This is a genomic window from Nocardia iowensis, assembly GCF_019222765.1.
Taxonomy (GTDB): Bacteria; Actinomycetota; Actinomycetes; order Mycobacteriales; family Mycobacteriaceae; genus Nocardia; species Nocardia iowensis.
This window is the reverse complement of record NZ_CP078145.1, coordinates 8,366,887-8,423,137: the sequence shown is the minus strand read 5'-3', so window position 1 is coordinate 8,423,137 and position 56,251 is coordinate 8,366,887. Positions and strand designations below refer to the sequence as shown.

Sequence of the window (56,251 nt, the reverse complement as noted above, 5' to 3'; positions counted from 1 at the left end):
CCCAGGCTAGCTGGGTCGGCGGCCCCGCGACCTCGGGTTTGGTCCAGGTATCGCGTAGCTTCGGCAGACCCGCTTCGAGGTCGATGTCCGCGGTGTCATCGGTGTACGGGCCGGAGGTGTCGTAGACGTCGAAATGCTCGCCGTTCGTCAGATTGACCCGGCGCACCGGAATGCGCAGGCCGTCCACCTCGGTGTAGTGCTTGACACTGCCTTCGATCGGTCCGGTGGTGACGGTGTCGATGACTTCGGAACCGTCTTTGGACGTAGCAGCAGCCATAATATTTCCTCCCTACGCCGGCATTACCCGGTCAGGTTCATACGGTCGACGGCCCTAGCCGTCCTCTCAGCCCGCTGGTGCGAGCCCCCGTTGGCGGTGTGAAATTTTCCAGCCCGACCCTACCTCCCGACCCCGACCGCCCGCCCCATGATCGGAGGAACATCCAAGTCGGCACCGCTGACAACAGGCCCGCCGCCGGTAGATCCGACACTGCGCACTTCACCTCGGAAGCGGACCCGGACGCGTTGTCCGGGAGTGCGAAAACGCCCGAGCTCGCCGACGAGCTCGGGCGCATCAGGGTGCGCTACTTCATTTCGTCTTGCCGTTGTACGCGTCTCGCATCTCCTGCAGCACGATCTTCTTCATCCCGTACATCGCCTGCATGGCGCGGTTGATGGCCTCGCGGTCGTCGCCGGTCACCAGTTCGTAGGCCTCGCTCGGCCAGATCTGCCACGGGACGCCGTACTTGTCGTTCAGCCAGCCGCACTCGATCTCCTTGCCGCCGTCGGCGAGCAACGCCGACCACAGCCGGTCGACCTCGTCCTGGCTGTCGCAGTTGACCAGCAGCGACATGGCGTGGGTGTAGTGGTAATCGCCGCCGCCGTTGATGGCGGTGAACTTCTGGCCGTTGAGTTCGAAGTCGACGACCATGGGCAGGTCGGACGGCCGCCCGCTCGACTCGCTGAAGTACTGGACGTCGGTGATCTTGGAGTCGGCGAACAGCGAACAGTAGAACTCGGCGGCTTCCTCAGCCTGTGTGTCGTACCAGAGGTTGGTGACAATCTTTTGCATGGCGGTCCTCCCGGCCGATGTCGGTGCGTTGTCTCTGTACAGACGATGCGGCAGGGCGGAATTCATCGCAGCGGAACAAAAAACCTGGCCCCCGACCGGTGTTTCCGGTCGAGGGCCAGGCATTGGTGCGACTACTAGCGTTCGCGCGGGCCGATCGGGAAACCGAGTGCGCCGAAGGTGGCGTTCAAGTTGATCTCGATCTGGGTCAGCAGCGCGTTGAAATCGGCCAGCATGGACACCACGTTCTCGGTGCGGCAGCCGACCTGGTCCGGTGCGTTGGGTGCCAGGCGCGATTTCAACCAGTTGAGCGTGTCGGCCATGCCCAGCGAGGGCAGGGTCAGATGCTCGCTGAGATGGTCACGCTTGTAGATGACGGACGCGCCACCCGCGCACCACTGCTGACTCAGCCGATCATTGGTCCACACCGGCACCGCCTCGTCGAAGACGCCCTGGTACAGGAAGATCGGCGCGGTGGGGATGTTCCGTCCGAGCACCGTCGACTCGAAGACCTCTTTGATCTCGGGCACCGCGAGGAACTCGGGAATCGAGATGGTCAGCATGCGCCCGTAGTCGACGAACATCTGGGTGAGCGCGTTGCGCGGCAGGCACTGGCGCTCGGTCCGGTCCATCAGCGCCCGGCCCTCGGGAGTCAGGTACCGATCGGCCGCCTCCTTGAACTTCGGGATGGCCTTGCGTAGCGAGGAAATGCCGATGCCGATCAGGGAGGAGAACATCGACCCGTTGACGTGCAGCAGCGACACGACATCCGACGTGGGCGCGCCGAGGGCAATGCCCTTGACGTTCAGCTCCGGCGCGTAGGTCGGCTGCATTTCGGCCGCCCAGCCGGAACCCATGCCGCCACCGGAGTAGCCCCACATCGCGACCGGCGTATTCGCACCGTCCAGGCCGAGCGGCTCGAACCGCTCGGCGGCGCGAATGCCGTCGAGGGTCATGTAGCCGGGCTCCTTGGGCACCGTGAGGTGGCCGTTGACGCCCTCGTAGTCCGGCACCGAGATCGCCCAGCCCTGGCTGATCAGGGCCGCGATCCCCAGCAACTCGCTCTGCGAGTGGATGCCTTCGAGACCGGCCAACCCGGACCCCTGCTGCAGCACGAACGACGGTGAGCAGTCCAAATTGGCACTGTCGTAGTAGAACTGCAGCGAAACCAGCGGCCGGGACCGGTTCGGGTCGGCGAGCGCGGGCAGGATGACGGTGGTGACCGCCGCGGTGGGTTGTTCGTTCAGGTCGGTGGTGCGGTAGAGCAGCTGCCAGGCACGGACGTTGATCGGCAGCACGGTCAGCGCCGCGAGGCGAACCTCGCGCGAGCGGAGAATGGTGCCCGGCTCCGTCGCTTCGAAACCTTCGGTGGGTTGATAGAACGAATCCTGGTGTGGGAGTGGGATTGCGGCGGCCGGCGTGGGAGTGACTACGCCGGTCAGCAGCACGGTGGCCATGGCGACGGCCATCGTCACCAGTACGGCGACCATGCGTACCGATCGGCGGTTGCGGCCGGTCGGATCCCCTTTGATCACTGACACGTATGCGTCCTTCCTCATCATGTGACAGCGATTACAACATGAGTTCCAGTTATCAACAAGAACTCTTTCTGAATGCCGTCGGGCTATGGTCGAAGGATGACCCGCAGCAAATCTGCCGCGCGGCCTGCCGAGGGTCCGGCTCGCCGCCGGATTCGTGGACTCGACGCCGAACAGCGCAGCGCACAGCGGCGCAACCAACTGCTCGACGCGGCCACCGAACTGTTTGCCGAGCACAGCTATTCGGCCACATCGATCGAGCAGATCTGCCAGCGCGCCTATGTCGGAACCAAGGGGTTCTACGACCATTTCGACAGCAAGGAAGCGTGCTACCTCGCGCTGCTGGAACAGCTCACCGCGCAGATCCAGCAACGGGTGATCGCCGGTGCGGTCGCGGTCGCCGAACTGGACTGGCCGGAGCGCGCCGCGGCCGTGGTGGAGGCGTTCGTGCACGCCATCGCCGACGACCCACGCCTGGCCAAGGTGACTTTCGGTGAGGCGGGTGGCATTTCGCCGACGGTGGAGCGGATGCGCCGCAGCAACCGGCGCTGGGCGGCGGCCTTCCTGGACCGGCAGTGGGCGGGCGAACCCGACAGCGATGCGGGCGTCCAGCGCGGCAGGCTCGCGTTGGCGCTGGCCGCCATCGGCGGCATGTTCGAACTGGTCGCGGACTGGCTACACCATCACGACGACGGTGGCGCTCCGGACGCGGTCGACACGCTCATCGGGGACCTGAACCGCTTCCTGTCCGTGGTTCATGCGGGCCGGAAAGTTGTTGCCGGGCAATAGATTGCGAAACGACGCGAGTCGAGCCGATTAATTCGGCTCGACTCGCGTCGTTTTCAATTGCCGGGTTGCCCGGCTATTCGCCGAACGCCGCCGCCCGCGGCACCGGTCGGGTTATCCGCGCGGACGCGCCGGTCGGATGCGTCCCCTGACCTCGCCGAGGCCGATGCGTCGCACGTCGGGTCCCGGTGCGGACGCGGTGATGACCACCTCGTCGCCGTCTTCCAGGAAGGTGCGCTGCTGGCCGTTCACCACGACGGGTTCGCTACCGCCCCAGGAGAGTTCGATGAACGACCCGCGCTGATCGGGTTCCGGGCCGGAGATGGTGCCGGAGGCGTACAGGTCGCCGGTGCGGGTGGCCGCTCCGTTCGCGGTGAGGTGGGCGAGCATCTGCGCGGGCGACCAGTACATCCGGGAGAAGGGTGGATGCGAGACCGCTTCGCCGTTCCAGGCGACCGTCAGGTCGATATCCAGACCCCACGGCTCCTTTTCCTGGAGGTAGGGCAGCGGCTCCGGGGTTTGCTCCGGCGTCGGTATCCGTGCGGGTTCCAGCGCCGCCAGCGGGGTGACCCAGGGCGAGATCGACGTAGCGAACGACTTGCCGAGGAAGGGCCCGAGCGGCTGGTACTCCCATGCCTGGATGTCGCGCGCGGACCAGTCGTTGACCAGGGTGACGCCGAATACCCGCTCGGCGAACTCACCGGTCTCGACGGGGTCGCCGAGTTCGGAACCGACGCCGACCAGGAAGCCGAGTTCGGCCTCGATGTCCAGTCGGCGGGAGGGCCCGAAATCCGGTGTGCCCGAATCGGTCCGACGCTGCCCGCAGGGCCGGACCACCTCGGTGCCGGAGACCACCACGGTGCCCGCCCTGCCGTGGTACCCGACCGGCAGGTGCCGCCAATTCGGCAGCAGCGGTTCGCTGTCGGGCCGGAACAGCCGACCCAGGTTCGTCGCGTGGTCGATGCTGGCGTAGAAGTCGACGTAGTCGCCGATCGACACCGGTAGCGCCAGCCGTACGTCGGTCAGCGCATGTACTGCGGCACTGTCGATCTCGTTGTCGACCAACTCGCGAACGCGTTCGCGCACCTCGCGCCAGCGTTGCGGGCCCTGCGCCATGAGCGCCGCCAAGCTCGGCTCGCCGAACTCCGGATCGCCCAGTGCCGCAGCGAGATCGATGACGGCATCGCCCAGTCGCGTGCCGACCCGGTAGTGCTGACCCTCGGGTGCGAAGACCCCGTAGGGCAGGTTGTCCGTGCCGAACAGGGAATCGTTCGGTACCTCGACGCGAGTCTTCACGCGGGCCCCCGTCCGGACCAGGTCCAGGCGTAGGCCGGGTCCTCGCAGGCGAGTGCCCCCTCGCCGAGTTCCAGCGGCCGGAAGGTGTCGACCATGACGGCGAGCTCGTCGAAGAAGTCCAGCCCGATGCTGCGCTCGTAGGCGCCGGGCTGCGGGCCGTGCGCGTATCCGCCCGGGTGCACCGATACCGAGCCCTGCGCGATCCCGGATCCCTTGCGCGCCTCGTAGTTTCCGCCGCAATAGAACATGATCTCGTCGGAGTCCACATTGGAGTGGTAGTACGGCACCGGAATCGACAGCGGGTGATAGTCGACCTTGCGCGGCACGAAATTGCACACCACGAAGTTGATCCCTTCGAAGGCCTGATGGACGGGCGGCGGCTGGTGGATGCGGCCGGTGATCGGCTCGAAGTCACTGATATTGAAGGTGATCGGATACAGGCAGCCGTCCCAGCCGACCACGTCGAACGGGTGGGTGGCGTACACCAGCCGCGTGCCGACGATCTGGCCGCCGGGCCGGTGCTTGACGAGCACCTCCACGTCGGTGCCGGTCGCGGTCAGGGTCTCGGCCGGGCCGTGCAGATCGCGCTCGCAGTAGGGCGCATGCTCGAGCAGCTGACCGAACTTCGACAGGTAACGCTTCGGCGGTGTGATGTGGCTGGACGCCTCGATCACATACGCGCGCAACGGTTCCGGACCCGAGGGCAGCCAGCGGTGGGTGGTTGCGCGCGGAATGAGCACCTGGTCGCCTTGCCGGGCGGGCAGTGGCCCGAACACCGTTTCGACCACGGCGGCACCGGATTCCACGTAGACCAGCTCGTCGCCGATCGCATTCCGGTACAGCGGTGACGCACCTTTGGCGACGACATAGGAAATCCGCACATCGGCGTTGCCGAGCAGCAAACGCCGCCCGGTCACCGCGTCGGTACTGGCCGGCGTGTCATCGGGGAACAGTTCGTGCAGCCGCAGATGCCGATGGCGCAGTGGATGATTCGGGGTAGTGGTCTGATCGGGCAGTTCCCACACCGTCGAGTCGACGATCGCGGGCGGCAGCCCACGGTGGTACAGCAGTGAGGAATCCCCGGAAAAGCCCTCCTCGCCCATCAGCTCCTCGTAGTAGAGCTGTCCTTGCTCGTCCCGATGTTGCGTATGCCGTTTCGGCGGCACCGCTCCTACTTGTCGATAGAACGCCATGACCGCACCTCCTGCCTGGCTTGTGGCCTGGTTCAACTGCCCCCATCGTAGTGATGACAGCAAGACCACTGTGGCGGAATCCAGCCCAGACAGTGCGAATTCTGCTGGAACATCGCCCCATCCCGCAGCATTCCGCCTAGCTATTCCCCCAGTAACTGACGATCTGCCGAAACCGGACCACTGATCTCGAAAGCACATGGGTAACTCGCCGGGCACCAGCTAACCCACCCGCCTCCCACCCGCCTCCCACCGCCGGTCGCCGACGCTACTGCCGCGCTCCGTGAGCCTGGCCTGAATACCCGGAGGGGCGGGACAGTTAAGCGTGGCGGAGGGCGCGGAAGACCGCGGCGCCGACGAAGGCGCCGAGCTCCTGCGGCGTCCATTCGCCCGTGTCCGCGAGCAGGGTGCGTACCGCGCCTTCGCCCGCCGAAACCCACTGCTCGACCAGCACGGGCAGCTTGCGATCCGCGTCCTCGGTGCCCCAGGCGCGCAACGTGGGTCGCAGCAGGATGGTGCAGCGTTCGACGGCGAGCGCGCGGCCACGTCCGAACGAATCCGCAACGGCCGGATCGGGATTGCCGTAGAGCAGGCGCCACGCGTCGGGCCGAACGGCGGCCTTCTCCAGCAGTGCGCGGAAGCCTTCGATGAAGACGGTCTCGTCCGCGTCCACATTCCGGCGCTGGATCACCTCGAGCAGGCCGTCGATCAGGTAGCTCTCCTCGCGCTGGATGAGCGCCTCGATCAGTTCGACGCGATCGGCGAAGCAGGCGTAGACCACCGGGCGGGTCACGTTCATGCGCTCGGCGACGGCGGCCATGGTGATCGCCGCGATGCCGTGTTCCACGGCGATGGCCAGCGCGGTGTCGAGCACCTGCGGGCGACGGCGTTCCGGGCCGAGGTGCGGCGCTCGCTGCCGCGGTCGCACGGCCGAATCGCTACCCATGGGCACCAACATAGCAGCGGCGGTTGCCGGGTTCTTGCTGGTCCCGCGCCTGAAGATCGACTTCCTACACCGGCGAAGGGTAATGCTACAGTCATGCATGAAGTCGGCTGGATGGTGCCGACCGACCTTGTCGCGCGACCTGCACGCAGGCGCCGGCGCGACGTGACGGCCGAGGAGTCAGCGATGACCGAAACCCTGTTCAACCCGAAGACCTGCGAATTCGCCGAATTCGACGCGGAGACCCGCCGCCTGCTGCGCGCGACCATCGAGTGGTTCGAAGCGCGCGGCAAGGCGGTGCTCAAGCAGGAGGATCGGGATCGGGTCTGGTACGCCGAGTTCCTCGATTTCGTGAAGCGCGAGGGCCTCTTCGCGACCTTCCTCACACCGGCGGCCGAGTCGAACGGCGACCCGAACAAGCGCTGGGACACCGCGCGGATCGCGATGCTGAGCAAGATCCTCGGCTTCTACTCCATGCAGTACTGGTACGTCTGGCAGGTCAGCATCCTCGGCCTCGGCCCGATCTGGCAGAGCGACAACGCGGCGGCCAAGCGGCGGGCCGCCGCCCTGCTCGATTCGGGCGAGATCTTCGCCTTCGGCCTGTCCGAGAAGGAGCACGGCGCCGACGTCTACTCGACCGACATGATGGTGCGGCCCCAGCCCGGCGGCGGCTACCGTGCCACCGGCAGCAAGCACTACATCGGCAACGGCAACCAGGCCGCGCTGGTCTCGGTGTTCGGGCGCCGGTCCGACAAGCCGATCATCGACAGCGCCAAGGCGCTGGAAGGCAAACCGACACAGCAGGATTACGAGGGTTACCTGTTCTTCCTCGCGGACAGCAAGCACGAGAACTACCGGCTGCGCGGCAATGTCGTCGACAGTCAGATGTATGTGGCCGCCTTCGACCTCGACAATTATCCGGTCGCCGAGGAGGACATCCTGCACCGTGGCGAGGCGGCCTTCCACGCGGCGATGAACACCGTCAACGTCGGCAAGTTCAACCTCGGCTTCGGTGCCGTCGGCGCCTGCGAACACGCCTACTACGAGGCGATCACGCACGCCGAGGACCGAATCCTGTTCGGCCACCGGGTCACCGAGTTCCCACAGGTGCAGGCGCTGATGACGGATTCGTACGCGCGGCTGATGGCGATGAAGCTCTACAGCGGGCGCGCCATCGATTACCTGCGCTCCGCCGCCCCCGAGGACCGGCGCTACCTGCTGTTCAACGCGATCGAGAAGATGACCGTCACCCGGCAGGGGCAGCGCATCATCGAGGACCTCGCGGACGTGATCGCCGCCCGCGGCTTCGAGAAGGACATGTACTTCCCGATGGCGATGCTCGGGCTGTTCGGCCTGCCTCGGCTCGAAGGCACGGTGCACGTGAACATGGCGCTGTCGCTGAAGTTCATGGCCAACTACATGTTCCATCCCGCCGACGCGGGGCTGGCGGCGCTGCGCTTCCTGCCCGGCGCGGGTTCCGTGCCGAAGGCGACGGTACGCGCGGTCTCCGGTGCGCTGAGCTGGTCGAGCCGCAGGCTGACGCCACGCGCCGGTGCCGCGGTGCCGAAGCTGCGCGCCGAATTCGCCGGTGCCGCATACGCTCCCGTGCCGACCCGGCGGGACGCGGCCGACGACGAGTTCCTGTTCCGCCAGGGCCCGAGCAGCGGCCTTGGCCGCATCCGGTTCAGCGACTGGCGCCCGGTCTTCGAAAAGTTCACCCACGTACCGAATGTCGCGGTATTCCTGGAGCAGGCGCTGGCCTTCCAAACGCTGCTCGCCGCCGCGGCACCGACCGCCACCCAGCAGCGCGACGTGGACTTCTTGTTCGCGCTCGGCGAGCTCTTCACCGCGATCCCCTATGCCCAGCTCATCCTGGAACAGGCGGAAATCGACGGCACCGACCCGGCTCTGCTCGACCAGATCTTCGACATCTTCGTCCGCGAGTTCGCCGAGCACGCCCTCACCCTGCACGCCAAGCCCGCCGCCACCAAGCCCCAGCAACACCGAGCCCTCGACCTCATCCGTCGGCCGATCGCCGACCGCGACCGCTTCGAACAGGTGCTGGCCAAGGCCAGGTCCCTGGCCGGTACCTACGAGATGAACCCGTAACGGACGGGCTCCTTGCCGCTAGTCGGCGAATTCGGCGATTACCGGGGCATGGTCGCTGGCGCCCTTGCCTTTTCGTTCCTCGCGGTCGACGAGGGCGTCGGTCGCGGTGGCGGCGAGGGCCGGGGAGGCGAGGATGAAATCGATGCGCATGCCCTCTTTGCGGGGGAAGCGGAGTTGGGTGTAGTCCCAGTAGGTGTAGACGCCCGGGCCGGGGGCGTAGGGGCGCATGACGTCGGCGAAGCCGGTGTCGACGATGGCCTGGAAGGCGTCGCGCTCCGGTTGCGAGGTATGGGTTTTGTTGGCGAAGAATTCCGGCGACCAGACGTCGTCGTCGGTGGGGGCGATGTTCCAATCGCCGACCAGGGCGATCTTCGCTTGCGGGTCTTCGGCCAGCCAGCGGGCGCCGTTGTCGCGCAGGGCGGCAAGCCATTCCAGCTTGTAGGCGTAGTGCGGGTCGTACCGGGAACGCCCGTTGGGGACGTACAGGCTCCACACACGGACGCCGCCGCAGGTCGCGCCGAGCGCGCGTGACTCGACCACCGGCGCGCTGATCAGTGACTCACCGGCTTCCTTGTCGAAGCCGGGCTGGTCGGGGAAGGCGGGTTCGACATCGGTCAGGCCGACCCGGGACACGATGGCCACGCCGTTCCACTGGTTGATGCCGAGATGGGCGACCTCGTAGCCGAGTTCGTCGAAGCGCTCGAACGGGAACTGGTCGTCCCGGCACTTGGTCTCCTGGAGGGCCAGCACGTCTATGTCCTGGCGGTCCAGAAACTCCGCGACCCGGTCGAGCCGGGAGCGGATCGAATTGACATTCCAGGTGGCGAGGCGCACAGGTGCCTTCCTTGGGTATAGGTCCGATTCCGTTCTACCGCAGGTCGGCAGAACCGGCGAGCGCGGCCGGAGCCGCATATCGATACATGTGATGTTCCACGAAACCGAGCTCCCGATACAGCGCGATGGCCCCGCTGTTCCCGGCCTCGACCTGGAGATAGGCATGGGTCGCGCCGCGGCCGACGCCCCAGCGGATCAACTCGGCGCACACCAGGGAACCGAGTCCCTTCCTGCGGTGCTCCGCGCCAACCGCCACGCAGGTGAGACCGATCCAGCGGCGCCCGTCCGGCGCGGTGGTGACCGCGCCGCGGCCGATCGCGATCGGCCGCGGCACGCCGAGCGAGGCGAACCCGAGCTCACCGTCGCGCACGGCGGTCAGCACCTCGACGTCCGGCTCCGGAGCCGAAAGTCGCTGCGCCGTAGGCGCTTCGCCCTCGAATCGGTTCAGCTCCAGCCAGGCGTCGTCCGGCGTGGCGGCCACGCGCACCATCGAAGGGCCCTGCGGGAGCACGAAATTCTCGATATCGATGGCCATCATGACGGTCTCCCGCCAGCTGTTCCAGCCCGGCGGGATGGGCGCGAGCCGGTCGGGCAGCGCGAGCAGCAGTGGCAAGCCGTGTGCGGTGTACCACTCGCCGATACGCTGGATAGCTTCCGGCGTTACCAACGCCGGTCCGTCGGAACTGCCGAGCGGCACAGCGGAATTGGCGCGGCCGGTGAACCCGCGCCCGGCGCGCACCAGCCACCCGTCGATCCAGGTGTGCTCGATGCCGGGCCAGGCATCCGCCGCCGCGGCCTCCAGCGCCCTGATCTCGCGAGTCCGAATCGGCCTCGGACCCAACGCTTTCAACGCGACCACCCGATCCGGGGTCACCGAAACGACCTGCCCGTCGGCGTCGCGCACGGTCGGCGGATCGAGCGAGATCAGTTCGCCGATCACATCGGTGAGCGGCTGTGGATAACCGGCGGGCAGCCGATAGCGCAGTACCACGCGACGGCCGAGCGGAATCTCCGAAAGCGGGGCTCCGTCAGTCGTCATGACCGAACGGATCCGCCACGGTGCCGGGGATCCAGCTGAGTCCCGGTGTGCCCCAACCGTTGCGCTTGATCGCCTTCTTCGCCGCGCGGGCGTTGCGCCCGATCAGCACGTCCACATAGAGGTAGCCGTCCAGGTGCCCGACCTCGTGCTGCAGCATGCGCGCGAAGAAGTCCTTGCCCTCGATCTCCACCGGCTTGCCGTGCTCGTCGGTGCCGGTGACCCGCGCCCATTCGGCCCGGCCGGTCGGGTACTGCTCGCCGGGCACCGAGAGGCAGCCCTCTTCGTCGTCGTCCGGGTCCGGCATGGTCTCCGGAATCGCCGAGGTCTCCAGCACCGGGTTGATCACCGCGCCGCGGCGCCGGGTCGCCGTGCCGTCGGGCGCGATATCGGGGCAGTCGTAGACGAACAGGCGCAGCGGCACCCCTACCTGGTTGGCCGCAAGGCCGACCCCGTGCGCGGCGTCCAGCGTCTCGTACATGTCCGAGATGAGCTCGGCCAGTTCCTCCGGTGATTGAGTGACCCGTTCGGTCGGGTTGTGCAGAACCGGGTCGCCGACGATCACGATCGGAAGGATAGCCATGGGCACAATTATTGCCGCGCCGCAAGGTCGCCGACTTGCGGGGGCGGCAACCTACCGGCGACACGCGTACTGGCAGGTAGCAAACACGCCGCGCCGTACCCCCGGCTATCCCACGGTCTCGTGGTTGAATGATCCGCGACGTACAAGCACCATTTTTCGTCTGGTGGTAACTCGGCGAGGGAGCAAGATGGACGGCGCAGCGGCACGGAATCTTTCCGCGATCCAGGGCGACCCTTCCGCGAGCGGCGATGTCACGGCGGCGGAATCGACCGGCGACGGTGACGGTCTGAGCCGTCGCGAACACGACATCCTGGCCTTCGAGCGCCAGTGGTGGAAGTACGCGGGGGCCAAGGAAGAAGCCATTCGTGAGCTGTTCGGCATGTCGCCGACCCGGTACTACCAGGTGCTGAACGCCGTGGTCGACCGGCAGGAGGCGCTGGCCGCCGACCCGATGCTCGTCAAACGGTTGCGTAGGCTGCGGGCGAGCAGGCAAAAAGCCAGAGCCGCGCGACGGCTCGGTTTCCAGGTATGACCGGACTAGGCTCGAGTAGGTGAGCTACCCGAATCCCACCTCCGGTGGGCCGCCATTGCGAGCGTTGGCGATGGTGTTGATCGCACTGGCCATCGTGTTCGGTGGACTGGGCGCGATGTCGCTGTCGAAGTCCGATGCAGACAGCTCAGGAAACGGTCCCTCGGCGTCGACGACCCCCGCCCCGCAGGCGCCGGCGAGTACACCGGTCGCGAAGCCGACCACCCCGGCGCAGGTCCCGGCCACCACCCCGGCCCCGTCGTCATCGACGACCACACCACCGACCACCACCCCCCCGCCGAGCACCACCGCGGCCGCGGCGGCCAAGTCGGTCCCGGTGCGCGTGCTGAACAACAGCTTGATCGTCGGCCTGGCCGCGAAGACCGCGAACCAGCTCACCGCCGACGGCTGGAATGTCATCGAGACCGGAAACTATCCCGGCGCCAATATCCCGAAAACGACCGCGTACTACGGCAATTCGCCGGGCGACCGAGAGGCCGCGACCGCTATCGCCCAGGAACTGGGGATCGCCGCGGAATCGAAGTCGAGCGGCCTCGGCGAGTCCTCGCCAGGTGTGACCGTCATAGTGACGGGTAACTGACAACTGGCGACCTGCCGCTGAACGGGCCTGTCACGGTACGACACGGCAGGCGTGGCATCATCTTGACCGGTAACGAACGTGTCCACCCAGCTTTACTCGTAAACTCGGTACTCGTAAAGGAGTTCCCCGATGGCCCCGTCCACAACTCGTCGCCCGTCCTGGCGGACTGTGACCCCGGTGCTCGCGGTCGCGGTGCTCGGCCTCGCAGGCTGCACCAATAGCCAGGAGTCGAGTGACGTCAAGGGAACGACCCCGCCGGTGTGGACTGGCTCCGCCGCCCCGCCCGCGAGTGACGGTCACGGCAAAGAAACGGGTACCGCCGAGGCGAACCCGGGTGTGAAGGTCGACCTGAAGGATGCCTCTGGCGTCTCGGTCGGCACGGCGAACTTCGTCAAGGACGGTAACCACCTGCAGGTCACCGTGGAGGCGCACGGCCTGCGCCCCGGCTTCCACGGCCTGCACGTGCATCAGCTCGGCAAGTGCGAGGCCAACTCGGTCGCGCCGACCGGCGGCCCGTCCGGTGACTTCCTCTCGGCCGGTGGCCATCTGCAGGTCGGCAGCGCCAACACCCACCCAGCCAGCGGTGATCTGAGCTCGCTTCAGGTCCGCTCGGACGGTGGCGCCAAGCTGGTCACCACCACCGATTCGGTGACGCTCGACGAGCTGAAGAACAAGGCGCTGATCATCCACGCCGACGCCGACAACTTCGGCAACATCCCCAACCGATATGTCCGCGCCGACGGCGTTGCCGGCCCGGACGATACGACGCTAGCGACAGGCGACGCGGGCGGCCGCGTCGCCTGCGGTGTGATCCAGTAGCGCAGGAGCCGAGATGGCCGGGGCAGGCAGAGAACACGTTCCCTTCCATGGTTCGCCCCGGCCCACCATAGGCATCGAGTGGGAGATCGCGCTCGTCGACAAGGTGAGCCGCGATCTGTCGAATACCGCTGCGGCCGTGTTCGATTCGGTCGGTGACCTGCGGGCGCACGACGGCACCCCGCAGGTGACCAAGGAACTGCTGCGCAATACCGTCGAGATCGTCACCGGTGTGCACGAGACCGTCGGCGAGGCGGTCGACGATCTGCGCGGCACCATGGACACCGTCCGGCGCGCCGCCGACCCGCTCGGCGTCGACCTGTTCTGTGCCGGAACCCATCCGTTCGCCCAGTGGTCGGCGCAGCAACTGACCCGCTCGGAGCATTACGACGAGCTGATCGAGCGCACCCAGTGGTGGGGCCGCCAGATGATGATCTGGGGCGTGCACGTGCACGTCGGAGTTTCCCACCGCGACAAGGTCTTTCCAATCCTGAACTCGCTACTGCTGTCGTATCCGCACCTGCTGTCGCTGTCCGCGTCCTCGCCGATGTGGGCGGGCTCCGACACCGGTTACGCCAGCAACCGGACGCTGATGTTCCAGCAGCTGCCCACCGCCGGACTGCCGTTCCAGTTCGAAAACTGGCGCCAGTTCGAGCATTTCGTGCACGACCAGCTCAAAACCGGGGTGTTCGAACAGCTCGGCGGCATGCACTGGGACATCCGGCCCGCGCCGAAGTGGGGCACCATCGAGGTGCGGGTGTGCGATGGGGTGTCGACCCGCGCCGAGCTGGCGGCGATGGCCGCACTGATCCACTGCCTGATCGTCGACCTGGACCGCAGGCTCGACGAGGGCGAGACGCTGCCGACGCTGCCGCCCTGGCACGTGCAGGAGAACAAATGGCGGGCCGCGCGTTACGGGCTCGACGCGATCATCATCGTGGACGACGACAGCAATGAGCGGCTGGTCACCGACGACGTGACCGACCTGCTGAACCGGTTGGAGCCGACCGCGAAACGGCTGGGCTGCGCGGACGAGCTGGCGTTCGTCGCGGAAATTCCGGAGCGAGGTGCGTCATATCAGCGGCAGCGCAAAGTCGCCGCCGCCGCGCAGGGTGACCTGATCGCGGTGGTAGACGCGCTGGTCAAGGAGCTCGACCAGTAAGTCTTACGGCGGGATCGGTCGCCAGCTGTTCAGTCGGCCGGTGGGATGGCGTTCACCCCCCGTTTACTATGGTCGACGTGCTTGTCGAAGACCCCGGTCCCAGAGTAGGAAGTGCGGCTCCGCGGTTGCGTGTGCCGCCGCCCCTGGCATGGGTCGTGGCAGGCGTTGCCGCCGTGCCGGTGCTGCTGATCGCGCTGCAACTGGTGGCGATGCGGGAAGGCTTCCAGGGTCCGCTCGGGAGTCTGTGGCAGGACTATGTCGGTACGCCCAAGTCGATGTCGGTGCCGTGGGCGGGATTGATCCTTGCGCTGGTTGGCATTTCGAACCGCCGCCGGATCATCGCACTGAGTGCCGCCGTGGCGATCGACGCGGTGTGGGCGGGCATACGTCTGCTGGCCGGTGAGTCGTTCGCGGTGGGGAACGGTCCGGTGATCGTGCTCACCGGGCTCGCACTGGTCGCCTGGCTGCGCTGGGACGGAACCGAACGGCGCAACGCGCTGCACGCCGCCGCGCTCGGCGCGCTGCTCATTCTCGCCACCAAGGTCGGTGACGTGTGGTTGCACGTCACCATCATGAGCAGCCCGACGGTGCTCGACGAATACGTACTGCTCGCCGACCACGCGCTCGGCGATCCGTCCTGGGTGATGGGCCGCGTGCTCGACGTGCTCGGGCCGGTGGTTTACGGGGTGCTGCACTGGGTCTACATCGAGTTGCCCGTCGCGGCGATCGTGGTGGCGGTGTGGCAGCTGCGCCGGGTGGTGTCGAGCGGTCGGTGGCCGAGCCACTACCTGGTGCGCACATTCCTGGTGCTCGGACTGGTCGGCCCGATCGTCTATGTGATCTTCCCGGTGGTCGGGCCGATGTTCGCGTTCGGGCCAGACGGAAACGGCCTGCAACTGGGCAACTACTGGCCGGGCGTGGTGCCGCCGCTGGACCGCAATCCGATGCCGATGCCGTTCGACTCGGTGACCCCGCGCAACTGCATGCCGTCCATGCACACCGCCTGGGCGCTCTCGGTGTTCCTGCACACCCGCCGCGACACCGACGGCGGACCCGCGCCGACCTGGGTGCGCTGGGGCGGTGCGTTCTGGCTGCTTGCGACGCTGACCGCGACCCTCGGCTTCGGCTACCACTACGGCGTGGACCTCGTCGCGGGCGCGGTGCTGTGCCTGACCGTCGAGTCGGCGCTGCGCGATCCCGGCCGAGGCTGGGGCTGGTTCCGCATCCGGCTCGTCGGGGGCGGCGCGGTGGTGCTGGCCGTGCTGCTGTTGTCCTACCGGTACCTGCCCGCCTCGATGGCCGAATACCCGGTCCTCGCGGGCACCGTCGTGCTCGCGCTGCTCGCGGGCATGGCCGCCGCCTTCCACGCCACCTGGTTCGCCGGCCAGCGGCAGACGGTGGCTTCGCAACGCGAGACCGAGACCGCCGCGCACTGAGCGCGGCGACGGGTGCGGCTCAGTCGACCTGGTCGCCGAGTTCGTTGACGGTGAGCAGGCCGTCGCGGTGGCGTTGTTCGCGGTAGGCGGTGCGGCCGATGAGGTGGGCTACCACCGGGGCGGTGAGCAGGGTGAAGAGGCCGACCAGGACGAGGGCCCAGACGTTGCCGTGGCCGAGTAGCTCGATGCCCGCGCCCGCCAGGACCAGGATCAGGCCAACCACCTGGGGTTTCGTGGCGGCGTGCATGCGGGTCAGGGTGTCGGGGAAGCGCACGATCGCGATGGACGCGGTCAGTGCCAGGGTCGCGCCGAACAGGATCAGCGCGCCGGAGATCCACTCCCACAGCGTCATCGGTGCCTCCGCGTCATCGGTGGGCTCGGTCGCAGTGTCATGGCTCGTCACTCACCCGGAAGCGGGAGACGGCGGCCGAGCCGAGGAAACCGACCAGGGCCAGCGCGATGATCGCCGGGATCACGGTGGTGTCCTCGCTGTAGGCCGCCCAGACGGCAAGCCCGGACGCGGCGATCGCCATCAGCGAGTCGATCCCGACGACCCGGTCCAGCGTGCTCGGCCCGGCGAGAATGCGATAGCTGGTGATCACGGCGGCGGCCATCAGCATGACACCGGCCACGATGGCGACAACGGTCACGGGAACACCTCCGGCGGTGGCGTGCTGGAACGCCATTCGGAATGACGCTCGAACGACGAGATGAGCAGTTTTTCCAGGCGCCGCGTCGTGCGGTAGAACTTGTCCACCGCCGCGTCGCTGCTCACGTCGAGCACATGCACGTAGACGACGCAGCGCCGCCGATCGATCTCCAGCACCATGGTGCCAGGGATCAGATTCAGCAGGTCGGTGCACAGCACCAGCACCAGATCGGATTTGGTGCTCAAGTACACCCGCAGCACGCCGGAGACCGGCGGCGGTGCGGGCCGGACCGCGAACCAGGCCACCTGCAAGCTGGACTCGATCGCGTAATACGTTGCCACCACGATCAATTCGACCATGGACAACGGATGCAGCCGCCCGTTCACCGGCACCCTCGGCAATGGCAGCGCCACCATGATCAGCGCGCCCACCGCGAGCCCGGCCAGCAGATTGGCCACGCTGAGATCGCCCCACAGCGCGATCCATACGACGGTGAGCCAGCTCAGCACGCCGATCCGCACCACGGTCTCGCGGCTCACCCCGCTCATCGGCCCGCTCCCGGTTCGGCGGCCGAATTGCCGAGGACCGCGGTGATATACACGCCGGGATCACGCAGATCCGCGGCCGCTCGGTCGGCGATGCCGAGGATCGGGCCCGCGAGCACGGTCAGGCTGAGCCCGACGGCCACCAAAGCCGCCGTCGAGCCGACCATCAGCAGCGGCATGCGGCCGGGATGGGTGCGTTCGTCGTAGAGCACGTCGGTCGAATCCTCGATCAGCGACGGTGGTTTCGCGGCGGTGAGATGGCCTTCCGGCGCCTCGGCGCGCGGCCGCCAGAAGGCCTTGCTCCACACCCGCGCAATGGCGTACAGCGTGAGCAGGCTGGTCAGCACCGAGCCCGCCACCAGCGTCCAGGCCAGCACGCTGCCGTCCGCCGCACCCGCCTGCAACAGCGCGACCTTGCCGATGAATCCCGAGAACGGCGGTATACCACCGAGATTCAGCGCGGGAATCAGGAACAGTACGGCCAGCAGTGGACTCGCGGTCGCCAAGCCGCCGAGCCTGCGCAGCGAGGTCGAGCCCGCCTGCCGTTCGATCAGGCCGACCACCAGGAACAGTGCCGTCTGCACCAGAATGTGGTGTGCCACATAGAAAACCGCACCGGCCAGCCCGGCCGTGCTGGCCAGCCCGACGCCGAAGATCATGTACCCGATGTGGCTGACCAGGGTGAACGACAGCAGTCGCCGGATATCGCTCTGCGCGATCGCGCCGAAGATGCCGACCAGCATGGTGAACAGCCCGCAGACCAGCAGGATGGTGTCGAACTCGCCGCCGGGGAACAGCAGCGAGTGGGTCCGGATGATCGCGTACACACCGACTTTGGTGAGCAGACCGGCGAACACCGCCGTGACCGGCGCGGGCGCGGTGGGGTAGGAGTCGGGCAGCCAGTTCGACAGCGGGAACACCGCCGCCTTGATGCCGAACGCCACCAGCAGCACCGCGTAGATCGCCGTACGGGTGCCCTCTGGCACCGCACCGAATCGCTGGGCCAGCTGGGCCAGGTTCAGCGTGCCGGTGGCCGCGTAGGTCATGCCGATGCCGGTAAGGAAGATCAGCGAGGCCAGCATGGACACCATCACATAGGAAACCCCGGCGCGGATCCGTTCCTCGGTACCGCCGACGGTCAGCAGTACGAACGACGCCGCCAGCAGGATCTCGAAGCCGACGAACAGGTTGAACAGATCACCGGCCAGGAAGGCGGCCGAAACGCCACCGGTCAGCACCAGGTAGGTGGGCCGGTAGATCGAGGTGGGCTGGCGCTCGTCGCCGTCGCGAATGTTCTGTCCCGAACCGTAGAGGGCGACGGCGAGCAGCACGATGGACGAGACCAGCAGCATCCCCGCGGACAGCCGGTCGACCACCAGCGTGATGCCGATCGGGGTCTCCCAGTTGCCGACCTGCAGCGCCGTGGTGCCGTCCCGGTCGACCAGATACAGCAGCAACCCGCAGATGACGACCACGCCGCTGAGCGCGCCGAGCATCAGCGTGCGCTGGGTCCGCGGCCTGCGCCCGAAGACCAGGGTGCCAGCGGCCGCGAGCAACGGCACCAGTACGGGCAGCGGCATCAGGATCGGCAGCAGGCCGGGGGAGAGGATGAGGCTCAATCTTCCGGGTCCTCTCCCGCACGCCGGCGGGCGACGTCGATGTCTTCCTGATCGTTTCCGACATCGTCGGTGGTGGTGAGCATGAAGGAGCGATAGGCGAGGGCGAGCACGAACGCCGCGAGCCCCATGGTGATCACGATCGCGGTGAGCACCATGGCCTGGGCGAGCGGGTCGGCGGTGTCGCGCTGGGTGGTGTCGGTCTGGCCCTGGATGGGTGCCCGGCCGTCGGGGCCGCCGAGGGTGATGATCAGCAGGTTCACCGCGTTGCCGAACAGGATCATGCCGAGCAGCATCTTCGACACCGCGCGTTCGAGGATCAGATACACGCCACAGGCGACCAGTACCCCGATGACGACCAGCAGCGTGAGATTGGCGGTCATTGCGCGGAACCTCCCTTCGCCGAGACGGTTTCGCTCACCGGCAGCTCGCTGTCCAGTCGCGCGCCGAGGCTGCGCAGCACATCGAGCACCAGGCCGACGACGATCAGGTAGACGCCGAGATCGAAGAACAGCGCGGTCACCAGTTTGAGGTGACCGAGCACCGGCAGCGTCACCTCGAAGATCGCCGAGGACAGCGGTGGCGCGCCGAAAAACAGTGAGGTGACGGCGGTTCCGGCGGACAGCGTCAGACCGGCGCCGAGCAGGTGCCCCGCGTCGACCGGCAGCGCCTCGCCGAGTTCGTAGCGGCCGCCGGCGAGATAGCGCAGCGTCAGCGCGAGCCCGGCGGTGAGGCCGCCCGCGAAGCCGCCGCCCGGCGCGTTGTGGCCGGAGAAGAAGAAGTACACCGAGAGCACCATGATGGTGGGGAACACCAGCCGGGTGGTGATCTGCATGACCATCGAGCGGTCCGCGCGATCGACCAGCCGTCCGGCGGGCAGCCAGCTCACCAGATCCGGGTCGTAGTGCGGCGAATCCGCGGCGCGCGGCGCGCTGCCGAAGCGGCGGCTGCGGAACACCAGTGAGGCGACGCCGGTCGCGGCGACCACCAGCACCGAGATCTCGCCGAGGGTGTCCCAGGCGCGGATGTCGACGAGCAGCACATTGACGGCGTTCTTGCCGCCGCCGAATTGATATGCGGCATCGGGGATTCGGTGCCAGATCGGTTCGGCGGTGCGGGCGGCGACGGCGAACGCGCCGAGCACCGTGACGGCCGTGCCGACCAGCCCCGCCAGGATCGCTCGGCGCGCCTTGAACGCGGTCGCCTTGCTCTCCTCGATTTCCGCCGGGAACGCGCGCAATACCAGCACGAAGATCACCAGAGTCAGTGTCTCGACCAGGAATTGGGTCAGCGCGAGATCGGGCGCGCCGTGCAAGGCGAAGATCACGCCGCAGCCGTAGCCGGTCACGCCGACGACGAGCACGCTGGCCAGCCGGTTGCGCAGCACCGTCGCGCCGAGTGCCATGGCCACCATGATCCCGCCGATCACCGCCTGTAGCGGCGAATCCCACAGGCGCAGTTCGACTCCGGTGCGGGTGCCGAGGGCGAGCAGAACCGACGGCAGGATGATCAGCGTGCCGAGGATGGTCGCCTGGCTCAGCGGCAGCGATCCGCGCTGCACCGCCCCGGTCATTCGCAGCGACAGCCGGTCCATGGCGCGCAGGGTGGCGTCGTAGGCGCGGTCGGCGTTGCCGAGTCGCGGCCGCGTGGGGTCCCTGAGTCGATCGCGCAGTTGGAACAGCGCGATGCCGCCGACGATGACCAGAACCGTCAGCGCCAGTGGGAGAGTCACGCCGTGCCACAGGGACAGCGACGAAAGCAGGTCGGCGGTAAAGGTTTCCGCGTATGGGCTCAGCAGGCGGTCCATCCACGGAGCCGCCAGACCGGCGGCGAGGCTCGCCACCGCGAGGATCGCGGGTGATGCCACGAACAGCGCCCCAGGTGCGTGCCACCCGCCGTCCGCTGGCACGTACTGATCTCCGCTGCCCGAGTCATCGGAATCCACTGTCGGCCGGTGTTTTTCGGCGGCGTAGTCGGCGACCCGGCGAACCCGATGCGCGCCGTGCGCGGCGGGCCGCGCGATCTCTTCTTTGTCCGCGAAAGCGCCCCAGACGAAGCGAATGCTGTAGCCGACGGTCAACATCGACCCGAGCACCACACCGACCGCCAGTGCCACCCGGGCGGGCTCGGCGAGGGTATCGGTGTCCAGGATCGCGGCGAGCGCGCTTTCCTTCCCGACGAAACCGACCAGCGGCGGGATCCCGGCCATGCTCAATGCGGCCAGCACCGTGATGCCGCACAGCACCGGCGCCCGGCGTCCCAGCCCGGACAGTCGGCGCAGATCGCGGGTGCCCGCGCCGTGATCGATGATCCCGACGACCATGAACAGGCACGCCTTGAACAACGCGTGCGCCACGATCAGCGCGATACCGGCCAGCGCCGCGTCCGGCGTGCCGATGCCGACCAGCACGATCAGGAATCCCAGCTGGCTGACCGTGCCGAACGCCAGCACCAGCTTCAGATCGACGACTTCGAGCGAGCGCAACCCGGCGAGCAGCATCGACGCCACCCCGAGGGTGAGCACGAGCGGATGCCAGACCGGGTTGTCCGCGAACACCGGCGCCAGTCGCGCCACCAGATACACACCGGCCTTCACCATGGCGGCGGCATGCAGGTACGCGCTGACCGGCGTCGGCGCCGCCATCGCGCCGGGCAACCAGAAATGCAGCGGCACCACCGCGGACTTACTGAGCGCGCCGATCAGGATCAGCACCACCGCGACATTCACCGCGAGGCCCGTCGGTGGTTGCGCGCGGGCCAGCAGATCGGAGAGCAGGTAGCTGTCGTTCGCCTCACCGAGGATGATCAGGCCGACCAGCATGGCCAGCCCGCCCGCTGCGGTCACCAGCAGCGCCTGGATGGCCGCGCGCCGACTGTTCGCCTGCTCGGCATTGTGGCCGACGAGCAGGAACGACAGCACTGTCGTCACTTCCCAGAAGACGAAGAGCAACAGCATGTTGTCGCTGGTCACCAGCCCGAACATGGCCCCGGTGAAGCCGACCAGCTCGGCGGCGAACACCCCGAGGCGGGGTTCGTCGTCCTCGAAATATCGGGCGCAGTAGCCCAAGATCAGCGCACCGATGCCGAGCACCAGCACCGACATGACCGCGGCGAGCGAATCGAACCGCAGATCGATGTTCATCTCGATGCTCGGCGCCCACGCCAGCCGAACCCGCTGTGTGCTACCCCAATTCGCGAACACCCAGCCGAGGCTGCCGAGCGGGACCAGCGCAAGCACGTAGAAAGCGTTGCGCCCCAGCGCCCTTACCCACAGCGGTGCGACGAGCGCGGCTGCGGCGAGGGCAAGCAGGATTGCGAGCAAACTGCACTCCGTCGGGTAGGGGCGGCGGGGTTGCGCGGGACAATCCTACGTGGAGCCTGGCGCTTTCCGGGGTTGCGCCGGGTATGGCGTCGGCCATGATCTGCTGGTGGGGCTATGCATCCGCTAACGCTGCATTCGCCGCGGACCCGGTCGGCTGTGGCCCGCCGCGTGGCCGGAAGTGGTGCAGCACGGCGATGCCGACCGCGCTGCCGAGGACGATCGCCAGCGCGGCGCGTCCCGGTGTCGAGTCGTGTGCCGCGGGGTCGGGCAGCTGCCAGCTCTTGCTGTCGTCCGGCAGTGCGGTGATGACCGTCGGCAGGTACAGGGCGGTGATCGCCAGCACGCCGCTCGGGGCGTACCGCGGCCGGGCGGTGCTGCAGCAATAGCCCGCGGTGAGGGCGAGTATCGCGCTCCCGGCCGAGAAGAGCACCCAGTTGCTGTCCGGCGGGGTGCGGATGGCGAAGACGGTAATTCCGGTGAGGAGCGCGATGGCCAGCGCCACCGAGGGTCGGCGGGCACCGGCGAACATGCCGATGGCGGTCAGCGCGAGCAGCGGCCAGACGCTCCAGCCGGGCCGGACGGCGTAGCCGAAGGCGTCGGCGGCCGCGGTCAAGCTGACCGCCAGATAGACGGCGCACCCGTCGCGGCCGGGCAACAGCATGGCCGCGGCCGTCGCGGCGAACACCGTGGCCGCGGCGGTGAGCCCGATATCGACCGCGTGGTCGATGGCGGGTGCGTCGGTGAACTGCCGGTGCAGCCATTCGGTGACGGCGAGGATCACCAGGGCGAGCACCATCGCCGCGAGGATCGGCGCCACCGGAAGCTCGATCGACATCCTCGGCGGCTCGGGCTCGCCGGTGCTCGACCGATTTCGCAGCGTGCTGATGATCAGCAGCGTCATCGCCAACCCGATCAGCCAGCTCGGTGGGGTCTCCAGCACGGCGAACGGATCCTCGTCGATATCGAGGAACTCCGCGAGGTCGCTGAACACGAAGAACCCGACGCCGCCGATGGCGAAGCCCGCGGCGGGCAGCGGCTTGCGCAGCACCGCGACGCCGAGCGCGCCGAGCAGGATCCCGGCGCACACCGAGTCGACGTAATTCTGCGTGGTGAGCATGTCGGCAGACGAAACATGGCGGCCCGCAATGTGATTGATTAGCTGCGCCACCGAGCCGAACGAGGCGGCAACCCACGCCACCGCCGGTCGGGCGGTGGTGCCGACGACCACCGCGACGGCGACGGCGACGATCACACCGATCGCCGCGCCGCGCGGCACGCTGTTGATCAGGCTGGAAATCTGATACGGCGTGCTGTCCCTGATCGAGCTGAAGGTGATCGGCAGGAACAGCGTCACGCCCGCGACCGCGGCTCCGAAGAAAGCCGTGACCGTATCGAACGCATCACCGATCCGCCGCACCTGCCGAACATACCTGGGCCCGCCCGGCGCGACTGCGATTGCCAGCACTTCGCCAGCGCATGTCTAAGCTGTGGAAGCGCCAGATAGTGGCCATTTACGGCATGTTGCCGACTTATCGGCAACGGCTATAGGTAGCGACCTTCGCTGCTGGTGGGCTGGCCCCTCGTTTCCGCGTAGCGACGCAGCGACTCGACCTGCAGCGCGTCCAGCGAGGGCCGGACCACCGCCCGCGCCGCCGCTACATCCGCCGCGGTGACATCGGCGGCGTCGAGATCGCGACGCATCGCGGTCAGCGCGGCCTCGCGTAACAGTGCGGCACAGTCCGCCGCGGAGTAGCCGTCGAGCTTGCGGGCCAGGGCGGCCAGGTCGACGTCGTCGGCCAGCGGCACCGACCGACCCGCCGTCCGCAGGATCTCCAGCCGCGCCGCACCGTCCGGCGGCGGCACGAAGACCAGGCGTTCCAGCCGTCCCGGCCGCAGCAGTGCCGGATCGATCAGCTCGGGCCGGTTCGTCGCGCCGAGCACCACCACGTCGCGCAGCGGTTCCACTCCGTCGAGCTCGGTGAGCAGGGCGGCGACCACCCGGTCGCCCACTCCGGAATCACCGCTCTGGCCGCGCCGCGGGGCCAGCGCGTCCACCTCGTCGAGGAAGATCAGCGACGGCGCGGAATCGCGTGCGCGCTGGAACAATTCGCGCACCGCCCGCTCGGACGAGCCGACCCACTTGTCCATCAGCTCGGCGCCCTTCACCGTGTGCACGCTGAGCTGGCCGGTGCTCGCCAGCGCCCGCACCAGGAAGGTCTTGCCGCAGCCGGGCGGGCCGTAGAGCAGCACGCCGCGCGGCGGATCGATGCCGAGGCGGGCGAACGAATCCGGGTGGCGCAGCGGCCACAGCACCGTTTCGGTGAGGGCCTGCTTGGTCTGCACCATGTCGCCGACCTCGTCCAGGCTGAGGCTGCCGATGGCCAGTTCGTCCATGCCCGAACGGGACAGTGGCCGAATCACTTTCAGCGCGCCGAGCAGATCCGGTTGGGTCAGTTGCGGTTCGGTGTGGTCCTTGCTGGCCCGCGAGGCCGCCCGCAGCGCCGCCTCCCGGCACAGGGCGGCGAGGTCGGAGACCACGAATCCGGGTGTGCGCGCGGCGATCTCGTCGAGCTCGAGCTCCGCCGTCGGCACCCGGCGCAGCAGCTGCTCCAGCAGCGACTTGCGCACGGTGGCGGTGGGTAGGGCGAGGGCGAGTTCGCGGTCGCACAGGTCGGGCGCGCGCAACCGCGCGTCGATTCCGGCGGGGTGCGCCGTGGTGGCGAGGAAGGCGACGCACGGTTCGGCGACCGCGGCCCGCAGCTGATCGAGTATGAGCGTGGCGACCGGTTCGGCCTGCGCGGGCAGCAGCGCGTCGATATCGGTGATCAGCAGGATGCCGCCCTGGCCGGAACCGACATCGGCCACCGCCTTGGCCACCTCGCGCAGCCGGGTGCCGCTCTCGGCGGCCCCGATCGTCGGGCCGTCCAATTCGACGAGGCGGCGCGGCGCGGTGACCGCGCGCGCCAGGGTGGCCTTGCCGACGCCCGCCGGGCCGGTGATCAGTACGCCGAGACGCGGTGTGGCGCCGAGAGTTTTGAGCAACTCGGGTTCGTCGAGCGCGAGGCTGAGCCATTCGGTGAGTTTCGTCGCCTGGCTGTGCGCACCCGCCAGGTCCTTCACGGTGATCTGCGGATCGGTTTGCCTGATGGGCGCGCTCCTGCCGTCCGGTGCGCCGTTGGCGGTGGCCGCTCCCTCGAAGGCGGCGGCCTCGGTGGCGCCTCGGGAAGCCTCGCCCGGCGGGATCGGAATCCCGGCCATGGCTCGGTCGGCGGCGTCCCTGGCCGCCACCACGCCCGCGCCCCAGACGACCGCGGTATTCGGCTGAACGCTCACCGGCCCGCGCGGATCGGTGGCGGTGACGGTGAGCAACTCGGTGGTCCAGGCGATGCCGAAGGTGCGCGACAGTGCCTGGGCGGCCGCCGCGGAGCTGATATCGGGACCGAGATCGCGCGGCAACAGCGAGACCGCGTCGCCGACGGTCACCACCTTGCCGAGCAGCGCCTGCCGCAGCGTCGCCGCGGGGATGGTGCGGGTGGCGTGCACCGAGCCGCTCACCGAGATCTGCCTGGCGCCGTACACCGTCACCGGCGCGACGACCACCGTCGCGTCCTCGCGCAAGCCCGCGTTGGACAGCGTCACGTCGTCCAGCAGCGCGACGCCGGCCGGCGAACCCGCCGGTGCCACGCCGACCACCGCGGCGGTGCGCCGCGATCCGACGAGCCCTATGCCGTCCCACTCGCGCAGCCCGAGCGCGGTCAGCGCCTCGGGGTGTAGTCGCACCACGCCGCGGCGTGCGTCGGCCGCGGAGGGATTCAGTCGAGCGGTGAGCGCCAGTTCTGCCACCGTGCCATTCTGCCGCGCCGGAGCGCGGCCGTGGCGGGGACGGCGGGTGCTACTTGTTCTTGGGGACGATCCCGGCGGCCACGCCGACCGGCGTATCGGCCACGCTGCCGGACAGGCAGACGAGCTTCGCCGTGCCGAGCGCGACATTCGGGCTGCCCGCGAACGTGCTGTCGGGGTTGTCCGCCAGGATCTGCTCGATCAGCGCCTTCTCCGCGTCTGTGTCGAGCTGCTTGAACTCGGCGCAGGTGACCTTCGACGGGTCGCTGGTCGCGGGAGTGCTCGGCTGGTTGGCGGTCGGCGCGCTGCCCGGCGTGCCGGTGCTCGGCGCCGCGGCGGGCGACGGCGGCCGCGCGGGCGCCGTCGCGCTGGTCGAACCGCCTGTGCGCGGTGCGTTCGCCTCGGTGGCGTCGTTCGAGGACTGGCCGCAGCCTGCCAGCACCAAAGCCACCGTCCCGGTGGCCAGGACGATGGCGGAAGTTCGCTTCATACCGTGCTTTCCCCGGTGGATCGTGTGCCGGCGCCGCCGGCGTGTTCGGTGCAGCGTACCGGGTGCCCGGGGTTCAGTGGATGTGTGCCTGCCAGTCCTCCGGCACCCGGTCACGCGGGCCGGGAACGCCCTGGTCGGCAGGGTGGCTGGTGGGTGGGGTGAGTTCCGGTCCGTCGCCGTACATTTCCTCGGTCCGGAAGTTCCAGTACCAGTCCTCGCCCGGCTCGAAGCTCTGGATGAACGGGTGGCCGGTGTCCTTCGCGTGCTTGCTGGCGTGCTGGTCGGGTGAGGTATCGCAGCAGCCGATGTGCCCGCACTCGGCGCAGCGGCGCAGGTGCACCCACCACCCCTGCGACGCTTCGCATTCCACACAGCCGGTGCCGCTCGGCGGTACCGCCGGCTCGATGCCCTCGATCTCCTGCGTCATCATTGACCTCCTGCGATGGATTCGGATTCGGCCTGATTGTCCTCCGGGTTCTCCGGGGTTCGGTGCAGTGGCAGCCATACGGTGAATCTGGTGTCGCCCGGCTCGGAGTCGACCTGGATGTCGCCCTCGTGCTTGTTCACCACGATGCGGAACGAGATGTCCAGGCCGAGCCCGGTGCCCTCGCCCATCGGCTTGGTGGTGAAGAACGGCTCGAAGATCCGGCCGCGCACGTTGTCCGGGATGCCGGGGCCGGTGTCGCCGATTTCGATGACGGCGCAGTCGTTCTCGTGCCTGGTGCGGATGGACAGCGTGCCCTGCCCCTGCATCGCGTACACCGCGTTGTCGATCAGGTTGGTCCACACCTGGTTCAATTCCGCTGCGTAGCACGGCACCTGGGGCAGTGAGCGGTCGTATTCCTTGACCACCTCGACCCCGTCGCCGATCTTGCGGCTGAGCATCACCAGGGTGCTGTCGAGCAGATCGTGGATGTCCACCACCTGGAACGGCGCCCGGTCCATCTGCGAATACTGCTTGGCCGCGTTGACCAGCGAGGAGATGCGGGTGGTCGAGTCGGCGATCTCGTTCATCATCAGCTCGGTCTCGATGGTGTAGTTCAACCACCGGATCGCGCCCTGGAATACCTGGTCGGTGCTGCCTTCGAGGGTCGCCGCCACGCGCTCGAGCCAGTCCACGTCGAAACCGGCCTGCACGAAGTTCGGCGCGAGGTTCCAGCCGTCGATGATGCCGTGCTCGTCCAGCCACTCGCCGAGCACGTCCTCCCGGTCGGCGGCCTCCAACGGCGTCAGCTCCGGCGCCTTGGCCACCTGGGCCGCCGCCTCCTCCTGCAACCGCACCAGCGCGCCGAGGGAGGCGGTGTCGAACTTGCCGTCGGCCATCATGGCCAGCTTGTGCCGCATGCCCGCGACCCGTTCGCGCAGCCCGGAGGTGGCTCGCACCGCGGCGGCGGCCGGGTTGTTCAGCTCATGGGTGAGACCTGCCGACAGGGAGCCGAGGGCGAGCAGCCGCTCGCGCTGGCCGACGCGCGCGTTGGTGTTGCGGTTGCCGAAGAACACGCCCTCCAGCAGGTGCACCGCCATCGGGAACCATTCGTGCATCATCTGGGCGAAGATCTCGGCGTCGAGCACATAGAAGCGGGACGGCCTGGTCACCGACATCGACCCGCTATAGGTCTGGTCGACCTTGTCGCCGATGTAGGCCATCCAGGCGCCCGCGTAGGAGCCGCGGTGCTGGGTGCGCACCAACTCGATCTCGGTGCCGCCGGACAGCTTGGTCAGCACCACCTCGCCGTCCATCAGCACGTAGAAGCAGGTGGCTGGTTCGCCCTCGCGGAAAACCAGTCCCGGTTCGATGGTTTCGATCCGCCCGTCCCGGCACAGCCAGTCCAGCTGTTCGTCGTTGAGCTTCTCGAACAGGAACAGGGTGCGCAATTCCGCTGGGTCGCAGACCATTCGGCTGCTGCGTTCCGCGTTTTCCGTTGAGTTCATCTGCCAGCCTCCTGTTTACGCGAGGTACCGGTGCACGAGCATGACCGCCATCGCGCCCTCGCCGACCGCCGACGCGACGCGCTTGGCCGAATCGGCGTGCACGTCGCCTGCCACGAACACGCCGGGCACGCTGGTCTCCAAATGATGTGGCGGGCGCGGCAATTCCCAGCCCGCCGGACGCGCGCCGTCGACCAGCAGGTCGGGCCCGGCCAGCACATAACCGTCCTGGTCGCGCTTGATCACGCCGTCGAGCCAGTCGGTTTGCGGTGCGGCGCCGATGAACAGGAACAGCCGCTCGGCCTCCGTTTTTTCCTCGGCACCGGTCTCGTTGTTGCGCAACACGATCTGTTGCAGGTGGTCGTCGCCGTCGGCGGCGGTCACCTCGGTGTTGGTGTGCACCTTGATATTCGGTATCTGCGCGATCTGCTGGATCAGGTAGTGCGACATCGAGTTGTCCAGCGAGTCGGACCGCACGAGCAGATGGACGGTATTCGCGTTGCGCGACAAGAACACCGCCGCCTGTCCCGCCGAGTTCGCGCCGCCGACGATATAGACATCCCGGTCGGCGCACTCGGAAGCTTCCGTCATCGCCGAGCCGTAATACACACCGCGGCCGGTGAAGTCGTCGACGCCGGGGGCCGGATGACGGCGGTAGTCGACACCGGTCGCGATGATCACCGTGTGTGCGCAGAGCCTGCCGCCGTCGGCGAACCGCACGGTGCGGGCGGAACCGTTCACCTCCAGCGCGATCACCTCGCGGGTGGTGATCACCTCGGCGCCGAATTTCGCCGCCTGCCGCCGCGCCCGGTCGGCCAGCTGCCCGCCGGACACCCCGTCGGGGAAGCCGAGGTAGTTCTCGATGCGCGAACTCTGCCCGGCCTGACCGCCGGTCGCGGTGCGTTCGACCAGCACCGTGCGCAACCCCTCCGAGGCGCCGTACACCGCCGCGCCGAGACCGGCCGGTCCGCCGCCGACCACGATCAGGTCGTAGAAGTCGCCGGTGGCATCGACGGTGAGTCCGACGTTCTGTGCGAGCTCGCTGTCGGACGGCTGCACCAGGGCGTCACCGGCCGCTGTGATCACCACCGGACATCGTTCGGGGTCGGCACCGGCCGCCTCCAGCAGCCGGGCGCCCTCCGGCTCGTCGGCCAGGTACCAGCGGTAGGGGAGTTGATTGCGGGCCAGGAACTCGCGCACCTCCGAGGAACGCGGCGACCAGCGGTTGCCGACCACCTTGGTCTCGGTGACGGGCCGGTGTTCGCTGCTGCGCCACGCTTCGAGCAGGCCGTCCAGCACCGGGTACAGCTTCTCTTCCGGCGGGTCCCACGGCTTGAGCAGGTAGTGGTCCAGGTCGACCACGTTGATCGCGTTGATCGCGGCGCTGGTGTCGGCGTAGGCGGTCAGCAGCACGCGCCGTGCGTATGGGTGCAGGTCCATCGCCTGCTCGAGAAATTCGATGCCGTCCATGCCCGGCATCCGGTAATCGGCGATCAGGACGGCGACCGGCTGGCCGCGCAATTTCATCTCGCGCAGCGCGTCGAGCGCCTGGGCGCCCGATTCCGCGCGCAGAATCCGGTAGTCGGCGCCGTAGCGGCGTCGCAGGTCGCGCACGACCGCGCGGGAAACCCCAGGATCGTCATCGACGCTCAGGATGGCCGGTTTCGTGGCAGCGGGTGAAGTCACCTGACGAGTATGAATCCTCGATACAAACCGTGCAGTCGGCGTTCACTGCTGGCGGACAACCGGCCCGTCACAGCTTGTGGTGGCGGATGAGGTCGAGTTCGCTTGGGGTCAGCAGCCGCTCGAGATTCTCGGCCGACGAGTCGCGGGCGGGCGGACCGCCGGTCTCGTCGGCGGGAAGTAGCGGAACATTCTCCGCGTGGCGACGCGGTAAGAGGGAGCGCAGTTTCACGGCCGATCACCTCACGTTGGACGGGAAAGCTGGAGGCAGTGTCTTTGCTTCTTCTATCCGGCATTGTGCGCTGGCCATTACCGAGATCCGTGGACAACATGCTGAATGTGACCCAACTGTCTTCCCGATTAGGATGTGCACTACCCGTCAAGCGCGCTCGGCCGGACTGTCGGTTCGTTCGCATGAACCCTGGAGGCCGCGTTGCCGAAGAATCTCGAAGCCACCATTGATATCGCCGCGTCGCCCGAGCAGGTGTGGGCCGTGGTCTCGGATGTGAAGCGGATGCCCGAGTTCAGCCCGCAGTGCGTGCGGATGCTGCCGCTCGGCACGCCGAAGGCGGGCACCTGGGTGCTCAACCTGAACCGGGACGGCAAGAAGTACTGGCCGACCACCGCCCGGATCGTGCGTTTCGAGCCGAACCAGGCGTTCGCGTTCCGGGTCAACGAGAACCGCTCCATCTGGAGCTACACGCTGGAGCCGACCGAGACCGGCACCAGGCTGATCGAGCGCCGCGACGTCTCCAACGGCACCACCTGGCTCTCCCGCAAGGCCATCGACGCCGCGCTCGGCGGCGAACTGCCATTCGAGGCGGAACTGGTCCGCGGCATGCAGGAGACGCTCGGCAAGATCAAGAACGCGGTCGAGTCGAAGGCCTGACCCTGAATGTCCGGCGCGTTCGCCCTCGGCGCCGGGTATTCGGTCGTATGTTGCGGAGTATGCGACGAATGACGCGCTGGTCCGCGCCTATTGCCGTGCTCGCGGCAACCACCGCGTTGCTGACCGGCTGCGGCAAGTCCGACTCCGGACCCGAACGGGAAGTCACCGTGGTCGGCAGTGGCCAGGTGCGCGGCGCCCCGGACATCCTGAATGCCGACATCGGCGTCGAGGTGACCGCCGACAATGTCTCGGCCGCTATCGACCGCGCAAATGAGAAGGCCAAGGCGATGACCGACGCGATGGTCGGCGCGGGCCTTCCCCGCGAGGACGTTCGCACCACCGACGTCTCGATTCAGCCGCAATACGCGGGCGGCCCGGACAACAACAACACCGTCATCGGCTACCGCGCCACCAACTCGGTGCACGTCGTCGTGCGGGAGCTGAGCAAGGCATCCGGCGTGCTGGACAGCGCGATCAGGGCGGGTGGCAACGAAACCAGGCTGCGCACGGTGTCTTTCGCGATCGACGACAACTCGCAGCTGCTCGCCGACGCGCGGGCGCGGGCGTTCGCCGACGCGAAGGCGCGCGCCGAGCAGTACGCGGTGCTCGCCGGGGTGCGGTTGACCGAGGTGATCACCATTACCGAGGCGAGCAACCGCGACGACATCCCGAAGGGGTCGTCCGCGCGGGACGCGGCGCCGGAATCGCTCGCGCTGGAACCCGGCACTCAGACGGTGACGTTCACCGTGAAGGTCACCTGGGGACTGCGCTGATCAATTGACTGTGTTGGTCAACTGATTGTGCTGATCAATTACCCGCTGATTGCCGCTTTGGGCAGCGTAACGACCTGTGCCGCATAGGAAAGCCCCGCGCCGAAGGCGATGAGCAACGCGGTGTCACCCGGCTTGGACTCGCCCTTGCGTAACAGCGACTCCATGGCCAGCGGGATCGACGCGGCCGAGGTATTGCCGGTCTCCTCGATGTCGTTGGCCAGCGCGCAGTTCTCCGGCAGCTTCAGCACCCGCGCCATGATCTCGATGATCCGGCCGTTGGCCTGGTGCGGAATCATCGCGTCCAGGTCGTCGGTGGACAGTCCGGCCCGGTCGATGGCGTCGCGGCAGACCTTCTCCAGGGAATGGGCGGCCCAGCGGAACACCGCGGTGCCCTCCATCGCCAGGTACGGGCGCACCGCGTCGAGGCCCTTGTCGTCGATCTCCCGGAAGAACTCGACCCAGTCCTTGTCTTGCCGGATCGCGTGATGCTGGGTGCCGTCCGACCCCCACACCGTCGGGCCGATACCCGGCTCGGCCGAGGGGCCGACGATCACGGCGCCCGCGCCGTCGGCGAACAGGAACGCGGTCGAGCGGTCCTTCGGGTTGATCGTGTCGGTCAGCTTCTCCACGCCGATCACCAGCACGTGCCCGGCGGTACCGCAGCGGACCAGGTCCGAGGCCAGCGCGAGGGCGTGGCAGAAGCCGGCGCAACCGGCGGAGACGTCGAAGGCTGCCGCGCCGTTCATGCCGAGTTCGGTCGCGATCCGCGGTGCGGCGGCGGGGGTCAGCAGGAGGTGCGTCGACGTCGCGACGATAACGCAATCGACCTGGTCGACCGCGATGCCCGACGATTCGAGCGCCCCCTTGGCCGCGGCGACGCTCATGCTCTGGATGGTTTCCGACTCTCCGGCGAACCGCCGGGTCTTGATCCCGGACCTGGTCTGGATCCACTCGTCGCTCGAGTTGATCGGACCCGCCACCTCGTCATTGGTCACGACTCGAACCGGGCGGTATACGCCGAGCCCGAGGATCGCCGTGTGCTCTGCCCCGGTGGTCTGGGCGATTCGAGCAGCCATGTCCGTCTCCTATGTACCTGCGGCAACCGCCGCCGGGTTGTCCCCGAAGCCTCGAAATGATCCCTCGTCAGCCACACCTACGGAGCCGTAGACATGAGGCCCCCTCATATTAGCCGGAGAACCGGCGTTTCGCCGTGCGTATTCTCACAATCACCGGGTATCCCGCGGTTAGCATGCTGATTGCTCCGTTCGGCATGCCCCAACTATGTGTCTGCCGTCCTTGTGCGCCACGGACCGCAGACGCGGATTGCGAGGACACCATGCTCGGTCTCGGGATTATCGGGTGGATCATCATCGGTGGTCTTGCCGGCTGGATCGCCAGCAAGATCATGAAGACGGACGCCCAGCAGGGCATCTTGTTGAACATCGTCGTAGGCATCGTCGGTGGCCTACTCGGCGGGTTCATCCTGAAGTTGTTCGGTGTCGACGTCGAAGGCGCCGGCCTCTGGTTCAGCTTCTTCACCTGCCTCGGTGGCGCGGTCATTCTGCTGTTCCTGGTCGGTCTGGTGATGGGCCGCCGAGTCCGAAGCTGACGGCACCATGCCACAGGCTCCTTTTCCCGTAAGGTGTGAACGCTTGCGCCGGTCCTATCGTTGAAGGCGCGATCCGTCTGCATCTAGTACGAAAGAGGAGCCTGTGGCCCGCCGTCCCACGCCGCCCGGCACGCCTGAACGCACCGGAATCGGCCATGTTGCCGATTTGGTTCGCAACGCGATTCCCCCGCTGCATCCCGCCGGGCTTCCGTTCGTCGCCGCCCCACTCGCGATCGCCGTCGTCGGCGGCAAGCGCAAGTGGGTGCGCCGGACGGGGCTGGTGGCCGCGGCCGCGTGCGCGACGTTCTTCCGGCACCCGAACCGGGTGCCGCCGAACCGGCCCGGTGTCGTGGTCGCCCCGGCGGACGGCGAGATCGCCCTCGTCGACACCGCCGCTCCGCCTGCGGAATTGGGCCTCGGCGACCAGCCACTGCCCCGGGTGAGCATCTTCCTGTCCGTTCTCGACGTGCACGTGCAGCGCACGCCGGTCTCCGGTGTCGTGCGCACGGTCCTGCATCAGGCGGGCCAGTTCCGGTCGGCCGATCTCCCCGAGGCCAGTTCGGTCAACGAGCGCAACAGCATGGTGCTGGAAACCCCGGACGGGCATCAGGTCGTCGTGGTGCAGATCGCGGGCCTGCTGGCCCGCCGGATCGTCTGCGACGCCCAGGTCGGCGACGTGCTGACCATCGGTGACACCTACGGGCTGATCCGCTTCGGGTCCCGCCTGGACACCTACTTCCCGGCGGGCACCGAGCTACTCGTCCAGGTGGGACAGCGCACCATCGGCGGCGAGACCGTCCTCGCGGTGCTCGGGTCCTCGGCATCCACTGATTCATGATGGAAGCGGCTGTCCCGACCCAGCGACGACGGCGCCGCTCGATCCGGCTGCTGCCGAGCGTGGTGACCATTCTGGCGCTGTGCTCCGGGTTGTCCGCGGTGAAGTTCGGCCTGGACAACCGGCTCGACATCGCGCTCGCGATGATCGGCGCCGCGGCCGTGCTCGACACCCTCGACGGTCGGCTCGCCCGAATGCTCGACGCTACCACCAAGATCGGTGCGGAGCTGGATTCGCTCTCCGACGCCATCTCCTTCGGCGTCGCGCCCGCGCTCGTGCTCTATGTGACGTTGCTGCACAGCGAAACCGCGGGCTGGATCATCGCCCTACTGTTCGCGGTGAGCATCGTGCTGCGGCTGGCCAGGTTCAACACCCTGCTGGACGACGACACCCGGCCGGAGTGGTCGCGCGAATACTTCGTCGGCGTGCCCGCCCCGGCGGGTGCGCTCATCGCCATGGTGCCGGTCGCGCTGTTCGTGGTGTTCGGTGACGGTTGGTGGGTTTCCTTCTACGCGGTCGCGGCGTGGACCGTCGGCGCCGCCGCGTTGTGCGTCAGCACCATTCCGACGCTGGCCATGAAGTCGGTGTCGGTCGCGCCGCAAGCCGCGGCCGGGTTGCTGGTGTTGGTCGCGCTGGCCGCGGCGCTGCTGGTCACCTACCCGATCGTGCTGCTGCTGATCCTGGTCGCCTTGTATTTGGGCCACATCCCGTTCGCCTGGCACTCGCAGCGCTGGGTGGCCGCACGCCCGGAAACCTGGCAGCACAAGCCCGCTGAGCGGCGTGCGCAACGCCGCGCTCAGCGCAGGCCGGTGATTCGCCGTCCCGCGATCCGCGGCTCCACCGCCCGCCTTCGGTTGCGCCGCCCCGGCGGCAAGCGCGACATCGACAACCTGCCCCGCTGAACCCGCCGCTCGCTGGGATTTCTTAAGAACTTGGCAAGCCGAAGCGAGGAGGCTGCTGGAGTATGGACACTCTGGCGGCGGTAGGCGGCTTCGGCCTCGGAGGGTTGGCCATCGGCGGCTTCGGCGGCGCGCGCTTCGGTTTGAAGCGGCTGCTCGGCGTCGGAGGTTCGGCGATGGCCGAACACGTGCGGCTGCCCGCGCGGGCGAGCGGTACGGTCATATCCGGCGGGCGGGCGCGGAAGAAGGTGGCGATGGAGCCGGACGGGTTGCGGGAATTCGTCGCGCATCGACCCAGGCTGTTCGCACTCGCCTACCGGATGCTCGGGTCGGCCGGTGAAGCCGAAGACGCCGTGCAGGAGACATATCTGCGCTGGGACGCCGCCGATCGCAGCCGAATCCGTTCCGCCGAAGCCTGGTTGACCACCGTGCTGGTGAATCAATGCCGCACCTGGCTGGTTTCGGCGCGGGCCCGCCGGGAGACCTACGTCGGACCGTGGCTGCCCGAGCCCGTACCCACCGAGCGCGGCGAGCTCGGTCCGCTGGAGACCGTCGAAGAGCGCGAGCTGGTTTCGTTCGCGCTGCTGACCGCGCTGGAGCGGTTGACGCCGATCGAACGGGCCGTATTCGTGCTGCGCGAGGCATTCGGTTACGCACACCGCGAGATCGCCGACATGCTCACCATCACCGAGACCAATTCGCAGCAGATCTACCGGCGGGCCGGCCAGCGCGTGCGCGAAGGCCGGGCGCGGTTCGACATTTCGACCGAGTACGCGGGCGAGCTGATCAAGCGGTTCCTGAAGGCGGCGCGCAATGGCGACATCGAGTCGCTGGAGCAGATGCTCACTGCCGATGTCACCTCGATCGCCGACGGCGGCGGTCAGATCAACGCGGCCCGGCGGCCGGTCGTCGGCGCGAAGAAGGTCGCGCGGTACCTGGCCGGGCTGTTCCGCTGGGAGGTGCCCGGCATGGAGGTCCGGATCGAGGAGATCAACGGCGCGCCCGCTGCGGTGGCCAGGGTGGACGGAGTTCCGCTGCTCGTCGCCGGCTTGGAATTCGTGGATGGTGCGATCGCCGCGCTGCGGCTGGTGGTCAATCCGGAGAAGCTGAGCTATCTCGCCAGATCGTCGAAGAGCTGAGTGACGCGCTTCACGGCGCGAAATTGTCAGGGATGGTGAGGCTATCCGGTCTGGAAGATGTCGGCCGATCGAAAGGAGCCACATCATGACCGGACAGCATCGAATCGTCGTCCTCGGCGCCGGGTACGCGGGGCTGGCGGCGGCCCGCCGCCTCGCCAGCAAGGCGCGCGAGGCCGAGATCACCGTCGTGGACGCTCGCGCGAGCTTCGTCGAACGGGTACGGCTGCATCAGCAGGCGGCCGGGCAACAGATTTCGAAATGGGATCTGCGGGAAATGCTGGCGAACAAGAACATTCACTTTGTCCGCGCCCGGGCGACCCAGATCGACACCGAGGCCAAGCGGGTATTACTGGACAGCGCAACGGCTCTCGACTACGACACACTCGTCTACGCACTGGGCAGCATCGCGGACCCGAACAGCGTGCCCGGTGTCGCGGAGCACGCGTACCTGTTGGCGACACCCGAGGACGCGGGCCGGTTCACTGCCCCGCGGGGCACCGTGGTAATCGTCGGCGGCGGCGCCACCGGCATCGAGCTGGCCGCGGAACTGGCCGAGACGCAACCGGATTCGCGGGTCATGCTGCTCGGCCCGGACGAACCGGGCGCCTGGCTGTCGACGCGGGCGCGGGCGCATATTCGGCGGGTGCTCGAGCGGCTCGGCGTCGAGATCCGGTCGGATGCCAAGGTCATCGAGGTGACCGGGGAGGGTGTGCGGCTGGCCGATGGTTCGCTGATCGAGGCCGCGGCGACGGTGTGGACGGCCGGATTCGGCGTGCCGGATCTCGCGGCGCGCTCGGGTCTCTCGGTCGACCGGGTAGGCCGAGTGCTGACCGACGCGTCATTGCGGTCGCTCTCACACCCGGACGTCTACGCCGCGGGCGATAGCGCGGTGATCGCCGGTCCGGGCGGCCGGGAACTGCGAATGGCTTGTGCGACCGCGCTGCCCACCGGCAAGTACGCGGCCGACGCCATTGCCACGCGACTGCGCGGCGGGGAACCGGTGCCGCTGCGGTTCCGGTACGCGGTCCAGTGCCTGAGCCTCGGTCGCCGGGACGGTCTCATCCAGTTCCTGCACACCGACGATTCACCGCGGCGGACCGTGCTGACCGGCCGGACGGCCGCCTGGGTGAAGGAAGCGGTGGTGCGCGGCGCGGGGTGGGCGGCTCGACCCTGAAAAATGGTGTCGCCGAATCGGTTTCGGTCGTCAGCGAGGAGCTGACGCACTGGCGGCGAGTCCGGGATAGGAGTCCGTCAACTCTGGGTTGACGATGGTCAATCGTCAACCTATCGTTGACGCATGACCCTTCCCTTCCGCCTCGACGATCTGATCGACGGCATCAAGAAAGCCCGTCCCGACAACGTCCTCGACCAACTGTCCGACGCCGTGGTCGCGGGCGATCACCTCGGCGAGGTGGCCGATCACCTGATCGGCCACTTCGTGGACCAGGCCCGCCGTGCGGGTGCCTCCTGGACCGACATCGGCGCCAGCATGGGCGTCACCAAACAGGCCGCACAGAAGCGCTTCGTGCCGAAGGGCCCCGGCGACCCGGCCGAAGCCGCCCAGATGGATCCCAATGCGGGCTTCGCGAGATTCACGACGCGGGCCAGAGCGGTGGTGATGGCCGCGCAGGAGGCCGCGCGCCTGGCAGGCAATTCCCAGATCGGTGTCCAACATGTGGTGCTCGGCCTGCTCTCCGAACCGGAAGGGTTGGCCGCGAAAGAACTCCTCGTCAGCGGCCTCACCCTGGACGCCGTTCGTGATGCAGCCACCGCGGCACTGCCGCCGGGCGGCGACGATGTTCCCCCGCTCATTCCCTTCGGCCCGGAAGCCAAGAAGGTGCTGGAACTGTCCTTCCGTGAGGCACTTCGCTTGGGGCACAACTACATCGGTACCGAACACATCCTGCTCGCGCTGCTGGAACAGGAGAACGGCAACGGTTTGCTGAGCGGGCTCGGGGTCGACAAGGCAAAAGTCGAGGCGCATCTGGTCGAACTGCTCGCGCAGATCGTGGCCAATCGGTCATGAGTCCGGCGCGGGCCGCCGCGGCCGAAGAGGGCGCGGTATTCAGGCCCGTCCGCGCAAGCCGCCACCCCAACGTGGCCACTGCGCTTGCGGTTTCGGTTCGGAAACCAACGGCGCGCGTTCGGTGTCGGTGACGTACAGCGGCAGGTGCGGTGCCAGTTCCGCGAGCAGTTCGATTGCTTTCCCACCCTGCGCCGCCCGGTACTCGGGCATGGTCAGCCCGACGATCTGCAGGAATCGCATACTGCCGTGCGGAGTTTCGATGGTGCCGAGTTCGGGGTCGGTGGTGAAGGCGACGGCCTGGATGCTCGAATCCGGTTGGTCGGCGGCGATCGGGCCGTTCGCCTTGATGGTGTGCCCCGGCTCGAACCACTTGCCGGACTGGAAGACATAACGCGCAAGGTTTTGCAGAAAGTTCGCCGGCCACACCGGCGGCTCGGCAGCGGCGGACCGGCGAACCAACCGGAAGGTGAACTCGAACCCCCAGCCGGACTCGTCGGGGTTGTCCCATTCCTTCTCGTACAGCTCGGTCATGCCGTAACTGATGTAGTGCCAGTGCGGCACCGGGTCGGTGCGGGTATACGCGCTGATCCCGTCGAGTGGATCCGGCCCGCCGAGCGACCAGCGGTGATCGGTGGCCCAATGGAAAGGTTCGATATCGCCGTACAACGGCTGCAGGGCGCCGTCGATGGCATTCCAGCCGGGTGCTTCACTCACCCCGCCACCATAAAGGCGTACCTCCGCATTCGCTCCGGCCATGCGCGGGCTGATGGCGGACTCCGTCCGGCAGCGCCTATTCTGCGTACCTCCGCATTCGCTCCGGCCATGCGCGGGCTGTGGACGGACTGACGTCCGGCTGCGCCTGTTCTGCGTACCTCCGCATTCGCTCCGGCCATGCGCGGGCTGATGGCGGACTCCGTCCGGCAGCGCCGATTCTGCGTACCTCCGCATTCGCTCCGGCCATGCGCGGGCTGTGGACGGACTGACGTCCGGCTGCGCCTGTTCTGCGTACCTTCGCATCCGCTCCGGCCATGCGCGGTGGGCACGATTTCCACGCCCAGGCGCCCGAAAATGATCATGATTCCCCTCCCGGACCTACCCCTCCGCAGGCGCCCGCTAAGCTATAGCAATGGCGGATGAAACGGATTCCGACCTAATCGCGGGGGAACGACGCGCCGATCTGCTGCGTGCGCTTTCTTATGTGTCCACTGAGTCCCAGCCGGACGGCAGCTATGTCGTCAACGGCGACCTTCCCCCCGAGGTGGCGCCCCCTTTTATTCGGGCGATCATGCGGGTCGAAGCAGAGTTGCTGTTGCACGACGCCGAGCTCGTCACGGTGGAGGGCGGCGAACCGCGCTCCCCGGAAGAGCGCAGGACCGACGCCTTCGTCGCGTTGGTGCTGCGGGTGGACGACCGGGCTTAGGTCACCGCGTGCTGAGCGCCGGGCTACCGACGGCGCCGGTGAAGACGACCTTGCACTCGGCACCCCCGAGTGCTAGAAATGGCTTTGGCACTCTCGACCTGTGAGTGCCAGGTCGGGACGGTGAGACCGGGTTCCATCGACACCCTCGGTCGTCCGTCGCGGGCACCGCACCTGGCCAGCGTAAATGGGGCGATCCAACCTGCGATCGTCTCGTGTGTCAGCCATACACATGTGGAGGATCTCAACGCAATGGCCAAGACAATTGCGTACGACGAAGAGGCCCGTCGCGGTCTCGAGCGGGGTCTGAACGCCCTCGCCGACGCGGTCAAGGTGACGTTGGGCCCCAAGGGTCGCAACGTTGTCCTGGAGAAGAAGTGGGGCGCCCCCACGATCACCAACGATGGTGTTTCCATCGCCAAGGAGATCGAGCTGGAGGACCCGTACGAGAAGATCGGCGCCGAGCTGGTCAAGGAAGTCGCCAAGAAGACGGACGACGTCGCGGGCGACGGCACCACCACCGCCACCGTGCTCGCCCAGGCGCTCGTGCGTGAGGGTCTGCGCAACGTCGCGGCCGGCGCGAACCCGCTGGGTCTGAAGCGCGGTATCGAGAAGGCCGTCGAGGCCGTCACGGCTCGCCTGCTCGACTCGGCCAAGGAGATCGACACCAAGGAGCAGATCGCTGCTACCGCGGGCATCTCGGCCGGCGACTCGTCCATCGGTGAGCTCATCGCCGAGGCCATGGACAAGGTCGGCAAGGAAGGCGTTATCACCGTCGAGGAGAGCAACACCTTCGGGCTCCAGCTGGAGCTGACCGAGGGCATGCGCTTCGACAAGGGCTACATCTCGGGTTACTTCGTCACCGACCCGGAGCGTCAGGAAGCGGTCCTCGAGGATCCGTACATCCTGCTGGTCGGCTCGAAGATCTCGACCGTCAAGGACCTGCTGCCGCTGCTGGAGAAGGTCATCCAGGCCGGCAAGCCGCTGCTGATCATCGCCGAGGACGTCGAGGGCGAAGCCCTGTCCACTCTGGTGGTCAACAAGATCCGTGGCACCTTCAAGTCTGTCGCCGTCAAGGCGCCGGGCTTCGGTGACCGCCGCAAGGCGCAGCTCGCCGACATCGCCATCCTCACCGGTGGCGAGGTCATCAGCGAAGAGGTCGGCCTCTCCCTGGAGACCGCCGGCATCGAGCTGCTCGGCCAGGCCCGCAAGGTGGTCATCACCAAGGACGAGACCACCATCGTCGAGGGTGCGGGCGACGCGGAGGCCATCAAGGGCCGCGTTGCGCAGATCCGTGCCGAGATCGAGAACTCGGACTCGGACTACGACCGGGAGAAGCTGCAGGAGCGTCTGGCCAAGCTGGCCGGCGGTGTTGCGGTCATCAAGGCCGGTGCCGCGACCGAGGTCGAGCTCAAGGAGCGCAAGCACCGCATCGAAGATGCCGTGCGCAACGCCAAGGCTGCCGTCGAAGAGGGCATCGTCGCCGGTGGCGGCGTGGCCCTGCTGCAGTCGGCGCCTGCCCTGGACGACCTGAAGCTCAGCGGTGACGAGGCGACCGGCGCGAACATCGTGCGTGTCGCGCTGTCGGCGCCGCTGAAGCAGATCGCCTTCAACGCGGGCCTCGAGCCCGGCGTTGTCGCCGAGAAGGTCTCCAACCTGCCCGCGGGCCACGGCCTCAACGCCGACTCCGGCGTCTACGAGGACCTGCTCGCCGCCGGTGTCGCCGACCCGGTGAAGGTCACCCGCTCCGCGCTGCAGAACGCGGCGTCCATCGCGGCTCTGTTCCTCACCACCGAGGCCGTCGTCGCCGACAAGCCGGAAAAGTCCGCCGCTCCCGCCGGCGACCCGACCGGTGGCATGGGCGGCATGGACTTCTGAGTCCAGCCACCCGGCAACATCTTTCGAACCGAAAGCCGGTCCACCCTCGGGTGGGCCGGCTTTCGGCTTTTCTGGGTGCGGTTGTGGGGTCAGATTCCGTTGACGGTGACGACGGTGAACGGGTTGGGGATGCCGGGGCCCATGGGGCCGCCTTTGTCGAATTGGGAGGAGACGACGAGGGTTTGGTTGTTGTGGTGGATCAGGGTGGTGGGGATGGACAGGGATTCGTCGGTGATGTGGTGGTTCAGGGTGGCGGTGGAGCCGTTGTCGGTGAGGGTCCAGCGGGTGATGGTGTTGGTGGTGTTCTGGGCGGCCCACAGGGTGTTGTCGTTGAGGTCGAGGCCGTCGCCGTGAGCCAGGTTTCCGCCGTGCATGGTTACTTTGCGAATCGGGTCGGTGCTGTTGGGGGCGAGGCTGATTCGGTACAGGTTGCCTGCGTTCATGTCGACGACGAGTAGGTAGTTGCCTGCGGGGTCGGCGGCGATGCCGTTCAAGGCGAGGCCTGCGGGATCGTGTGGTGCGGTGGCGGCGTTCAGATCGAATTGTGTTGCCAGTTCAGCGCGTCCGCCGTGGGCGGCGGCGTCCGCCACTTGGTCGGCGGTGACGCGATAGACGACGCCGCGCACGGAATCGGTCAGGTATACGGTGCCGTCGGGGGTGATGGCGAGATCGTTGACGAAGCGCGCTGCCGCACCGGGTACCTCGAAGCGGGCGATGAGGGCGCGAGTCGTGGTGTCGTACACGGTAACTCCGGCGGTCGAGTCGGTCACCCACAGACGGCCCGCCTGGTCGACCTTCAGGCCATTGGCGGTCCTGCGGCCGTCGGCGCCTTCGGGCAGGAAGGTCTCGGCCTGCCTGGCGCCGGGCGTGGCTCGGTAGACGGCCCCGGTGGTGTACGACCCCACATAGGTGTCGCCGGTGCGCGGATCGGCGGCGATGCCCTCTGGGTAGGCGCGGTCGCTCGGCAGTTCGAAGGCGGTACTGATCGCGGGGGCCGCGGCCTCTTCGGTGGTTCCACAGGCCGCGACGGCGGCGCAGGTCAGCGCGATGGCAATGGACGACATACGGCGGCGCGTTGCGTCGTGGGACATGGTCAAGCCTCTCATCAGGTCTATCGCTTAGATGTATCCACATCTAAGAATGAGCACGAACATAGATTAGAGTTCGAATACTAGTCAAGACTCTCACCCGCGATCGGGCAGATACCATGCGCTCATGACGTCCCTGCACTCCTCCGAGCGCCTCGGCTCCTACGTGAAGCGCGCCGAGCAGGCACTGCAAACGGCGAAAAACGCCGCGTTGAAGCCCGCGGGCGTCACCGTGCCGCAGTACGCCGCCTTGCTTTTCCTCGACGAGAACCCCGGCATCTCGGCCGCCGCCCTGGCCCGGCTATGCGGCGTGACGCCACCGACGATGAACACCGTGCTGACCAACCTGCAGGACCGTGGCCTCATCGAACGAACCCCGCACGCGTGGCACAAGAACATCCTGGAAACCCGTCTCACCGAAGCGGGCACCGCCGTCATGCGGGATGCCGACGCCCGCGCGGTCCGGGTGGAACGCGCGGTGGCCGCCGGATTCACCGATGCCGAACGCGCCACCCTGCAAGATCTGCTCACCCGCTGCGCGGATCTCTTCGATGCCGTACGGCCCGAAACCCCTGCTGCCCAAAAGAAGTGAGTCAGTTCACCGTCGGGCAGCGAGGGTTCAGCCGAGCACGAAGGCTACGAGAAAGCCTGCGGCGGTAGCCATTCCCACCCACCAGCCGCCTTCGCGGTAGGCCTCTGGCATCAGCGAGTCGGCGAGCACCGCGATGGTCGCGCCACCCGCGAAGGCCTGTACCACGCTGATGTTGGTCTCGGGGAGGTTGTCGGACAACGCATGCCCGAGCACGGTCACTACGACGAGCGCCAAACCCGTTCCCGTCCATAGCCACAGCGGTCCCGAGCGTCGAGCACCGTGCGCACGCATCAGCGAAGCGCCGCTGATCGCCTCCGGCACATTGCCAACGGCAACGGCGACCAGCAGCGCGAGTCCGCCACCGCCGCCGAGGGTTACGCCGAGGGCGGTGTTCTCCGGGACGCCGTCGAGCACGGTGCCCAGCATGAGCGCCCAGCCGATTGCGTTGTCGCCCAGCCGGGTTTCGATTTGATGATTGGCCACCACATAGACCCCGGCGCCCGCGAACAGCGCCAGCGCGGCGATCAGCACGCCGGCCTGATGGAACGCGGGCTCGAAGAGTTCGTTGGACACCGCGGCGATCATGGTGCCGGAGCCGAATGCCATCAGCGACGCGAGCACGGTCTTCGGCAACGTCCAGCGCAGGCCGATCGCGGCGCCGATCACCAGCGGTACGGCCGTGCCGAGCCCGTAGAGCAACGCAATCAGCATGCGGCTCACCCTAAACGGCGCGGCCGGACGCGCTTCGTCGACAGACCGCACACGGCCGCAGCGGCGACGACGGGTGCGGTAAGCCGTCTATTCGATGTCCTATTTGTCGAACTCGGCGCACTCCGCGAAGTCCGTTGGCGGACAGGACGAATCAGGCATAACCAGCAGACCAGTTCGGTAGAGAATTATTCTATAAATTCCCGTAATAATAGCTCACGCCACCTCCGGCTGTCGGCGTCATCTGTTCCGGCAAACAGTCAGTGACAAGAGAACCTCGGACATTGTTGGGAGCGTTGCTCAGTCGGATCGCCCATCCAGCGGGCTCGATAAGTTGGCCCCCGGACAGCTCGTTTCGTCTTCCGGGGAAGGATGGGTCAGCTACTAACCGCCCTGCCAACTTTCGGCTAACGCGCGGTCGATTGCGGGTTGATACCAACGCACCGATCCATGTCGAGCCGTTCTGGGCCTTCTGTATTGTCTGGCCCAATGTCACAGGATGCGAATACGGGTCGAATGTATGCCGGGCAACCCGTCGAGGACCGGCAACGTCAGCGGCGTGCGCGTTTTCTGGAATCAGGCCTGACGGTCTTCGCGCGCGACGGCTACGCCAATAGTTCGGTCGGCGCCATCTGTAAGGACGCCGGACTCTCCTCACGACAGTTCTACGAGGAGTTCACCGGCCGCGAGTCCCTACTACTCGAGCTCTACGAGCAGATCGATCGAGAGTCGCGAGACGCGGTCGCCAAGTCATTGGAAAGCAAGGCCGACGCGAGCGCGCTCGAGATCATCGACGCGGCGGTCCGTGCCTACGTCGAGTCCATCGGATCCGATCCGCGCAAGGCGCGCGTCGCACTGGTCGAGGTGGTCGGTGCGGGCCCGAAGGTGGAGAAGTTCCGGCTCGAACTGCGCCGGGTGTGGGGCTCGCTGCTGGCCGGCGCCGCGGAGGACGCGGCCATGCACGGCGAGATCCCGACCGGCGACTACGAGATGCGGGTGCTGGCGATCATCGGCGCGGTCAACTACGTGGTGGATTCCTGGAGCGGTTCGGATCCGCGGCCACCGCTCGACGACGTGATCAGGGTGTTGAGCAGGGTGATCATGGGAGCGGTCGGCGCTTAACAGGCGCGGTCGGGGCTACGCCTGACGAGCGGGTGTGCTGGGGTGCGGTACAGCGCGGTAGCGTGCCCGGCATGGAGACGGTTCCGATCCAGATGCCGGACGGCAGCACAGTTCCGGTGCGGCTGATTTCGGCCGGTGGCGCGCACCGGCATCCGGTCACGCCGGACGCGCCGCGTCCCGTGGTGGTGATCGTGCCCGGTCTCGGTGTTCCCGCCGGGTACTACGAGCTGTTCGGCGCCCGACTGGCGGCGCGCGGGTTCGACGTGGCCATCGGGGAACTGCGCGGCAACGGCGACAGCACGCCGAAGCCGAGCGCCGCCAGCACCTACGGCTACCACGAGCTGGTCTCGGTCGACTTCCCGGCGATCTTCGAGGTGGTCCGCGAACGGTTCCCGGCCAGCACGCCCTATCTGCTCGGGCACAGCATGGGCGGTCAGTTCGCGGTGATGTATGCCTCGCGGATCCGCGGTCGGCTCGGCGGGCTGATCCTGGTCGCCTCCGGAACGCCGTATTACCGTGCGTACCCGGGACTTTCGAGTCCCGGCATCCTGTTCGGCACCGCCGCCGCCTCGCTGACCGCCAACGTGGCGGGCTTCTGGCCGGGCGACCGGATCTCGATGGGCTTCGGCCGCCAGTCCAAGGTGCTGATCTCGGACTGGGCCCGGCTGGCCCGCACCGGCCGGTTCGTGCCGGTCGGCGCGGATATCGACTACGAGGAGCGGATCGCGCGGCTGAAGCTGCCCGTGCTGTCGATCACCATGACCGGTGACGACCTCACGCCACCCGGCTCCGCCGAGCACCTGCTGGCGAAGCTGCCGAAGGCCGACGTGACCACCTGGCGCGAGCCGAACCCGTTGGGCCACAACGGCTGGATCCGCGAACCCACCAGCACCATCGACCAGATCGAGAAGTGGCTACGCGATCGCTCCTGAACGCGGGGTTCGCCGGTGGTGGGCGAAGCCTTCGAGCATCGCGTCCAGGCCGATATCGAAGTGGTCGGTGTTAGCGGCGTATGAGAGATCTTCGGGTACAACAGGTTTCGGATCAGCGGCCTGGTCGGTCCGCTGGGCGGCGACGGTGGCGATGGCGTGGCTGAGGATGTGGCCGATCGTGTACTCGCGTAGGCAGCGGGTCATCTGTAGCGCCACCGTCGCCGAAAACCCGGCGCCCTGCAGGTGTTCCACCATCCAACTGCCGGTTTCGACCGCCAGCTCGCTGCGCACCGGACGAGTCGCGAAGACCGGCACCGCATTCGGATGCCGCCGCAGCGTGGAACGCAGCCGGTGCGCGTAGGCGCGCATCAGGTCGCGCCAAGGCTCCTGCCACGGCAGGGATTCCATATCCAGTTCGGCGAACATGGCGGCGGCGATGCCGTCGAACAGATCCTGTTGATCGGTGAAATGCCGGTAGGCCGCCATCGGGTCCGCGCCGAGCGCGGCCCCGAGTTTGCGCATCGAAAAGCCGTCGACACCGGTCTGATCTATCAGGGTCAGCGCGATCGCGGCGATATAGTCGCGGTTCAACACTGTTCGCGTCGTTGGCGCGGGCCGCGCGCGCCGGACGGCAGCGCGGGGACGGCGCACGCCGGATACCTCGACGGCGTTTTCCGAACTCACGACAGCTTCTCCTCCCGAACCCAGGTCTACGGTGTAGCGGACATCTACACCGTAGGCCCAGGTCGCGGCGCCCGCGGTTATCCGCGCCGTTCGATCAGCATCTGAGTGAAGAACTCGTAGATCAGACCGGCCTGGAAGGCCGACTGCTTGTTGTCCGCCGCGCCGCCGTGGCCACCCTCGATGTTCTCGTGGTACCAGAACTCGTGGCCCTGCTCCTCCAGCAACGCGGCCATCTTGCGGGCATGGCCGGGATGCACGCGGTCGTCGCGGGTGGAGGTGGTCAGCAGGATCGGCGGGTAGGCCACATCGGCGCGCACATTCTGGTACGGCGAGTACTTGCTGATGTACTCCCATTCCTCCGGCTTGTCCGGGTCACCGTATTCGGCGATCCAGGAGGCCCCCGCCAGCAGCAGGTGATAGCGCTTCATGTCCAGCAGCGGCACCTGGCAGACGATGGCGCCGAACAGTTCGGGGTACCGGGTCAGCATAACGCCCATGAGCAGGCCGCCATTGCTGCCGCCCACCGCGCCGAGCTGATCGGCGGTGGTGATGCCGCGGGCGACAAGGTCTTTCGCGATCGCGGCGAAGTCCTCGTACACCTTGTGCCGGTTGGCCTTCTGGACCGAGGTGTGCCACTGCGGACCGTATTCGCCGCCGCCACGAATATTGGTCATCACCCAGGTGCCGCCGCGTTCCAGCCAGCCCATCCCGGACGCGCCGCTGTAGGCGGGGGTGCGTGAGACCTCGAAGCCGCCGTAACCGGACATCACCGTCGGACCCGGCGTGCCCTTGCGGTCGCGATGGCGGATCACGAAGTACGGCACCATCGTTCCGTCAGCCGAGGTGGCGAAGAACTGCTCGGTCTCGATGCCGTCGGCGTCGAAGAAGCCGGGCTCCTGCTTGAGCTGCTCGGTGCTGCCGCCGACCGAACTGGCCAGCAGTGTGGCCGGCGTGGTGAATCCACTGGTGGTGAGCATGAATTCGTCACCACCCTCGAGTGGGTCGAGGTTCATGACGCTGGTGGTTGCCATCGGTGGCGTGTCGGCCAGCGACTCCCTGCGCCAGCCGGCCGCGCCCGGTGTCACCACGTAGAGCTTGGTCTGCACGTCCTCCAATGTGATGAGCAGCAGATGGTTCTCGGTCCAGCCGTAACCGTGCAGGGACGTGTGCTCGTCCGGGGTGAAGATCACCTCGAATTCCCGCGCGCCGGAAAGGAACTTCTCGAAGTTCATGGCCAGCAGCGCGCCCGCGGGATAAGTGCTGCCGCCGACCTCCCACGGCGACTTCAGCCGGACCAGCAGCCAGTCCTTGTACCAGGATTCGCTGGCGTCGGTGGGCACGTCCAGATGCCGCAGGGTGCCGTCGTCCTCGAGCAGGTACACCTCTTCGTTGAAGAAGTCGGTGGCGCGGCCGATGAAATGGCGTTCGTAGCCGGGGGTTCGGTCGTAGCCCGCCGAGACCGCGACGTCACCGGGTTCGCCTTCGAATACGGTCACCGCTTCGGCCAGGTCGGTGCCGCGATGCCAGCGCTTGGCGATGCGCGGATAGCCGGAGTCGGTCAGCGAGCCGGGGCCGAAATCCGTGCCGACGTAGACGGAATCGATGTCGATCCAGCGCATCTCGGACTTCGCCTCGGGCAGAAAGAAGCCGCCGTCCGCCGGATCGATGAACTTCCTTGTCGCCATGTCGAACTCGCGGATCACCTTGGCGTCCGCGCCGCCGCGAGACAGGCTGATCAGCGCGCGCGACTGCACCGGTCGCAGCACTACGGCACCGCCCCACACCCAGTTCTCGTCCTCGGCGGCGGCCAGCGCGTCCAGATCGATCAGCACGTCCCAGTCCGGCGACTCCGCGGCGTACTCGGCGAAGGTGGTGCGGCGCCACAGCCCGCGCGGATGCTCGGCATCGCGCCAGAAGTTGTAGAGCCAGGGGCCGCGCCGGCCCGGGTAGGCGATCTTGGTGTCGGTGTCGAGCATGTCCAGGATGCGGCGCTCGAGTTCGCTGAACCGGTCGGAGGAGGCGAAGCGCTCGACGACCACGCTGTTGTGCGCCCGCGCCCAGTCGAGGGCCCGCTCATCGGTCACTTCTTCGAGCCAGAGGTAAGGATCGGTCACGTTCTGCTCAACGCCGGTCATGCCCTTATTGTTGCCGAGGGGCACAAATCGGGACTCCGGGGTTACCAGAAGTGCGCTACATCGACCACGACCCGCGACCCGTTGCCCGGTCCGTCGAGGGTGAATGCCCGCATCGGCAGCCTGCCGCGGACGCCGAGGCCGACCGTGGTCTGCCCCTCGAACGATCCGGCCCAGGCGACCTGGCGGAAGGTCTGGTAGCCGGTCACGTCGACCAGCTCGTTCCGGTTCGCGGGCAGGTAGGTGGCGTTGCCCGCGTCGTCGTAGGCGGGCGCGAGCACCACGACATTCAGGAACGCACCGCCGCGCAGTGGCACCGGCGCGCCCGACCCGTCCATCGTCACCGCCTCGACATAGCCGACGCGGTAGCCCGCCGCCGGTCCCGCGAGATCGAAGACCAGCCGATCGAAGCAGTCGTGCCGGCCGGAGCGGACGCCGGTGATCGGCGCGGTCGACATCGGCTTGCTCGCCTTGTCGAGCGAACCCCACACCAATCCGCAATAAGGGGGCGTCGCCGCGGCCGGTCCAGGAATGATCAACAGGCCGACGAAAATCGCGACGGAGGCAATCAACAGAAATATGCGACGCATGCCGCACCGCCTTCAGGCAGAAAGAATGAAGCATTCGGTAAATCGGGCGAATTGGACATGTTGTTACTGCTCGTCGGCAAGGCGGCTCAGTAAGATCGCAACTCCGAGTTCATCCGACCAGGAGGTCAGTGGTTGCCGCCATTTCTCTGGGAGCAGCACTGCTGCCTGCCGCTGCACCCTTCGGCGCGGATCGCGGACCTCGCGCGGTATCCGCTCGGTTCCTATCTGTCGGTGAATGTCGGGTATTCGGCGCAGTCGACCGAGGATTCGTTGAAGCTGACGCGTCAGTTCCGCGCGGAAGCACTCGCCGACGGCCGGTTTCGTTTGGTGCACAGCCATTCCGACATCGGCGATCCGGAAACCATTGCCCTGGCGTTCGATCTGGAGGACTCCGGCCCCCTTGGTGGCGATCTCGACAATGTGGAGCTTTTCTACGAGCTGGGTGTCCGATCGCTGCTGCCGACCTATAACCATGCCAACCAGGCGGGTTGCGGTTGCCTCGACACCGATGACACCGGGCTCACCGCCTACGGCCGGGACCTGGTGCGCAAGCTCAACGAGGTCGGCATGTTCGTCGACGGGTCGCACTGTTCCCGGCGCACCGCACTGGACCTCGCCACACATACCCGGGCGCCGATGATCTACAGTCACTCCAATTTCGCCGCGCTGTGGGAGCACCCGCGCAATATCACCGATGAGCAAGCGAAGGCCTGTGCCGCGACGGGCGGCGTGATCGGACTCAATGGTGTGGGAATCTTCCTGGGCCGCAACGGAGTCGAGGACACCGCCGGGCGGGTCGAGGCGATGGCCGATCATGTCGAGTACGGGGTCGAGCTGGTCGGTATCGAGCACATCGGCATCGGATCGGATTACTCGTTCGATGCCGCGGATTTCAACGACATGCTCAGGGCGCACCCCGAGGCATTTTCCGAGTCGTACACCAAATGGGGCCCGTTGCAATGGGTTCCGCCCGAGGACCTGCTCGGCCTGAGCGGGGTTCCTGGCCTCGACGAGGTGCTGGCCCGCCGGGGATTCAGTCTTGGCGATCGGGCGGCGGTGTTCGGGGGCAATTTCTCCCGGATCGCGGCGCAGGTATGGCGCGACTGAGGGTATCGGCACGGTTTGGTGAGTGCTGGATCGAGGCTGCGCGGTCCGCGCACCCGGGCGCGGCGCGACAAGTGTTGTCGCGCCGCGTAACCCGTGCCTGTGCCGGTCACCCGAGGCGGACCAGCATCTTGCCGGTGTTCGCGCCGGAGAGCACACCGAGGAATGCGGCCGGTGCCTGCTCGATACCTTCGTACACCGTCTCCGTGGTGCGGATCGTCCCGTCGGCCAGCCAGCCCGCGGCCTTCGCGATGTACTCGCCGAAGATCGGGAAGTAGCTGTTCACGAGCATGCCGCGCAGTGAAACCTCCCGTGTCGCAGCCTTGTACAGGTCCGGGCCCGGCTCGGCGGTGTCGCCGTTGTAGCCGCTGATCGCACCGACGAGCGCGATCCGGCCCTTCGGGCGCATGGCCTCGACGGCGACGCGCAGGTGTTCGCCACCGACACTGTCGAGGTAGACGTCGACGCCATCCGGTGCGGCCGCCGCAAGCTGCCCGGCCAGATCGCCTGCCCGATAGTCGATGGCGGCGTCGAAGCCGAATTCGTCGAGCAGCAGCCTGGTCTTGGCGGGCCCGCCCGCGGACCCGATCACCTTGGTCGCGCCGAGTGCCTTGGCGATCTGCCCGGCGACACTGCCCACCGCGCCCGCCGCCGCCGAAATGAACACGGTGTCACCGGGATTCACGCGCGCAACATCGGTCAGTGCCGCGTACGCGGTGAGGCCGGTGGTGCCGAGTGCGCCGAGGTAGTGATGCGCCGCGGCGAGCGAGGTGTCGATGGGGGTCACCGCTGCCGCGTCGAGCACCGCGTACTCCCGCCAACCCGCGAAGTGCGACACCGTGCTGCCGACCGTGATGCCCGCCGCCTCCGAGGCGATCACCTCGCCGACCGCCGAACCCTCCAGCGCCGCACCCAACTCGAACGGTGCGATATAGGACGGACGATCATCCATCCGTCCCCGCATGTAGGGATCCACCGACATCCAGGTGTTGCGCACCAGTACCTGTCCCTCGGCCAGCTCCTCGATCGGCCGCTCCACCAACGCGAAGTGCTGCGCCGTCGGCGCGCCGTCCGGTCGCGCGGCCAACTGGATCTCCCGCGAGGTCCGCGGCAACGTGCCGTTCGCGTCGCCGGTAACCGATGCCTGAGTGGTCTGGATGCTCATCGCTCTGCCCCTTATTCGCTCTTGCCGAACCCATCCGATCCGGTACTGAGAACGCTATGAGCCGCCCGCCCCAACCCCCAGGTCCCGCGACGCCACCCTCCGGTCCGAACACGACACGATCTCGTCGCGCCCGAACGGGACACCTCGGAGAACCTTTTCGACGTTTCCTCCGCCACGTCCCGTTCGGTGACGACCGACGGTGCGAGGGGGCGGTTTCGATGGTTGCCGCAGCCATGGCCCGTTCGTTGCCGGAGACTATGTCCTGATGGCGGACGGTGACGTGCCGCTCCATCGTCGGAAGGCTTTGCGGAGGGCGCGGTCGTCGGTGAAGCCCAGGCGGGCCGCGATGGCGGAGGTGGTCAGATGTCCTTCGGCGAGCAGGGTTTTGGCTTGCTCGTAGCGGACCAGGTCGAACTCGGTGCGCCAACTGGTGCCGTGTTCGGCCAACTGGCGTTGCAGGGTGCGTGGGCTGACGGCCAATCGATGGGCGACGGTCGCCAACGAGGGGTCGCCCGCGGCGAGTGCGGCGGCCAGGGCGATGCGGAAGGCCTCCAGCGGGCCGGGGATCGGGCGGGCCGTGGCCAGGACCAGGTCGGCGTGGCTGCGGAGGAGGTCGGCGAGCATCGGGTCGGCACGGGGGAGTGCGGCGGTGGCGTCCGCGGCGGTGAAGGTGATGGTGTCGGCAGGGGCGTCGAATTCGATGCGGTCGGTGCCGAAGGCGTCGAGCAGGACATCGTGGTTGCCCGGTGCCGCGCGACTGAAGGCGACGCGGGCCGGAATCACGTGGCGGCCGGTCGCTTCGCGGGCGCGCCGCAGGTAGTAGGCGAGCACGTACTCGTTGATCACCGCCGCGACCGCCGGGTCACCGGCGGTGGTGCGGAAACCGACGGTGAGGTCGCCGTCGCCGCTGAGGTCGAAACCTTCGGCTGCCGCGGTCACCAGCCGGTGGTACGGCTGTGCGGTCCGTAAGGCATCGGCCAGTGTCGGCCCGTTCGTGACGAGATAGTCCCAGGTGGTGAGGGTCCCGAGCGGTGCGGCATCGACCACGGCGAGCCCAGCGCCTGGCTCCGGCCTGATTCGCGCCAGCAATTCCCACAGCCGCACCAGCGAGCTCAGCGGTATGCGATTGAGCTCCCCGGACAGGATCGTGTCGTCGGTGCCGGGAATTGTCGCGAGCTGGTCGTCACCGACCCCGGCTCGCCGGGCGGTGTCGCGGACCAACCGGATCAGATGTGTCGAGGCGGTGCCGTCGATGGGGGACACGGGCAGCGCGGGCGGCGGCTGGCCGAACCCGGCGGCCGACGTCGATCGGTGCGTTGGGCGTTCCTCTCGGATCGCCGATCGACTCTGCACCACCGGCCAACAGTAGCGAGTCGAAATGTCCGGTTCCTTACTCCGTCCGCATCGCGAACACCGAACTTCCGGCCAGCTGTGGCCCACGGCTCAGTGTTGTGGGGGACCGGTGAGCCAACTCGTGGCGACAGAGTTAGGCTCGGTGTCGTGACTTCCCATTACGACGTTGTCGTTCTCGGTGCCGGTCCTGGCGGTTACGTCGCCGCCATCCGTGCGGCACAGTTAGGCCTCCGTACCGCGATCGTCGAGCAAAAGTACTGGGGCGGTGTGTGCCTGAACGTCGGCTGCATCCCTTCCAAGGCGTTGCTGCGTAACGCTGAGCTGGCCCACATCTTCACCAAGGAAGCCAGGACCTTCGGGATCTCGGGCGAGGTGAACTTCGACTTCGGTGTGGCGTTCGACCGCAGCCGGAAGGTGGCGGACGGCCGGGTCAAGGGCGTCCACTTCCTGATGAAGAAGAACAAGATCGACGAGTTCGACGGCAAGGGCTCCTTCACCGACGCGAACACCCTCTCGGTCGAGCTGACCAAGGGCGGCACCGAGTCCATCACGTTCGACAACGCGATCATCGCCGCGGGCACCGTCACCAAACTGCTGCCCGGCACCGAGCTGAGCGCCAACGTGGTCACCTACGAGGAGCAGATCCTCACCCGCGACCTGCCCGGCTCGATCCTCATCGTCGGCGCGGGCGCGATCGGCATGGAGTTCGGTTACGTCCTGAAGAACTACGGCGTCGACGTGCGCATCGTGGAGTTCCTGGACCGCGCGCTGCCAAACGAGGACGCCGACGTCTCCAAGGAGATCACCAAGCAGTACAAGAAGCTCGGCATCACCATCACCACCGGTGCGGCGGTGCAGTCCATCGATGACGACGGCTCGAAGGTCACCGTCTCGATCAAGGACAACAAGTCCGGCAACGTGGAGACGGTCACCGTCGACAAGGTGCTGCAGGCCGTCGGCTTCGCGCCCCGGGTCGAGGGCTACGGCCTCGACGCGGCGGGTGTCCAGCTCACCGATCGCGGCGCCATCGCGATCGACGACTACATGCGCACCAATGTTCCGCACATCTACGCCATCGGCGATGTGACCGCGAAACTGCAGCTCGCCCACGTGGCGGAGGCGCAGGGTGTGGTCGCCGCCGAGACCATCGCGGGTGCGGAGACCGTCACCCTCGGCGACTACCGGATGATGCCGCGCGCCACCTTCTGTCAGCCGCAGGTCGCCAGCTTCGGCCTGACCGAGCAGCAGGCGCGCGACGAGGGCTACGACGTGAAGGTCGCGACCTTCCCGTTCACCGCCAACGGCAAGGCGCACGGCCTCGGCGACCCGACCGGTTTCGTCAAGCTGGTCGCCGACGCCAAGTACGGCGAACTGCTCGGCGGCCACCTCATCGGCCCGGACGTCTCGGAGCTGCTGCCCGAGCTGACCCTGGCGCAGAAGTGGGACCTCACCGTCAACGAGCTCACCCGCAACGTGCACACCCACCCGACCCTCAGCGAAGCCCTCCAGGAAGCCTTCCACGGCCTCGCCGGGCACATGATCAACTTCTGATCCGGCGCCGGGTTTCGACGACGGTGGTGTTCGGGCCGAAAGGTCCGGGCGCCACCGTTTTTCGTTCGGTAGCAGGCCTCGATAAGTCGCGTCCGCCAGGCCGGTCTGCTAGACAGCAGTGATGCGAAAGTGGCTTATCGGCGGGGCACTGGTGCTGGTGATAGTGCTGGCGTTGGGGGTCGGCGGGTATTACCTGATGAATTCCCGGACGTACCAGTTGGCGGGGCGGCTGGTGGATCGGGTGGACACCAGTGACAAGGTGGTCGCGCTGACGCTGGACGACGGGCCGACGGACAAGGCGCCCGAGGTGCTGAAAACGCTTGCGGACAGCCAGGTTCCGGCCACGTTCTATCTGAACGGGCGTGATCTCGCCGCCCATCCGGCGCACGGTAGGGCGATCGCCCAGGCCGGTCACGAGATCGGCAACCACACCTACAACCACCGCCGGATGGTCTTGGTCTCCGCCGACACGGTTCGGGACGAGGTCGAACGCACCGATGCCGAAATCGCGAAAACCGGCTACCAGGGCCCGGTTACCTTCCGCCCGCCCAATGGCAAGAAGCTCTGGTCGCTCCCGAAATACCTGTCCGACCATGACCGCACCACGGTGACCTGGGACGTCGAACCCGACTCCGGCGGAAAGCCGAGCACCGACCGGCTCGTCGCGGATACGGTCGGCAAGGTCCGCCCCGGTTCGATCATCCTGCTCCACGTCATGCATCAATACGCCGATGCCGCGCTAGCCGCCATTCCCCGCATCGTCAGTGAACTTCGTTCCGCGGGTTACCAATTCGTCACCGTATCGGAACTGATGAAGCACTGATCAGAGCATGCCGTAGGCGTGGTCCGGAGTGAAGAGGGCCAGTGCGCGGTGTTCGGCGACCATGGCCCGGCGGTATTCGTCCCAATCGGGATGTTCGCCGGAGGCACTGCGGTAGTAGTCGACCAAGGCATCGACGATGGGGTCGTCCGGCTCGGCGGCGACCGGGGTGAGTTCGACGATGCCCTCGAGCACGGCATAGGCGAAGAAGTCGTCGCGGGTGACGTGGATGGCGGCCCACGGGTCGCGCACCAGGTTGTGGTACTTCGCGCGGTCGGCGGTGATGGAGATGCGGATGATGCCGTCGTCGCCGACTACGTGCAGCACGTTGGACAGCTGGGGGCGGCCGTTGCGGCGGATCGTGGTGAGTACCGACCTGCGGTGGGTGCGGGCGAAATCGACTGCGGTGGCGAGTTCCATTCCGGTATCAACCGGCGGTGATCCCGGTCTCTTCCCGTGCCTCAGTCGCGGTGGTAGGCCGCCTGGGCCTCGTGGACCTTGGGCATGTTCTTCTCGACCACCTGGATCAGCGCCTCGAGCTGGGCGGCGACCTCGGCGCCGACCTCGGTCAACGTGTATTCGACGCGCGGCGGGATGGTTTCGTACACCTCGCGGTGCACCATGCCGTCCCGTTCCAGCGATTGCAGGGTCTGCGACAGCATCCGTTCGCTGACGCCGTCGACGCGCCTGCGCAGTGCGCTGAACCGGTAGGAACCCTCGCGCAGCGCGACGAGGGCGAGGATGCCCCAGCGGCTCGCCACATTGTGCAAAACCGGCCGTGACGTGCAGTTTCGGGCGAAAACGTCGGCTTCCAGCGTCGGATCGTCCAGGTCTGGCGACGATGTGCGCTGCGTACTCATGTATCCGATAGTACCCATCTTGACCAAAGTGGTGTAGGAATGAATAGTACTTACTAATAGTTAGTACATGTCGATTCGTACATAC

General features: G+C 67.5%; 56 protein-coding genes and 1 riboswitch (1 of these 57 cut by a window edge). Of the genes, 23 read left to right on the top strand and 33 right to left on the bottom strand.

Going from position 1 to position 56,251, the window contains the following annotated elements; translation table 11 throughout:
- From thiC to KV110_RS38910, 3 genes are all read right to left on the bottom strand, one after another.
- A protein-coding gene (thiC, locus tag KV110_RS38920) for a phosphomethylpyrimidine synthase ThiC (RefSeq protein WP_218472089.1) crosses the window boundary here: on the bottom strand, positions 1–277 show its beginning. It extends 1,373 nt beyond the left edge of the window; 277 of the gene's 1,650 nt are visible here — the first part of the coding sequence; its start codon is at positions 275–277; its stop codon lies beyond the left edge, outside the window.
- Positions 271–378, bottom strand: a riboswitch (TPP riboswitch). Its footprint overlaps the gene before it by 7 nt.
- Positions 379–586: 208 nt before the next feature.
- The gene (locus KV110_RS38915; RefSeq protein WP_218472088.1) at positions 587–1,069 is read right to left on the bottom strand and encodes a VOC family protein; all 483 of its coding nucleotides are present in this window, start codon (positions 1,067–1,069) and stop codon (positions 587–589) included.
- Between the two features lie 134 nt (positions 1,070–1,203).
- Positions 1,204–2,607, bottom strand: a complete 1,404-nt coding sequence (locus KV110_RS38910; RefSeq protein WP_218472087.1) for a lipase family protein — start codon at positions 2,605–2,607, stop codon at positions 1,204–1,206.
- Positions 2,608–2,703: 96 nt separating this feature from the next.
- Here KV110_RS38910 and KV110_RS38905 point away from each other — a divergent pair, with 96 nt between their 5' ends.
- Positions 2,704–3,393: a TetR/AcrR family transcriptional regulator gene (locus KV110_RS38905; RefSeq protein WP_246634232.1), complete on the top strand. Its 690-nt coding sequence runs from the start codon at positions 2,704–2,706 to the stop codon at positions 3,391–3,393.
- Between the two features lie 111 nt (positions 3,394–3,504).
- On the opposite strand, the gene fahA is transcribed toward KV110_RS38905, so the two are convergent.
- The 3 genes from fahA to KV110_RS38890 form a co-directional block, all read right to left on the bottom strand.
- Positions 3,505–4,686 (bottom strand): fumarylacetoacetase, encoded by a 1,182-nt coding sequence (gene fahA / locus KV110_RS38900; protein ID WP_246634231.1) that lies wholly within the window; start codon positions 4,684–4,686, stop codon positions 3,505–3,507.
- Complete coding sequence (locus tag KV110_RS38895; protein WP_218472085.1) at positions 4,683–5,879, bottom strand: homogentisate 1,2-dioxygenase; 1,197 nt, start codon at positions 5,877–5,879, stop codon at positions 4,683–4,685. Before KV110_RS38895 ends, fahA begins: the two co-directional genes overlap by 4 nt.
- A gap of 316 nt (positions 5,880–6,195) precedes the next feature.
- Positions 6,196–6,822 (bottom strand): TetR/AcrR family transcriptional regulator, encoded by a 627-nt coding sequence (locus KV110_RS38890; RefSeq protein ID WP_218472084.1) that lies wholly within the window; start codon positions 6,820–6,822, stop codon positions 6,196–6,198.
- Positions 6,823–7,005: 183 nt separating this feature from the next.
- Here KV110_RS38890 and KV110_RS38885 point away from each other — a divergent pair, with 183 nt between their 5' ends.
- Positions 7,006–8,928 carry an acyl-CoA dehydrogenase family protein gene (locus KV110_RS38885; RefSeq protein WP_218472083.1) on the top strand — a complete coding sequence of 641 codons (1,923 nt, stop codon included), beginning with the start codon at positions 7,006–7,008 and terminating at the stop codon, positions 8,926–8,928.
- A gap of 18 nt (positions 8,929–8,946) precedes the next feature.
- Here the strand turns inward: KV110_RS38885 and KV110_RS38880 are convergent, their stop codons facing one another.
- The 3 genes from KV110_RS38880 to KV110_RS38870 are packed head-to-tail and all read right to left on the bottom strand — an operon-like array spanning position 8,947 to position 11,381.
- Positions 8,947–9,762, bottom strand: a complete 816-nt coding sequence (locus KV110_RS38880; protein WP_218472082.1) for an exodeoxyribonuclease III — start codon at positions 9,760–9,762, stop codon at positions 8,947–8,949.
- 34 nt (positions 9,763–9,796) lie between these two features.
- Positions 9,797–10,801 carry an N-acetylglutamate synthase, CG3035 family gene (locus tag KV110_RS38875; protein WP_218472081.1) on the bottom strand — a complete coding sequence of 335 codons (1,005 nt, stop codon included), beginning with the start codon at positions 10,799–10,801 and terminating at the stop codon, positions 9,797–9,799.
- On the bottom strand, positions 10,791–11,381 hold the full coding sequence (locus tag KV110_RS38870; protein WP_218472080.1) for a peptide deformylase: 591 nt from the start codon (positions 11,379–11,381) through the stop codon (positions 10,791–10,793). Before KV110_RS38870 ends, KV110_RS38875 begins: the two co-directional genes overlap by 11 nt.
- A gap of 187 nt (positions 11,382–11,568) precedes the next feature.
- Here KV110_RS38870 and napA point away from each other — a divergent pair, with 187 nt between their 5' ends.
- The 5 genes from napA (at position 11,569) to KV110_RS38845 (ending at position 15,925) form a co-directional block, all read left to right on the top strand.
- The gene (gene napA, locus KV110_RS38865) at positions 11,569–11,913 is read left to right on the top strand and encodes a nucleoid-associated protein NapA (protein ID WP_218472079.1); all 345 of its coding nucleotides are present in this window, start codon (positions 11,569–11,571) and stop codon (positions 11,911–11,913) included.
- 19 nt (positions 11,914–11,932) lie between these two features.
- A complete protein-coding gene (locus tag KV110_RS38860; protein WP_218472078.1) occupies positions 11,933–12,511 on the top strand; it encodes a LytR C-terminal domain-containing protein in 579 nt (192 codons plus the stop codon).
- A gap of 129 nt (positions 12,512–12,640) precedes the next feature.
- The gene (gene sodC / locus KV110_RS38855; RefSeq protein ID WP_218472077.1) at positions 12,641–13,330 is read left to right on the top strand and encodes a superoxide dismutase[Cu-Zn]; all 690 of its coding nucleotides are present in this window, start codon (positions 12,641–12,643) and stop codon (positions 13,328–13,330) included.
- A 13-nt stretch (positions 13,331–13,343) separates the two neighbouring features.
- Entirely contained in the window at positions 13,344–14,489 is a 1,146-nt protein-coding gene (locus KV110_RS38850; protein ID WP_218472076.1) for a glutamate--cysteine ligase, read from the top strand.
- Positions 14,490–14,557: 68 nt separating this feature from the next.
- Positions 14,558–15,925: a phosphatase PAP2 family protein gene (locus tag KV110_RS38845; RefSeq protein ID WP_218472075.1), complete on the top strand. Its 1,368-nt coding sequence runs from the start codon at positions 14,558–14,560 to the stop codon at positions 15,923–15,925.
- A 19-nt stretch (positions 15,926–15,944) separates the two neighbouring features.
- Here the strand turns inward: KV110_RS38845 and mnhG are convergent, their stop codons facing one another.
- The 13 genes from mnhG to KV110_RS38780 form a co-directional block, all read right to left on the bottom strand.
- Positions 15,945–16,277, bottom strand: coding sequence for a monovalent cation/H(+) antiporter subunit G (gene mnhG / locus KV110_RS38840; RefSeq protein WP_218472074.1), 333 nt, complete (start codon positions 16,275–16,277; stop codon positions 15,945–15,947).
- A 37-nt stretch (positions 16,278–16,314) separates the two neighbouring features.
- Positions 16,315–16,575, bottom strand: coding sequence for a monovalent cation/H+ antiporter complex subunit F (locus KV110_RS38835; protein ID WP_218472073.1), 261 nt, complete (start codon positions 16,573–16,575; stop codon positions 16,315–16,317).
- Entirely contained in the window at positions 16,572–17,114 is a 543-nt protein-coding gene (locus KV110_RS38830; RefSeq protein WP_218479433.1) for a Na+/H+ antiporter subunit E, read from the bottom strand. Before KV110_RS38830 ends, KV110_RS38835 begins: the two co-directional genes overlap by 4 nt.
- A gap of 5 nt (positions 17,115–17,119) precedes the next feature.
- A complete protein-coding gene (locus KV110_RS38825) occupies positions 17,120–18,700 on the bottom strand; it encodes a Na+/H+ antiporter subunit D (protein WP_218479431.1) in 1,581 nt (526 codons plus the stop codon).
- Between the two features lie 35 nt (positions 18,701–18,735).
- A complete protein-coding gene (locus tag KV110_RS38820) occupies positions 18,736–19,119 on the bottom strand; it encodes a Na(+)/H(+) antiporter subunit C (protein ID WP_218472072.1) in 384 nt (127 codons plus the stop codon).
- Positions 19,116–22,058 carry a Na+/H+ antiporter subunit A gene (locus tag KV110_RS38815; RefSeq protein WP_218472071.1) on the bottom strand — a complete coding sequence of 981 codons (2,943 nt, stop codon included), beginning with the start codon at positions 22,056–22,058 and terminating at the stop codon, positions 19,116–19,118. Before KV110_RS38815 ends, KV110_RS38820 begins: the two co-directional genes overlap by 4 nt.
- A gap of 112 nt (positions 22,059–22,170) precedes the next feature.
- Positions 22,171–23,475, bottom strand: coding sequence for a hypothetical protein (locus tag KV110_RS38810; protein WP_218472070.1), 1,305 nt, complete (start codon positions 23,473–23,475; stop codon positions 22,171–22,173).
- A gap of 125 nt (positions 23,476–23,600) precedes the next feature.
- Positions 23,601–25,901 carry an AAA family ATPase gene (locus KV110_RS38805; protein ID WP_218472069.1) on the bottom strand — a complete coding sequence of 767 codons (2,301 nt, stop codon included), beginning with the start codon at positions 25,899–25,901 and terminating at the stop codon, positions 23,601–23,603.
- A 49-nt stretch (positions 25,902–25,950) separates the two neighbouring features.
- Positions 25,951–26,388, bottom strand: coding sequence for a hypothetical protein (locus KV110_RS38800; RefSeq protein ID WP_218472068.1), 438 nt, complete (start codon positions 26,386–26,388; stop codon positions 25,951–25,953).
- A 73-nt stretch (positions 26,389–26,461) separates the two neighbouring features.
- The gene (locus KV110_RS38795; RefSeq protein ID WP_218472067.1) at positions 26,462–26,815 is read right to left on the bottom strand and encodes a UBP-type zinc finger domain-containing protein; all 354 of its coding nucleotides are present in this window, start codon (positions 26,813–26,815) and stop codon (positions 26,462–26,464) included.
- Complete coding sequence (locus KV110_RS38790) at positions 26,815–28,320, bottom strand: ATP-binding protein (RefSeq protein WP_218472066.1); 1,506 nt, start codon at positions 28,318–28,320, stop codon at positions 26,815–26,817. The genes KV110_RS38795 and KV110_RS38790 overlap by 1 nt, the downstream gene beginning before the upstream one ends.
- Positions 28,321–28,335: 15 nt before the next feature.
- Positions 28,336–30,003, bottom strand: a complete 1,668-nt coding sequence (locus KV110_RS38785; protein WP_218472065.1) for an NAD(P)/FAD-dependent oxidoreductase — start codon at positions 30,001–30,003, stop codon at positions 28,336–28,338.
- 67 nt (positions 30,004–30,070) lie between these two features.
- Positions 30,071–30,232 carry a hypothetical protein gene (locus KV110_RS38780; RefSeq protein WP_218472064.1) on the bottom strand — a complete coding sequence of 54 codons (162 nt, stop codon included), beginning with the start codon at positions 30,230–30,232 and terminating at the stop codon, positions 30,071–30,073.
- A gap of 201 nt (positions 30,233–30,433) precedes the next feature.
- Here KV110_RS38780 and KV110_RS38775 point away from each other — a divergent pair, with 201 nt between their 5' ends.
- Both KV110_RS38775 and KV110_RS38770 read left to right on the top strand, forming a co-directional pair.
- Entirely contained in the window at positions 30,434–30,889 is a 456-nt protein-coding gene (locus KV110_RS38775) for an SRPBCC family protein (protein ID WP_218472063.1), read from the top strand.
- 59 nt (positions 30,890–30,948) lie between these two features.
- Positions 30,949–31,662 carry an SIMPL domain-containing protein gene (locus KV110_RS38770; protein WP_393537608.1) on the top strand — a complete coding sequence of 238 codons (714 nt, stop codon included), beginning with the start codon at positions 30,949–30,951 and terminating at the stop codon, positions 31,660–31,662.
- A 38-nt stretch (positions 31,663–31,700) separates the two neighbouring features.
- Here the strand turns inward: KV110_RS38770 and KV110_RS38765 are convergent, their stop codons facing one another.
- The gene (locus tag KV110_RS38765; protein ID WP_218472062.1) at positions 31,701–32,738 is read right to left on the bottom strand and encodes a beta-ketoacyl-ACP synthase III; all 1,038 of its coding nucleotides are present in this window, start codon (positions 32,736–32,738) and stop codon (positions 31,701–31,703) included.
- A gap of 260 nt (positions 32,739–32,998) precedes the next feature.
- Between KV110_RS38765 and KV110_RS38760 the strand changes: the two genes are divergently transcribed.
- From KV110_RS38760 to KV110_RS38735, 6 genes are all read left to right on the top strand, one after another.
- Positions 32,999–33,271, top strand: coding sequence for a GlsB/YeaQ/YmgE family stress response membrane protein (locus KV110_RS38760; protein ID WP_218472061.1), 273 nt, complete (start codon positions 32,999–33,001; stop codon positions 33,269–33,271).
- Between the two features lie 103 nt (positions 33,272–33,374).
- On the top strand, positions 33,375–34,109 hold the full coding sequence (locus tag KV110_RS38755) for a phosphatidylserine decarboxylase (protein ID WP_218472060.1): 735 nt from the start codon (positions 33,375–33,377) through the stop codon (positions 34,107–34,109).
- Positions 34,109–35,008, top strand: coding sequence for a CDP-alcohol phosphatidyltransferase family protein (locus KV110_RS38750; protein WP_218479426.1), 900 nt, complete (start codon positions 34,109–34,111; stop codon positions 35,006–35,008). The genes KV110_RS38755 and KV110_RS38750 overlap by 1 nt, the downstream gene beginning before the upstream one ends.
- 251 nt (positions 35,009–35,259) lie before the next feature.
- Positions 35,260–36,144, top strand: a complete 885-nt coding sequence (locus KV110_RS38745) for an RNA polymerase sigma-70 factor (protein ID WP_246634842.1) — start codon at positions 35,260–35,262, stop codon at positions 36,142–36,144.
- Positions 36,145–36,229: 85 nt separating this feature from the next.
- Complete coding sequence (locus tag KV110_RS38740; protein ID WP_218472058.1) at positions 36,230–37,318, top strand: NAD(P)/FAD-dependent oxidoreductase; 1,089 nt, start codon at positions 36,230–36,232, stop codon at positions 37,316–37,318.
- A 123-nt stretch (positions 37,319–37,441) separates the two neighbouring features.
- Positions 37,442–38,170: a Clp protease N-terminal domain-containing protein gene (locus KV110_RS38735; RefSeq protein WP_218472057.1), complete on the top strand. Its 729-nt coding sequence runs from the start codon at positions 37,442–37,444 to the stop codon at positions 38,168–38,170.
- 39 nt (positions 38,171–38,209) lie between these two features.
- Here KV110_RS38735 and KV110_RS38730 read toward each other — a convergent pair whose 3' ends face one another.
- Positions 38,210–38,884, bottom strand: a complete 675-nt coding sequence (locus KV110_RS38730; RefSeq protein ID WP_218472056.1) for a suppressor of fused domain protein — start codon at positions 38,882–38,884, stop codon at positions 38,210–38,212.
- A gap of 412 nt (positions 38,885–39,296) precedes the next feature.
- Between KV110_RS38730 and KV110_RS38725 the strand changes: the two genes are divergently transcribed.
- Both KV110_RS38725 and groL read left to right on the top strand, forming a co-directional pair.
- The gene (locus KV110_RS38725; RefSeq protein ID WP_107659693.1) at positions 39,297–39,590 is read left to right on the top strand and encodes a hypothetical protein; all 294 of its coding nucleotides are present in this window, start codon (positions 39,297–39,299) and stop codon (positions 39,588–39,590) included.
- A gap of 249 nt (positions 39,591–39,839) precedes the next feature.
- On the top strand, positions 39,840–41,465 hold the full coding sequence (groL, locus tag KV110_RS38720; RefSeq protein ID WP_218472055.1) for a chaperonin GroEL: 1,626 nt from the start codon (positions 39,840–39,842) through the stop codon (positions 41,463–41,465).
- Positions 41,466–41,554: 89 nt separating this feature from the next.
- On the opposite strand, the gene KV110_RS38715 is transcribed toward groL, so the two are convergent.
- Positions 41,555–42,529 (bottom strand): SMP-30/gluconolactonase/LRE family protein, encoded by a 975-nt coding sequence (locus tag KV110_RS38715; RefSeq protein ID WP_246634230.1) that lies wholly within the window; start codon positions 42,527–42,529, stop codon positions 41,555–41,557.
- 151 nt (positions 42,530–42,680) lie between these two features.
- On the opposite strand from KV110_RS38715, the gene KV110_RS38710 reads away from it, so the two are divergent.
- The gene (locus tag KV110_RS38710) at positions 42,681–43,145 is read left to right on the top strand and encodes a MarR family winged helix-turn-helix transcriptional regulator (protein ID WP_218472053.1); all 465 of its coding nucleotides are present in this window, start codon (positions 42,681–42,683) and stop codon (positions 43,143–43,145) included.
- Between the two features lie 27 nt (positions 43,146–43,172).
- Here KV110_RS38710 and KV110_RS38705 read toward each other — a convergent pair whose 3' ends face one another.
- The gene (locus KV110_RS38705) at positions 43,173–43,856 is read right to left on the bottom strand and encodes a ZIP family metal transporter (RefSeq protein WP_218472052.1); all 684 of its coding nucleotides are present in this window, start codon (positions 43,854–43,856) and stop codon (positions 43,173–43,175) included.
- Between the two features lie 486 nt (positions 43,857–44,342).
- Between KV110_RS38705 and KV110_RS38700 the strand changes: the two genes are divergently transcribed.
- Both KV110_RS38700 and KV110_RS38695 read left to right on the top strand, forming a co-directional pair.
- Positions 44,343–44,975, top strand: a complete 633-nt coding sequence (locus tag KV110_RS38700) for a TetR/AcrR family transcriptional regulator (RefSeq protein ID WP_246634229.1) — start codon at positions 44,343–44,345, stop codon at positions 44,973–44,975.
- A gap of 71 nt (positions 44,976–45,046) precedes the next feature.
- Positions 45,047–45,907 (top strand): alpha/beta hydrolase family protein, encoded by an 861-nt coding sequence (locus tag KV110_RS38695; protein ID WP_218472051.1) that lies wholly within the window; start codon positions 45,047–45,049, stop codon positions 45,905–45,907.
- Here KV110_RS38695 and KV110_RS38690 read toward each other — a convergent pair.
- The 3 genes from KV110_RS38690 to KV110_RS38680 all read right to left on the bottom strand — a co-directional run bounded on the left by KV110_RS38690 (position 45,890) and on the right by KV110_RS38680 (position 49,313).
- Positions 45,890–46,591 carry a TetR/AcrR family transcriptional regulator C-terminal domain-containing protein gene (locus tag KV110_RS38690; protein ID WP_218472050.1) on the bottom strand — a complete coding sequence of 234 codons (702 nt, stop codon included), beginning with the start codon at positions 46,589–46,591 and terminating at the stop codon, positions 45,890–45,892. The two genes, KV110_RS38695 and KV110_RS38690, sit on opposite strands and share 18 nt — an antisense overlap.
- A gap of 77 nt (positions 46,592–46,668) precedes the next feature.
- The gene (locus KV110_RS38685; RefSeq protein ID WP_218472049.1) at positions 46,669–48,726 is read right to left on the bottom strand and encodes a prolyl oligopeptidase family serine peptidase; all 2,058 of its coding nucleotides are present in this window, start codon (positions 48,724–48,726) and stop codon (positions 46,669–46,671) included.
- Positions 48,727–48,767: 41 nt separating this feature from the next.
- Positions 48,768–49,313 (bottom strand): AMIN-like domain-containing (lipo)protein, encoded by a 546-nt coding sequence (locus KV110_RS38680; RefSeq protein WP_218472048.1) that lies wholly within the window; start codon positions 49,311–49,313, stop codon positions 48,768–48,770.
- 132 nt (positions 49,314–49,445) lie between these two features.
- Between KV110_RS38680 and KV110_RS38675 the strand changes: the two genes are divergently transcribed.
- Entirely contained in the window at positions 49,446–50,420 is a 975-nt protein-coding gene (locus KV110_RS38675) for a dipeptidase (protein ID WP_218472047.1), read from the top strand.
- A gap of 106 nt (positions 50,421–50,526) precedes the next feature.
- Here the strand turns inward: KV110_RS38675 and KV110_RS38670 are convergent, their stop codons facing one another.
- Together KV110_RS38670 and KV110_RS38665 are read right to left on the bottom strand one after the other, a co-directional pair.
- Positions 50,527–51,582: an NADP-dependent oxidoreductase gene (locus tag KV110_RS38670; protein WP_218472046.1), complete on the bottom strand. Its 1,056-nt coding sequence runs from the start codon at positions 51,580–51,582 to the stop codon at positions 50,527–50,529.
- Between the two features lie 255 nt (positions 51,583–51,837).
- Entirely contained in the window at positions 51,838–52,938 is a 1,101-nt protein-coding gene (locus KV110_RS38665; protein ID WP_246634228.1) for an AraC family transcriptional regulator, read from the bottom strand.
- A gap of 144 nt (positions 52,939–53,082) precedes the next feature.
- On the opposite strand from KV110_RS38665, the gene lpdA reads away from it, so the two are divergent.
- Together lpdA and KV110_RS38655 are read left to right on the top strand one after the other, a co-directional pair.
- On the top strand, positions 53,083–54,486 hold the full coding sequence (gene lpdA / locus KV110_RS38660) for a dihydrolipoyl dehydrogenase (protein WP_218472045.1): 1,404 nt from the start codon (positions 53,083–53,085) through the stop codon (positions 54,484–54,486).
- Positions 54,487–54,607: 121 nt separating this feature from the next.
- Complete coding sequence (locus KV110_RS38655; RefSeq protein ID WP_218472044.1) at positions 54,608–55,309, top strand: polysaccharide deacetylase family protein; 702 nt, start codon at positions 54,608–54,610, stop codon at positions 55,307–55,309.
- On the opposite strand, the gene KV110_RS38650 is transcribed toward KV110_RS38655, so the two are convergent.
- A complete protein-coding gene (locus KV110_RS38650; RefSeq protein WP_218472043.1) occupies positions 55,310–55,726 on the bottom strand; it encodes a PPOX class F420-dependent oxidoreductase in 417 nt (138 codons plus the stop codon). It lies immediately after the preceding gene.
- A gap of 41 nt (positions 55,727–55,767) precedes the next feature.
- The gene (locus KV110_RS38645; RefSeq protein WP_218472042.1) at positions 55,768–56,166 is read right to left on the bottom strand and encodes a winged helix-turn-helix transcriptional regulator; all 399 of its coding nucleotides are present in this window, start codon (positions 56,164–56,166) and stop codon (positions 55,768–55,770) included.
- Between the last annotated feature and the right edge of the window lie 85 nt (positions 56,167–56,251).

Coding starts and splice junctions, on each gene's coding strand:
- KV110_RS38915 (WP_218472088.1), bottom strand. CDS start 1,069: ATGCAAAAGATTGTCACCAACCTCTGGTACGACACACAGGCTGAGGAA.
- KV110_RS38905 (WP_246634232.1), top strand. CDS start 2,704: ATGACCCGCAGCAAATCTGCCGCGCGGCCTGCCGAGGGTCCGGCTCGC.
- KV110_RS38895 (WP_218472085.1), bottom strand. CDS start 5,879: ATGGCGTTCTATCGACAAGTAGGAGCGGTGCCGCCGAAACGGCATACG.
- KV110_RS38890 (WP_218472084.1), bottom strand. CDS start 6,822: ATGGGTAGCGATTCGGCCGTGCGACCGCGGCAGCGAGCGCCGCACCTC.
- KV110_RS38885 (WP_218472083.1), top strand. CDS start 7,006: ATGACCGAAACCCTGTTCAACCCGAAGACCTGCGAATTCGCCGAATTC.
- KV110_RS38875 (WP_218472081.1), bottom strand. CDS start 10,801: ATGACGACTGACGGAGCCCCGCTTTCGGAGATTCCGCTCGGCCGTCGC.
- KV110_RS38870 (WP_218472080.1), bottom strand. CDS start 11,381: ATGGCTATCCTTCCGATCGTGATCGTCGGCGACCCGGTTCTGCACAAC.
- napA (WP_218472079.1), top strand. CDS start 11,569: ATGGACGGCGCAGCGGCACGGAATCTTTCCGCGATCCAGGGCGACCCT.
- sodC (WP_218472077.1), top strand. CDS start 12,641: ATGGCCCCGTCCACAACTCGTCGCCCGTCCTGGCGGACTGTGACCCCG.
- KV110_RS38850 (WP_218472076.1), top strand. CDS start 13,344: ATGGCCGGGGCAGGCAGAGAACACGTTCCCTTCCATGGTTCGCCCCGG.
- KV110_RS38845 (WP_218472075.1), top strand. CDS start 14,558: ATGGTCGACGTGCTTGTCGAAGACCCCGGTCCCAGAGTAGGAAGTGCG.
- mnhG (WP_218472074.1), bottom strand. CDS start 16,277: ATGACGCTGTGGGAGTGGATCTCCGGCGCGCTGATCCTGTTCGGCGCG.
- KV110_RS38825 (WP_218479431.1), bottom strand. CDS start 18,700: ATGCCGCTGCCCGTACTGGTGCCGTTGCTCGCGGCCGCTGGCACCCTG.
- KV110_RS38820 (WP_218472072.1), bottom strand. CDS start 19,119: ATGACCGCCAATCTCACGCTGCTGGTCGTCATCGGGGTACTGGTCGCC.
- KV110_RS38800 (WP_218472068.1), bottom strand. CDS start 26,388: ATGAAGCGAACTTCCGCCATCGTCCTGGCCACCGGGACGGTGGCTTTG.
- KV110_RS38795 (WP_218472067.1), bottom strand. CDS start 26,815: ATGACGCAGGAGATCGAGGGCATCGAGCCGGCGGTACCGCCGAGCGGC.
- KV110_RS38790 (WP_218472066.1), bottom strand. CDS start 28,320: ATGAACTCAACGGAAAACGCGGAACGCAGCAGCCGAATGGTCTGCGAC.
- KV110_RS38770 (WP_393537608.1), top strand. CDS start 30,949: ATGCGACGAATGACGCGCTGGTCCGCGCCTATTGCCGTGCTCGCGGCA.
- KV110_RS38765 (WP_218472062.1), bottom strand. CDS start 32,738: ATGGCTGCTCGAATCGCCCAGACCACCGGGGCAGAGCACACGGCGATC.
- KV110_RS38760 (WP_218472061.1), top strand. CDS start 32,999: ATGCTCGGTCTCGGGATTATCGGGTGGATCATCATCGGTGGTCTTGCC.
- KV110_RS38750 (WP_218479426.1), top strand. CDS start 34,109: ATGGAAGCGGCTGTCCCGACCCAGCGACGACGGCGCCGCTCGATCCGG.
- KV110_RS38745 (WP_246634842.1), top strand. CDS start 35,260: ATGGAGCCGGACGGGTTGCGGGAATTCGTCGCGCATCGACCCAGGCTG.
- KV110_RS38740 (WP_218472058.1), top strand. CDS start 36,230: ATGACCGGACAGCATCGAATCGTCGTCCTCGGCGCCGGGTACGCGGGG.
- KV110_RS38735 (WP_218472057.1), top strand. CDS start 37,442: ATGACCCTTCCCTTCCGCCTCGACGATCTGATCGACGGCATCAAGAAA.
- KV110_RS38725 (WP_107659693.1), top strand. CDS start 39,297: ATGGCGGATGAAACGGATTCCGACCTAATCGCGGGGGAACGACGCGCC.
- groL (WP_218472055.1), top strand. CDS start 39,840: ATGGCCAAGACAATTGCGTACGACGAAGAGGCCCGTCGCGGTCTCGAG.
- KV110_RS38715 (WP_246634230.1), bottom strand. CDS start 42,529: ATGTCGTCCATTGCCATCGCGCTGACCTGCGCCGCCGTCGCGGCCTGT.
- KV110_RS38710 (WP_218472053.1), top strand. CDS start 42,681: ATGACGTCCCTGCACTCCTCCGAGCGCCTCGGCTCCTACGTGAAGCGC.
- KV110_RS38705 (WP_218472052.1), bottom strand. CDS start 43,856: ATGCTGATTGCGTTGCTCTACGGGCTCGGCACGGCCGTACCGCTGGTG.
- KV110_RS38700 (WP_246634229.1), top strand. CDS start 44,343: ATGTCACAGGATGCGAATACGGGTCGAATGTATGCCGGGCAACCCGTC.
- KV110_RS38695 (WP_218472051.1), top strand. CDS start 45,047: ATGGAGACGGTTCCGATCCAGATGCCGGACGGCAGCACAGTTCCGGTG.
- KV110_RS38685 (WP_218472049.1), bottom strand. CDS start 48,726: ATGACCGGCGTTGAGCAGAACGTGACCGATCCTTACCTCTGGCTCGAA.
- KV110_RS38680 (WP_218472048.1), bottom strand. CDS start 49,313: ATGCGTCGCATATTTCTGTTGATTGCCTCCGTCGCGATTTTCGTCGGC.
- KV110_RS38670 (WP_218472046.1), bottom strand. CDS start 51,582: ATGAGCATCCAGACCACTCAGGCATCGGTTACCGGCGACGCGAACGGC.
- KV110_RS38655 (WP_218472044.1), top strand. CDS start 54,608: ATGCGAAAGTGGCTTATCGGCGGGGCACTGGTGCTGGTGATAGTGCTG.
- KV110_RS38650 (WP_218472043.1), bottom strand. CDS start 55,726: ATGGAACTCGCCACCGCAGTCGATTTCGCCCGCACCCACCGCAGGTCG.
- KV110_RS38645 (WP_218472042.1), bottom strand. CDS start 56,166: ATGAGTACGCAGCGCACATCGTCGCCAGACCTGGACGATCCGACGCTG.